At 72.8% G+C, this 56,001-nt stretch carries 51 protein-coding genes (2 of these 51 running past the window's edge); 32 read left to right on the top strand and 19 right to left on the bottom strand.

Annotation, left to right across the window (positions count from 1 at the left end; translation table 11 throughout):
- Positions 1–460: the 3' end of a helix-turn-helix transcriptional regulator gene (locus tag ABT041_RS30730; protein WP_351190588.1), read on the top strand. Its footprint begins 509 nt before the window's first position; 460 of the gene's 969 nt are visible here — the last part of the coding sequence; its start codon lies off the left edge, out of view; the stop codon is at positions 458–460.
- Here ABT041_RS30730 and ctaD read toward each other — a convergent pair.
- Positions 417–2,111, bottom strand: coding sequence for an aa3-type cytochrome oxidase subunit I (ctaD, locus tag ABT041_RS30725; RefSeq protein WP_351190580.1), 1,695 nt, complete (start codon positions 2,109–2,111; stop codon positions 417–419). The genes ABT041_RS30730 and ctaD overlap by 44 nt on opposite strands.
- Positions 2,112–2,419: 308 nt before the next feature.
- Between ctaD and ABT041_RS30720 the strand changes: the two genes are divergently transcribed.
- A complete protein-coding gene (locus ABT041_RS30720) occupies positions 2,420–2,635 on the top strand; it encodes an I78 family peptidase inhibitor (RefSeq protein WP_351190578.1) in 216 nt (71 codons plus the stop codon).
- A gap of 65 nt (positions 2,636–2,700) precedes the next feature.
- Here ABT041_RS30720 and ABT041_RS30715 read toward each other — a convergent pair whose 3' ends face one another.
- The gene (locus ABT041_RS30715; protein WP_502976625.1) at positions 2,701–3,513 is read right to left on the bottom strand and encodes a phosphatase PAP2 family protein; all 813 of its coding nucleotides are present in this window, start codon (positions 3,511–3,513) and stop codon (positions 2,701–2,703) included.
- 471 nt (positions 3,514–3,984) lie between these two features.
- On the opposite strand from ABT041_RS30715, the gene ABT041_RS30710 reads away from it, so the two are divergent.
- A complete protein-coding gene (locus ABT041_RS30710; RefSeq protein ID WP_351190574.1) occupies positions 3,985–5,712 on the top strand; it encodes an MFS transporter in 1,728 nt (575 codons plus the stop codon).
- A 43-nt stretch (positions 5,713–5,755) separates the two neighbouring features.
- Here the strand turns inward: ABT041_RS30710 and ABT041_RS30705 are convergent, their stop codons facing one another.
- On the bottom strand, positions 5,756–6,190 hold the full coding sequence (locus ABT041_RS30705) for a cell division protein SepF (RefSeq protein ID WP_351190572.1): 435 nt from the start codon (positions 6,188–6,190) through the stop codon (positions 5,756–5,758).
- Positions 6,191–6,511: 321 nt separating this feature from the next.
- Here ABT041_RS30705 and ABT041_RS30700 point away from each other — a divergent pair, with 321 nt between their 5' ends.
- Positions 6,512–7,759 carry a DUF5685 family protein gene (locus ABT041_RS30700; RefSeq protein WP_351190570.1) on the top strand — a complete coding sequence of 416 codons (1,248 nt, stop codon included), beginning with the start codon at positions 6,512–6,514 and terminating at the stop codon, positions 7,757–7,759.
- A gap of 37 nt (positions 7,760–7,796) precedes the next feature.
- Here ABT041_RS30700 and ABT041_RS30695 read toward each other — a convergent pair whose 3' ends face one another.
- A complete protein-coding gene (locus tag ABT041_RS30695; protein ID WP_351190568.1) occupies positions 7,797–8,762 on the bottom strand; it encodes an ABC transporter substrate-binding protein in 966 nt (321 codons plus the stop codon).
- Positions 8,759–9,238 carry a GNAT family N-acetyltransferase gene (locus ABT041_RS30690; RefSeq protein ID WP_351190566.1) on the bottom strand — a complete coding sequence of 160 codons (480 nt, stop codon included), beginning with the start codon at positions 9,236–9,238 and terminating at the stop codon, positions 8,759–8,761. Before ABT041_RS30690 ends, ABT041_RS30695 begins: the two co-directional genes overlap by 4 nt.
- A gap of 411 nt (positions 9,239–9,649) precedes the next feature.
- Between ABT041_RS30690 and ABT041_RS30685 the strand changes: the two genes are divergently transcribed.
- The 11 genes from ABT041_RS30685 (at position 9,650) to adhE (ending at position 23,045) form a co-directional block, all read left to right on the top strand.
- Positions 9,650–10,498 carry an amino acid ABC transporter permease gene (locus ABT041_RS30685; RefSeq protein ID WP_351190564.1) on the top strand — a complete coding sequence of 283 codons (849 nt, stop codon included), beginning with the start codon at positions 9,650–9,652 and terminating at the stop codon, positions 10,496–10,498.
- Positions 10,495–12,312 carry an FAD/NAD(P)-binding protein gene (locus tag ABT041_RS30680; protein WP_351190562.1) on the top strand — a complete coding sequence of 606 codons (1,818 nt, stop codon included), beginning with the start codon at positions 10,495–10,497 and terminating at the stop codon, positions 12,310–12,312. Before ABT041_RS30685 ends, ABT041_RS30680 begins: the two co-directional genes overlap by 4 nt.
- Before the next feature lie 44 nt (positions 12,313–12,356).
- Positions 12,357–13,250, top strand: a complete 894-nt coding sequence (locus ABT041_RS30675; RefSeq protein WP_351190560.1) for an amino acid ABC transporter permease — start codon at positions 12,357–12,359, stop codon at positions 13,248–13,250.
- Positions 13,247–14,038: an amino acid ABC transporter ATP-binding protein gene (locus ABT041_RS30670; protein ID WP_351190558.1), complete on the top strand. Its 792-nt coding sequence runs from the start codon at positions 13,247–13,249 to the stop codon at positions 14,036–14,038. Before ABT041_RS30675 ends, ABT041_RS30670 begins: the two co-directional genes overlap by 4 nt.
- A gap of 27 nt (positions 14,039–14,065) precedes the next feature.
- Entirely contained in the window at positions 14,066–15,040 is a 975-nt protein-coding gene (locus ABT041_RS30665) for an ABC transporter substrate-binding protein (RefSeq protein ID WP_351190556.1), read from the top strand.
- A gap of 139 nt (positions 15,041–15,179) precedes the next feature.
- A complete protein-coding gene (locus ABT041_RS30660; RefSeq protein ID WP_351190554.1) occupies positions 15,180–16,181 on the top strand; it encodes an LLM class flavin-dependent oxidoreductase in 1,002 nt (333 codons plus the stop codon).
- Positions 16,178–17,479 (top strand): NtaA/DmoA family FMN-dependent monooxygenase, encoded by a 1,302-nt coding sequence (locus tag ABT041_RS30655; RefSeq protein WP_351190552.1) that lies wholly within the window; start codon positions 16,178–16,180, stop codon positions 17,477–17,479. Before ABT041_RS30660 ends, ABT041_RS30655 begins: the two co-directional genes overlap by 4 nt.
- Positions 17,480–17,484: 5 nt before the next feature.
- Positions 17,485–18,273 (top strand): DUF1684 domain-containing protein, encoded by a 789-nt coding sequence (locus ABT041_RS30650; protein WP_351190550.1) that lies wholly within the window; start codon positions 17,485–17,487, stop codon positions 18,271–18,273.
- A gap of 199 nt (positions 18,274–18,472) precedes the next feature.
- Positions 18,473–19,339 carry a S1 family peptidase gene (locus tag ABT041_RS30645; protein ID WP_351190548.1) on the top strand — a complete coding sequence of 289 codons (867 nt, stop codon included), beginning with the start codon at positions 18,473–18,475 and terminating at the stop codon, positions 19,337–19,339.
- A 64-nt stretch (positions 19,340–19,403) separates the two neighbouring features.
- A complete protein-coding gene (locus ABT041_RS30640) occupies positions 19,404–20,285 on the top strand; it encodes a S1 family peptidase (RefSeq protein WP_351190546.1) in 882 nt (293 codons plus the stop codon).
- Positions 20,286–20,450: 165 nt separating this feature from the next.
- Positions 20,451–23,045 carry a bifunctional acetaldehyde-CoA/alcohol dehydrogenase gene (gene adhE / locus ABT041_RS30635; protein ID WP_351190544.1) on the top strand — a complete coding sequence of 865 codons (2,595 nt, stop codon included), beginning with the start codon at positions 20,451–20,453 and terminating at the stop codon, positions 23,043–23,045.
- Positions 23,046–23,099: 54 nt separating this feature from the next.
- On the opposite strand, the gene ABT041_RS30630 is transcribed toward adhE, so the two are convergent.
- Positions 23,100–24,140 (bottom strand): ABC transporter permease, encoded by a 1,041-nt coding sequence (locus tag ABT041_RS30630; RefSeq protein WP_351190542.1) that lies wholly within the window; start codon positions 24,138–24,140, stop codon positions 23,100–23,102.
- Positions 24,141–24,289: 149 nt separating this feature from the next.
- On the opposite strand from ABT041_RS30630, the gene ABT041_RS30625 reads away from it, so the two are divergent.
- The 3 genes from ABT041_RS30625 (at position 24,290) to ABT041_RS30615 (ending at position 29,754) form a co-directional block, all read left to right on the top strand.
- Positions 24,290–27,745 (top strand): DNA polymerase III subunit alpha, encoded by a 3,456-nt coding sequence (locus ABT041_RS30625; RefSeq protein ID WP_351190540.1) that lies wholly within the window; start codon positions 24,290–24,292, stop codon positions 27,743–27,745.
- Entirely contained in the window at positions 27,742–28,701 is a 960-nt protein-coding gene (locus ABT041_RS30620) for a DNA polymerase Y family protein (RefSeq protein WP_351190538.1), read from the top strand. Before ABT041_RS30625 ends, ABT041_RS30620 begins: the two co-directional genes overlap by 4 nt.
- Positions 28,702–28,884: 183 nt before the next feature.
- Positions 28,885–29,754, top strand: coding sequence for an esterase/lipase family protein (locus ABT041_RS30615; protein WP_351190536.1), 870 nt, complete (start codon positions 28,885–28,887; stop codon positions 29,752–29,754).
- Here ABT041_RS30615 and ABT041_RS30610 read toward each other — a convergent pair.
- Both ABT041_RS30610 and ABT041_RS30605 read right to left on the bottom strand, forming a co-directional pair.
- Positions 29,751–30,731, bottom strand: a complete 981-nt coding sequence (locus ABT041_RS30610) for a lytic polysaccharide monooxygenase auxiliary activity family 9 protein (RefSeq protein WP_351190534.1) — start codon at positions 30,729–30,731, stop codon at positions 29,751–29,753. The genes ABT041_RS30615 and ABT041_RS30610 overlap by 4 nt on opposite strands.
- Positions 30,732–30,855: 124 nt before the next feature.
- On the bottom strand, positions 30,856–31,524 hold the full coding sequence (locus ABT041_RS30605) for a response regulator (protein WP_351190532.1): 669 nt from the start codon (positions 31,522–31,524) through the stop codon (positions 30,856–30,858).
- 135 nt (positions 31,525–31,659) lie between these two features.
- Between ABT041_RS30605 and ABT041_RS30600 the strand changes: the two genes are divergently transcribed.
- From ABT041_RS30600 to ABT041_RS30585, 4 genes are all read left to right on the top strand, one after another.
- The gene (locus tag ABT041_RS30600; RefSeq protein WP_351190530.1) at positions 31,660–32,643 is read left to right on the top strand and encodes a Bug family tripartite tricarboxylate transporter substrate binding protein; all 984 of its coding nucleotides are present in this window, start codon (positions 31,660–31,662) and stop codon (positions 32,641–32,643) included.
- Positions 32,640–33,173 carry a tripartite tricarboxylate transporter TctB family protein gene (locus tag ABT041_RS30595; RefSeq protein ID WP_502976624.1) on the top strand — a complete coding sequence of 178 codons (534 nt, stop codon included), beginning with the start codon at positions 32,640–32,642 and terminating at the stop codon, positions 33,171–33,173. The genes ABT041_RS30600 and ABT041_RS30595 overlap by 4 nt, the downstream gene beginning before the upstream one ends.
- 3 nt (positions 33,174–33,176) lie before the next feature.
- Complete coding sequence (locus ABT041_RS30590) at positions 33,177–34,667, top strand: tripartite tricarboxylate transporter permease (RefSeq protein WP_351190528.1); 1,491 nt, start codon at positions 33,177–33,179, stop codon at positions 34,665–34,667.
- A 127-nt stretch (positions 34,668–34,794) separates the two neighbouring features.
- The gene (locus ABT041_RS30585; RefSeq protein ID WP_351190526.1) at positions 34,795–35,205 is read left to right on the top strand and encodes a DUF6299 family protein; all 411 of its coding nucleotides are present in this window, start codon (positions 34,795–34,797) and stop codon (positions 35,203–35,205) included.
- 109 nt (positions 35,206–35,314) lie between these two features.
- Here the strand turns inward: ABT041_RS30585 and ABT041_RS30580 are convergent, their stop codons facing one another.
- Entirely contained in the window at positions 35,315–35,794 is a 480-nt protein-coding gene (locus ABT041_RS30580) for a ribonuclease FAU-1 family protein (RefSeq protein ID WP_351190524.1), read from the bottom strand.
- Entirely contained in the window at positions 35,775–36,698 is a 924-nt protein-coding gene (locus ABT041_RS30575; protein WP_351190522.1) for a GNAT family N-acetyltransferase, read from the bottom strand. Before ABT041_RS30575 ends, ABT041_RS30580 begins: the two co-directional genes overlap by 20 nt.
- A 74-nt stretch (positions 36,699–36,772) precedes the next feature.
- Between ABT041_RS30575 and ABT041_RS30570 the strand changes: the two genes are divergently transcribed.
- On the top strand, positions 36,773–37,147 hold the full coding sequence (locus tag ABT041_RS30570; RefSeq protein ID WP_351190520.1) for a GntR family transcriptional regulator: 375 nt from the start codon (positions 36,773–36,775) through the stop codon (positions 37,145–37,147).
- A gap of 165 nt (positions 37,148–37,312) precedes the next feature.
- Here ABT041_RS30570 and ABT041_RS30565 read toward each other — a convergent pair whose 3' ends face one another.
- Positions 37,313–38,434 carry a DUF5925 domain-containing protein gene (locus ABT041_RS30565; RefSeq protein ID WP_351190518.1) on the bottom strand — a complete coding sequence of 374 codons (1,122 nt, stop codon included), beginning with the start codon at positions 38,432–38,434 and terminating at the stop codon, positions 37,313–37,315.
- Positions 38,435–38,623: 189 nt separating this feature from the next.
- Here ABT041_RS30565 and ABT041_RS30560 point away from each other — a divergent pair, with 189 nt between their 5' ends.
- Complete coding sequence (locus tag ABT041_RS30560) at positions 38,624–39,430, top strand: SGNH/GDSL hydrolase family protein (RefSeq protein ID WP_351190516.1); 807 nt, start codon at positions 38,624–38,626, stop codon at positions 39,428–39,430.
- On the opposite strand, the gene ABT041_RS30555 is transcribed toward ABT041_RS30560, so the two are convergent.
- Positions 39,414–40,352, bottom strand: a complete 939-nt coding sequence (locus tag ABT041_RS30555; protein ID WP_351190514.1) for a protein kinase domain-containing protein — start codon at positions 40,350–40,352, stop codon at positions 39,414–39,416. The two genes, ABT041_RS30560 and ABT041_RS30555, sit on opposite strands and share 17 nt — an antisense overlap.
- Before the next feature lie 321 nt (positions 40,353–40,673).
- On the opposite strand from ABT041_RS30555, the gene ABT041_RS30550 reads away from it, so the two are divergent.
- Positions 40,674–40,946 carry a hypothetical protein gene (locus ABT041_RS30550; RefSeq protein WP_351190512.1) on the top strand — a complete coding sequence of 91 codons (273 nt, stop codon included), beginning with the start codon at positions 40,674–40,676 and terminating at the stop codon, positions 40,944–40,946.
- A gap of 104 nt (positions 40,947–41,050) precedes the next feature.
- Here ABT041_RS30550 and ABT041_RS30545 read toward each other — a convergent pair whose 3' ends face one another.
- From ABT041_RS30545 to ABT041_RS30535, 3 genes are read right to left on the bottom strand one after another with little or no spacing between them, the layout of a single operon-like run.
- Positions 41,051–42,268, bottom strand: a complete 1,218-nt coding sequence (locus tag ABT041_RS30545; RefSeq protein WP_351190510.1) for a CaiB/BaiF CoA transferase family protein — start codon at positions 42,266–42,268, stop codon at positions 41,051–41,053.
- 49 nt (positions 42,269–42,317) lie between these two features.
- Positions 42,318–43,094 (bottom strand): ABC transporter permease, encoded by a 777-nt coding sequence (locus tag ABT041_RS30540; protein WP_351190508.1) that lies wholly within the window; start codon positions 43,092–43,094, stop codon positions 42,318–42,320.
- Positions 43,091–44,029 carry an ATP-binding cassette domain-containing protein gene (locus ABT041_RS30535; RefSeq protein WP_351190506.1) on the bottom strand — a complete coding sequence of 313 codons (939 nt, stop codon included), beginning with the start codon at positions 44,027–44,029 and terminating at the stop codon, positions 43,091–43,093. Before ABT041_RS30535 ends, ABT041_RS30540 begins: the two co-directional genes overlap by 4 nt.
- A gap of 63 nt (positions 44,030–44,092) precedes the next feature.
- On the opposite strand from ABT041_RS30535, the gene ABT041_RS30530 reads away from it, so the two are divergent.
- The gene (locus ABT041_RS30530) at positions 44,093–44,812 is read left to right on the top strand and encodes a TetR/AcrR family transcriptional regulator (RefSeq protein WP_351190504.1); all 720 of its coding nucleotides are present in this window, start codon (positions 44,093–44,095) and stop codon (positions 44,810–44,812) included.
- Here ABT041_RS30530 and ABT041_RS30525 read toward each other — a convergent pair whose 3' ends face one another.
- The 3 genes from ABT041_RS30525 to hmgA form a co-directional block, all read right to left on the bottom strand.
- Positions 44,813–46,030, bottom strand: a complete 1,218-nt coding sequence (locus ABT041_RS30525) for a type ISP restriction/modification enzyme (protein WP_351190502.1) — start codon at positions 46,028–46,030, stop codon at positions 44,813–44,815.
- A 148-nt stretch (positions 46,031–46,178) separates the two neighbouring features.
- The gene (locus tag ABT041_RS30520; protein WP_351190500.1) at positions 46,179–46,928 is read right to left on the bottom strand and encodes a GntR family transcriptional regulator; all 750 of its coding nucleotides are present in this window, start codon (positions 46,926–46,928) and stop codon (positions 46,179–46,181) included.
- Positions 46,929–46,968: 40 nt separating this feature from the next.
- Positions 46,969–48,291, bottom strand: a complete 1,323-nt coding sequence (gene hmgA, locus ABT041_RS30515) for a homogentisate 1,2-dioxygenase (protein ID WP_351190498.1) — start codon at positions 48,289–48,291, stop codon at positions 46,969–46,971.
- A gap of 100 nt (positions 48,292–48,391) precedes the next feature.
- Here hmgA and ABT041_RS30510 point away from each other — a divergent pair, with 100 nt between their 5' ends.
- The 6 genes from ABT041_RS30510 (at position 48,392) to ABT041_RS30485 (ending at position 54,685) form a co-directional block, all read left to right on the top strand.
- Positions 48,392–48,562, top strand: coding sequence for a hypothetical protein (locus ABT041_RS30510; protein ID WP_351190496.1), 171 nt, complete (start codon positions 48,392–48,394; stop codon positions 48,560–48,562).
- Between the two features lie 19 nt (positions 48,563–48,581).
- Positions 48,582–49,256: a TetR/AcrR family transcriptional regulator gene (locus ABT041_RS30505; protein WP_351190494.1), complete on the top strand. Its 675-nt coding sequence runs from the start codon at positions 48,582–48,584 to the stop codon at positions 49,254–49,256.
- A 75-nt stretch (positions 49,257–49,331) separates the two neighbouring features.
- Positions 49,332–51,530 (top strand): molybdopterin oxidoreductase family protein, encoded by a 2,199-nt coding sequence (locus tag ABT041_RS30500; protein WP_351190492.1) that lies wholly within the window; start codon positions 49,332–49,334, stop codon positions 51,528–51,530.
- A 148-nt stretch (positions 51,531–51,678) separates the two neighbouring features.
- Positions 51,679–53,100 (top strand): CitMHS family transporter, encoded by a 1,422-nt coding sequence (locus tag ABT041_RS30495; RefSeq protein WP_351190490.1) that lies wholly within the window; start codon positions 51,679–51,681, stop codon positions 53,098–53,100.
- 165 nt (positions 53,101–53,265) lie between these two features.
- Positions 53,266–53,946, top strand: coding sequence for a hypothetical protein (locus tag ABT041_RS30490; protein WP_351190488.1), 681 nt, complete (start codon positions 53,266–53,268; stop codon positions 53,944–53,946).
- Positions 53,933–54,685, top strand: coding sequence for a class F sortase (locus ABT041_RS30485; RefSeq protein ID WP_351190486.1), 753 nt, complete (start codon positions 53,933–53,935; stop codon positions 54,683–54,685). The genes ABT041_RS30490 and ABT041_RS30485 overlap by 14 nt, the downstream gene beginning before the upstream one ends.
- A gap of 234 nt (positions 54,686–54,919) precedes the next feature.
- On the opposite strand, the gene ABT041_RS30480 is transcribed toward ABT041_RS30485, so the two are convergent.
- Positions 54,920–56,001, bottom strand: the final stretch of a protein-coding gene (locus ABT041_RS30480) for an ATP-binding protein (protein WP_351190484.1). It continues 2,266 nt past the right edge of the window; 1,082 of the gene's 3,348 nt are visible here — the last part of the coding sequence; the start codon falls outside the window, past its right edge; its stop codon occupies positions 54,920–54,922.

Here is a 56,001-nt window from a genome sequence, read left to right as displayed (position 1 = left end):
GACCGTCGAGCCGCACCGACTGGTCTGTACGGAGCGGCGCTGGTATCTCGTCGCCTGGGACGTGGACCGGGGCGACTGGCGTACGTTCCGGGCGGACCGGATCGAGCCGGCCCCGCCGCACGGTCCCCGTTTCCCGCCCCGCGAGCCGCCCGCCGAGGACCTCGCCGCCTATGTGGCGAAGGGGGTGTCCCGCTCCGCCTACGCGGAGCAGGCGACCGTCCGGCTCTTCGCCCCGCTCGCCGAGGCGGCCGCGGTCGTCGGCCCGCTGGACGGCGTCCTGACGGCGGACGGCGAGGACGCCTGTCTGCTGCGGACGGGGGCGCGGCGCCTGGACGAGATGGTGTTCCACGTGGGGTTCATGGGCTTCGACTTCGAGGTGGTCGAGCCGCCCGGGCTCGTGGAGGAGGTGCGGGCGCTCAGGGACCGCCTGTCCCGAGCCCTGGACCGGTCGGAGGGCTGATCCGCGCCTGCTCGTACCCGGCGAACTCCGGGTGGTGGAGGTCGAAGGCGGGCGACTCGGAGCGGATCTTGGGCACGTACTCGAAGTTGTGCCGGGGCGGCGGGCAGGAGGTCGCCCATTCCAGGGAGCGCCCGAAGCCCCAGGGGTCGTCGACGTCGACCTTCTCCGCGTACCGCCAGGTCCGCCAGACGTTGTAGAGGAACGGCAGGGTGGACGCGCCGAGCAGGAAGGCGCCGATGGAGGAGACGGTGTTGAGGGTGGTGAAGCCGTCGGCCGCCAGGTAGTCGGCGTACCGGCGGGGCATGCCCTCGGCGCCGAGCCAGTGCTGCACCAGGAAGGTGGTGTGGAAGCCGACGAAGAGCGTCCAGAAGTGGATCTTCCCGAGCCGCTCGTCGAGCATCCGGCCGGTGAACTTGGGCCACCAGAAGTAGAAGCCGGCGAAGGTCGCGAAGACGACCGTGCCGAAGACCGTGTAGTGGAAGTGGGCGACGACGAAGTACGAGTCGGTGACGTGGAAGTCCATCGGCGGCGAGGCGAGGATGACGCCGGTGAGCCCGCCGAAGAGGAAGGACACCAGGAAGCCGACGGACCAGAGCATCGGGGTCTCGAAGGAGAGCGAGCCGTACAGCATCGTGCCGGTCCAGTTGAAGAACTTCACCCCGGTGGGCACCGCGATGAGGAACGACAGCATCGAGAAGAACGGCAGCAGCACCGCGCCCGTGGCGAACATGTGGTGGGCCCAGACCACCACCGAGAGCCCGGTGATCGTCATGGTGGCGGCGATCAGCGTCGCGTACCCGAAGATCGGCTTGCGGGAGAAGACCGGGATGATCTCGCTGACGATCCCGAAGAACGGCAGCGCGATGATGTAGACCTCGGGGTGGCCGAAGAACCAGAAGAGGTGCTGCCAGAGCAGCGCCCCGCCGTTCTCGGGCTGGAAGACCACGGAGCCGAGGCGCCGGTCGGCCTCCAGGACGAGCAGTGCCGCCGCGAGGACGGGGAAGGCGGCGAGCACCAGGATCGTGGTGAAGAGGACGTTCCAGGTGAAGATCGGCATCCGGAACATGGTCATGCCGGGCGCCCGCATGCCGACGATGGTGGCGAGGAAGTTCACCGAGGTGAGGATCGTCCCGAAGCCGGAGAGCGCGAGCCCCATGATCCACAGGTCGGCGCCGACGCCCGGTGACCGCTCCAGGCTGTTCAGCGGGGCGTAGGCGGTCCAGCCGAAGGCGGCGGGCCCGGTGGGGGTGAACATGGAGCCGAGGACCATCAGGCCGCCGAAGAGGAACAGCCAGTACGAGAACATGTTGAGCCGCGGGAAGGCGACGTCGGGGGAGCCGATCTGCAGCGGCACCAGCTCGTTCGCGAAGCCGGCGAAGGTGGGCGTCGCGAAGAGCAGCAGCATGATCGTGCCGTGCAGGGTGAAGGCCTGGTTGAAGGTCTGGTTCGAGACGATCTGGAGCCCCGGGCGGGCCAGCTCGGCCCGCATCAGCATCGCCATGATCCCGGCGGCCAGGAAGAAGAAGAACGAGGTGGCCAGATAGAGGTGGCCGATCTTCTTGTGGTCGGTCGTGGTGAGCCAGTCGATCAGGATGCGGCCGTGCCGTTGCCGGCCCGATTCGACGGTCGCGGTCGCTGTCCCGTTGCCCATCCCTGCCTCCGCCTCGCCGTGGACCCGGCTCCGCGTCTCCGGGCGTCCGGCCAGCGTAAGCATTGTGTAAGGGAAGAGTGTGTGCCTCGGGCGCGCGTCGCCGAGGCAATTCGGGACGAGCTTGCGGGGAGAGGGAATTGACGGCGCCTTACCCGCCCTTCCGAGGGCTTCGTGCGAACTGATGGAGGCCGTTCGGAATTACTGGAGAAACGGCCGGAAACGGCCCTCGGGGCGGGCGGCGGGCCGGGCAGACATATGTCGAGAACTTGTGACACAAGCGTGACCGCCAAGGGACTAACGTGAGGTTCATGTCACCCACTTCGCGCACTCCCGAACCGCCCCGCGACGCTCCCGAGTCCTATGTGGGTCTCGACGCCGGAGGCGCCGAGCGGCTCGCCAGGACCCGCGGCTGGCGCGTCGTGCGGTCCCTGCCGCCCGGCTCGATCATCACCATGGAGTACCTCTCCGGGCGCATCAACTTCGAGGTCGAGGACGAGGTCGTCACCCGCTGCTGGGTCGGCTGAGGCGCCGGCGGGACCGCATGCGGAAGGGCCCCGGCCGAGATGGCCGGGGCCCTTCCGTGCGTGTGTCAGCCGCGGGTCGCCGGGGCGCGCCGGCCGGCCACCCCCACGGGTTCCCGTACCGGCTCCCGTACGGGCTCGCGGACCGGTTCCCGGACGGGACGCGGTCCCCCGGAGGCCACGGGCAGCGAGGGCACCAGGCGACGGCGCTCGCGCAGCCGCTCCCGTACCCGGTCGCGCGCGGCGAGGATCCAGGCCTCCGCCACCGCGATGACCGGCTCGCTCCAGGGCAGCGCGAGCAGCACGAGGAGTCCGGCGGCCCAGCCGAGCAGTACGTCGCTCAGCCAGTGCGTGCCCAGGTACACGGTGGTGAGGCCGACGCCGAGCGCGACCACGGCGGAGAGCGCCGACAGATAGCGCCGGGCCCTCGGGGTGGTCGCCAGGTAGGCGAGGATGCCCCAGGTCACGACCGCGTTGGCGGTGTGCCCCGAGGGAAATATGTCGCCGCCCGCGAAGAGCTCGGGCGAGCCGATCTGGGTCGCGTAGTGGGGTCCGAGGCGGCCGAGTCCGAGCTTGACCGCGCCCACCGAGACGTTGAGCAGCAGGAGGGCGGCGCCGAGGCACAGCAGGGGCCGCAGGGTGTGCTGGCGCCAGGAGCGCCAGCCCAGCCAGGCGGCCACCATGACGGCCGTGGGGCCGCGCTGGCCGAGGACGACGTAGTAGTCGAGGAAACCGTGGATCTCGGGCCACTGCTGGTACGGCCGGAAGAGCATGATCTTCCAGTCGAGGGTCACCAGCCATGTCGACAGCAGGACGGCCACGACGATGGCGAGATAGAACGCCGACGTCCCGCCGAAGAGGGCGAGACGCGTGCGGGTCATCCGCGGGACCTCTATCTTCGGCGGTTCCGGCTCCCGGTCCAGCCGGGCAAAGATGTCGGTACGCACCCAATCGACGTTACAGGGAGTGAGAAGCAGACCCGGTCGTTCCGCTCCCTTCGTGATGATCGTGTGATGTGGAGTGGGTCTCATCGGTGGTCTATTCCAGGCGTCCGTCGGGAAATCCGATGACCTTCAGCCCTATTGCCCGGAGGGGCGATTCCGGAAGAGTGTTTGAACGCCGGGGAATTTCCTCAAACAGACGTCCGTGCGGAATTCCATGCGACGCGCGGTCCGCGCCGAGTGGCGTACGCCACACCGCGAGCCTCGCCGGGGTGAGAGCTGCACCACGCGCTCGGGCCTTGAACTCGCGTACGCTGACGGCTCACTCGCCCGTCGATGCCGGGCCGCCCCACGGGCATACGCCCTGGTCAAAGCCCACCGAGCGCGAGAGCTTCACTGGGAGGTACGTACATGCAGCGGACGAACACGGCCCAAGGGCGACCGCGTGCCACCGTCGGCGCCGGCGCCAACCGCTGGGTCGTCCTCGTCGTCCTCTGCGTCAGCCTTCTCCTGGTCGCGCTCGACGCGACCATCCTCCACGTCGCCGTCCCCTCGCTCACCGAGGACCTGCGCCCCAGCTCCACCGCACTGCTCTGGATCGTCGACGCCTACCCGCTGGTCTGCGCGTCGCTGCTGATCCTCTTCGGCACCCTCGGCGACCGGGTCGGCAGACGCAGGATCCTCCTCCTCGGTTACGCGCTCTTCGGCATCGCCTCGGCGGTCGCCGCGCTCGCCACCGAGCCCGCGGTCCTCATCGGGGCCCGCGCGCTCCTCGGTGTCGGCGGCGCCATGATCATGCCCGCCACGCTCTCCATCCTCCGGACGGTCTTCCCCGACCGGCGGGAGCGGGCCACCGCGATCGGCGTCTGGACCGCGACCGCGGCGATCGGCGCCGCGACCGGACCGGTGCTCGGCGGCTTCCTCGTCGAGAACTACTGGTGGGGCTCCGTCTTCCTCATCAACATCCCGCTGATGGCGCTGATCCTGCCCCTCGGCCGGCGCCTCCTCCCCGAGTCCCGGGGCGCCACCGACGGCCCCTGGGACGTGCTCGGCGCGCTCATGGCCGCGGCCGGGGTGCTCGGCTGCGTCCTCGGCGTGAAGCACATCGGGGCCGGAGCCCCGCTGCTCGCCCCGTCGACCGCCGGGCCGCTGCTGCTCGGCGCCGCGCTCCTCGTGCTCTTCGTACGGCGGCAGAAGCGGCGCCCCCACCCGCTGATCGACATACGGCTCTTCTCCCGGGCCGCCTTCACCACCTCGGTCGGCTGCATCGTCATCGGCATGCTGGCCCTGGTCGGCCTGGAGCTCATCGCCGTCCAGTACCTCCAGCTGGTCCTCGGCCTCAGCCCCCTGGAGACCGGGCTCCGGCTCCTGCCGCTGACCTTCGCCGCCATGGCCGCCGGCGCCACCGGCTCGTACACCCTGCGCCGGATCGGGCCGCGCCGGATGGTCGGCTGGGGCTTCCTGCTCACCGCCTCCGCGGTGCTGCTGCTCACGCTCATGGGGCAGCACGACCGGCCGCTGCTGCTCACGGCGGGGTTCGTGCTGCTCGGCTTCGGCCTGCAGACCACGCTCTTCTCGGCGTACGAGTCGATGCTCAGCGAGGCGCCGCAGCGGAGCGCGGGCGGCGCGGCCGCGATCGGGGAGACCTCGTACCAGCTCGGCGCGGGCATGGGCATCGCGCTGCTCGGCAGTGTGATGAACGCGGCGTACGCCCCCGGGCTGGCCTCGGTCCCCGGGGTGCCCGCGGAGGCGAGCCGGGCCGCGGCGAACTCGCTCGGCGAGGCGTACAAGGTCGCCGACCAGCTCGGCGGCACGGCCGATGAGGCCCTGCACCAGGCCGCCCGGAACTCCTTCGTGACCGGTCTGCACGTCACGCTCTTCGTGAGCGCCGCGCTGCTGCTCGTCGGCGCGCTGATGGCCCAGCGGCTGCCCCGGATCATGGAATGTCCGGTGGACCCGGAGGAGGCCTTCGACGCGGCCTCGGCCCCGGACCGGGACGCGGAGCCGGCCGGGGTGGTGGAGCCCGCACGCGCCGGTCTCCCGGAGCCTCCCGTCGCCCCGGAGGGGGCGGGGGCGCCGCGGGTGCCCGCGACGCGGGAAGCGATCGAGCCCGCCGGCTCGGGGCGTCCGGCGCACTGACCCGAACGCGTCGGGAGGCGCACGGCCGGACCGGCGGACTCGCTCAGCTCTGGTTGAAGAAACCGTCCTGCTGACGTCGGCCCGTCTCGCCGCTGACGATCTGGGTGTCGGCGGGGGTCAGCAGGAAGACCCGCGTCGCCACCCGCTCGATCGAGCCGCGCAGACCGAAGGCGAGACCCGCGGCGAAGTCGACGACGCGCTTGGCGTCGTTCGGCTCCATCGCGGTGAGGTTCACGATCACCGGAACCCCGTCGCGGAAGAGCTCGCCGATGCCCCGGGCGTCCCGGAAGCCGTCCGGGGAGACGGTGGCGATCCGGCGGCCCCGCTCCTCGGCGGTGTCCGTGGCCACCCGGACCCGGGGGTCCGTCACCCAGGCGTCGCCGCCCTCGGCACCGTCGGCGTACTCGTCGTCGTAGTAACGCTCGTCGTTGTCCTCGACGAGTCCCAGCCAGGCACTCGCCTTGCGCACCGATCCCATGGACGCCTCCTTTCAGCGCGGTCACTTGTGGTTCCGCAATCCCTATCGTCGTCCATGATGCGGATCGCGCGCCAAGTGGATAGGCGCCGCGCAGGGGATTCGTGACGGTACTGGTGCAGAACGTGAGGGCCGTTTCCTGGCGATTCGTCAGGAAACTTGCGGTATGCGGGGCCTGATGGAGGGCCATGCAGCTGAAAATATGAAAGTCGGGCCACAAGGGTGACGATGGGCGCGTACGGGTGAACGGAGCCGCTCGCTACGATGCCGCGAGGCCGCTCGGCGGACCCTCGCCCGCCACAGCCCACGACTCACGGGGGAGTCTTGTTCGGAATCGTCAGACCCTGCACCCACCGCCTCACCGACGGACTCAAGACCGAGTGGATGGCCCACCTCTGCGGCCTCTGTCTTGCACTCCGCGCCGACCACGGGCAGTTCGCCCGCGTCGTCACCAACTACGACGGGCTCATCGTCTCCGTCCTGACGGAGGCTCAGACCGGCGTGACCGAGGCGAGCCGCCGCACCGCCGGGCCCTGCGCCCTGCGCGCCATGCGGACCGCCCCCGTGGCCCGGGGGGAGGGCGCCAGGCTCGCCGCCGCCGTCTCCCTCGTCCTCGCCTCGGCGAAGGTGCGGGACCACGTCGCCGACCGGGACGGCCTGTTGGCCCGCCGGCCCGTCGCCGTCGCGGCCCGCCGCGTCGCCCGCTCCTGGGACAGGGCCGGTGCCAGGACCGGCCGCGCCCTCGGCTTCGACACCGCCGTCCTCGTCGACGCCGTCGACCGCCAGACCGGCATCGAGGCCCTCGCCGGACCCGGCACCTCCCTCCTCGCGGTCACCGAGCCGACCGAGACGGCGACGGCGGCCGCCTTCGCGCACACCGCCGTCCTCGCCGGCCGCCCCGGCAACGCGGCGCCGCTCGCCGAGGCCGGCCGTCTCTTCGGCCGCCTCGCCCACCTCCTCGACGCCGTCGAGGACCAGGCCGCCGACGCCGAGACCGGAGCGTGGAACCCGCTCACCGCCACCGGCACCTCCCGCGAGGAGGCCCGCCGGCTCGCCGACGACGCCCTCCACGGCATCCGCCTCGCCCTCAAGGACGCCGAGTTCGCCGACGGCAAGCTTGCCCATGTCCTCCTCGCCCATGAGCTCCGCACCTCCGTCGACCGCGCCTTCGGCACGACCAGCTGCTCGCACGGGGCGCCGGGCGCGGGGCAGGGACCGGTGCCGGGCAATCCGTACGCGAACGGGGGCGCCGGTCCGCACAACCCGTACGGGGCCGGCGGGAACCCCTACGGCGGAGGCGCGGGCGGCCCCATGGGCCCCGGCGGCCTGCCCCCGCAGTTCGGCGGCGGTGCGCCCCAGGCCCCCAAGCCGCGCGGCTTCCTCGCCGGCTGCGCCATGTTCACCTGGCTCTTCTGCACCTGCCAGATCTGCTGCGCCAAGAAGTACGAGGGCCCCTGGTCCCGCAAGAAGCGCGAGGGGTGCTGCTACGACTGCGACTGCGGGGACGGCGGCTGCAGCGGCTGCGACTGCGGCGGCTGTGACTGCTGCTGCTGTCCCTGCGACGGCTGCTGACGTTCCGTCGGCCCTCTCCCGCCGGGGCCCCGTACCGCTACTTCTGCGGCGCCGGGATCTCCGGCGGGGAGATCCGCGACGTCTCGATGCCCGAGGCCGTCACGCCCCACTTCTTCAGGATCCGGTCGTAGGTCCCGTCGGCCTTCAGACCGTTCACCGCGGCCTGGAAGGCCGGCGCCAGCGGGGTGCCCTTCTTGAAGGCGAAGCCGACGTCGAGGCGCCGGTACTCGTTGAGGAACTTCACGTTCTTCTGCTGCGTCACCGCGTACCGCACGCCGTTGATCGTGTTCATCACGACATCGCTGCGGCCCTGCTGGAGCGACATCCAGATCGCACCGGGCTCGCTGTAGACGTTCACCTCGTACGCCGGCTTCCCGGCCTGCGCGCACCGGTCCTTGTTCTCCTCCAGGGTCCGTTCGAAGGTGGTGCCCGCGTTCACGGCCACCTTCAGACCGCACAGCTGCGTGAGGTCGGTCACCGCCTTCAGGGTGCTGTCCGAGCGGGCGGCGAAGCCCTGCCCGTCGTTGATGTACGTGACGAAGTCGATGGCCTTGCGCCGCTCCTCGGTCACGCCGAAGTTCCCCGTGCCCACGTCGTACTTGCCGCTGCCGAGCGCCGGCAGGATCGCCTCGAAGCCGACCACCTCGCGCTTCAGCTCCAGACCGAGGGCCCTCGCCACGGCGGCCGAGAAGTCGGCGTCCACCCCGACGACCGTCTTGCCGTCCGGCAGATAGGCGGAGCTGGGCGGAGTCCCCACCGAGGAGGCGAGCGCCAGGCTGCCGCGCTGCCGCACGTCGGCGGGGAGCAGCTTCGCCGCCGCCTCGTTCTTCTTCGCCGCCGCCACCACGTCCTCCGCCGGAAGGGCGCCCCGCGCTCCCGAGGCCCCGGCCGGGGCGGTCGAGGGCTCGCCGCCCGAGCAGGCGGTGAGGCCGAGCGCGGCCGCGGTGATCAGGGCGAAGACGAGGGTGGTGCGCGCGGTGCCGGGACTCGTACGCGTACTCATGGTTTCGGGTTCTCCAGGAATTTCTCGAACGGCAGCGGGCCGATCGACTCGGGATCGGCGGACACGTCGAAGAGCGGGCGGTAGCCGCTGGCCAGGTAGAGGCCCTTGGCCTCGGGCTGGCGCGGCCCCGTCGTGAGGTAGACGCGGGAGTAGCCGCGGGTGGCGGCCTCCCGTTCGAGCACGGTGAGGACGCGGCGGGCGAGGCCGCGCCTGCGGTGCGCCGAGTGCGTCCAGATCCGTTTCAGTTCGGCGGTGTTCTCGTCGTAGCGGCGGTAGGCGCCGCCCGCCACGGGCCGGCCCTGCTCCAGGAGGAGCAGGAAGGCGCCGTGCGGAGGTGCGAACTCCGCCGCCGGGTAGCGGCTCAGATCGTGCGCGGAGCCGTACCGGGTCGTGTACTCGTACGCCAGCTCGTCGAGGAGCGGGCGTGCCAGGGGGTCGGTGGTCGTGGTCCGGTGCACGGACAACGCGAAGGTCATGACGGTCCTTCAGGGCGAAGGAGAGGAGAAGAGGGCAGGGCAGGGCGAGGGGAGGGGAGAGCTCAGGCGCTCAGGAGAGGCCCGGGTGTGAAGGCGCCGCGGAAGACAGCACGCGGGCGGGGAGAAGCGGCGGGTCGGCTCAACAGGAAGAGGACCACACGCGACCGAAGTCGATGTGGGAGCGCGTGACCAGCTGCTGCGGATGCATGGCCCCAGTGGAACAGGCATCCGTTCCCGCGTCAACCACGGTGAGACGTACGGCTCAGAGTGCGGACACCCTTGACAGCGGGGCGTGTTGACCGCATAGCCTCGAAGGGCGGTACGGGCTGAGGGGCCCGGATCCGCGGCTCATCGCGTGTGAAGGCGCACCCCCGTGTCCGGTCCGCCCTCTGGCATCCACGGAGCCTTCGCATGTCCGCGACCCTCGTCAAACCCCCTTCCTCGGCCCCGCCGGCCGAACCGCCCCCGCGCATCGTTCCCACCCGCCGCGCCGGCCAGTGGGTCGCGGCCGGTGCCGTCCTCGTCCTGCTCGCCCTCGCGCTCGTCTCGGTCGTCCGCAACAAGGCCTTCCAGTGGGACGTCGTCGCCGAGTACTTCACCTCCGCGTCCGTCCTGCGCGGTCTCGGCCTCACCCTGTGGCTGACCGCCCTCGTCATGGTCCTCGGCTTCGTCCTCGGCACCCTGCTCGCGGTCCTCAGGCTCTCCGCCAACCCGGTTCTGCGTGCGGCCAGTTGGGGCTACGTCTGGTTCTTCAGGTCCACTCCGATCCTGGTCCAGCTGCTCTTCTGGTTCAACATCGGCGTGCTCTACCCGCAGATCCTCGGCGTCAACACGGTCAACCTGCTCGGCCCCGTCGCCGTCGCCGTCATCGGCCTCACCCTGCACGAGGCCGCCCACGCCGCCGAGGTCGTCCGCGGCGGCATCCTCTCCGTCGACCGGGGCCAGATCGAGGCCGCCGAGTCCCTCGGCCTCGGCCGGTGGCGCCGGCTCAGCCGGATCGTGCTGCCGCAGGCCATGCGCGCGATCGTCCCGCCCGCCGGGAACATGCTGATCGGCACCCTCAAGGGCACCTCGATCGTCTCCGTCATCGCCGTCCAGGACCTGCTCTACTCGACCCAGCTCATCTACCACCGCACGTACGAGGTCGTCCCGCTGCTCCTCGTCGCCACGCTCTGGTACGTCGCCGTCACCTCGGTCCTCGGCATCGGCCAGTACTACGTCGAGCGGCACTTCGCCCGCGGAACGGCCGGTGCGCGATGAGTCCGCGCCCGTCGATCGCCCCGTCGATAGTGATCGTGGGCGCCGGGCCGCGGGGGACCGGCTTCCTCGAACGGCTCGCCGCCAACCTGCCGGAGCTGTACGGCGACGAGCCCCTCGACGTCCACCTCGTCGACCCGCACCCGCCCGGCCCCGGCCGGATCTGGCGCACCGCGCAGTCCCCGCTGCTCTGGATGAACTCCCTGGCCGAGGACGTCACCATGTTCACCGACGAGACCGTCGCCCTCGACGGCCCCGTCCGCCCCGGACCCACCCTCGCCGAATGGGCCGGCATCGAGGGACGCACCTTCGCCACCCGCCCCCAGCAGGGCGCCTATCTGCGCTGGGTGTACGAGCGGGCCCGCGCCGCCCTGCCCGGCACCGTCACCGTCCACGAGCACCGCACCAGCGTCCTGCGGATCAGCGGACCCCGCGACGGACGCCAGCGGGTCTGGCTGGAGGGCAGCGCCGTGCCCCTCCTCGCCGACGTCGTCGTCCTCACCGTCGGCCACCTCGACGCCGAACCCGACCGGGAACAGCGGGAGCTCGCCGACTTCGCCGCCCGCCACCGGCTCGTCCACCTCCCGCCCGACTTCACCGCCGACACCGACCTCGCCGCCCTGCCCGCCGGCGAACCCGTCCTCGTCCGAGGCTTCGGCCTCGCCTTCGTCGACCTGATGGTGCTGCTCACCGAGGGCCGCGGCGGACGGTACGAGGGCGAGGGCGACGAGCTTGTCTACCTGCCCTCCGGCAAGGAGCCGGTGCTGCACGTCGGATCACGCCGGGGCGTCCCGTACCACTCGAAGATCGGCTACGTCCTCGACGGCGAACGGCCCCCGCTGCCCCGCTTCTTCGGCACCGAACAGACCGACGCCCTGCTCGCCCGCCCCGGACCCGTCCACTTCCGGCGCGACGTCTGGCCGCTCATCGACAAGGAACTCGGCTGGGCCCACTACCACCGGCTCTTCTCCACCCACCCCGAGCGCACCGCACTCGCCTGGAGCGACTTCGAGAAGGCCTACGAGGAGGCGCCGCCGCGCTCGGCCGAGCTCGCCGCGCTCGTCGCCGCCGCCGTCCCGGACCCCGCCGACCGGCTCGACCTCGACGCCCTCGACCACCCCCTGGACGGCATCCGCTACGACTCCGCCGAAGCCCTCCAGCAGGGCCTGCGCGACTACATCACCGAGGACCTGACCCGCCGCCACGACCCCGCCCACAGCCCCGACGCCGCCGTCTTCGCCGGACTGCTCTCCGTCTACGGCCAGCTCCTGCGGTTCGGCAACCGCCTGGAATCCGACGGCTGGTGGCACGGCTTCTTCAGCTACCTCGCCTCCGGGCCGCCCGGCCCCCGGCTGCGGCAGCTCCTCGCGCTCTCCCGCGCCGGCGTCGTCCGCTTCCTCGGCCCCCGGATCACCCTGGAGACCGACGAGGAACGCGGCCTCTTCCGGGCCGCCTCCGCCGCCGCGCCGGGGGAGTGGACCGAGGCCCGCGCCCTCGTCGAGGCCCGGATACCCGACCCCACCCTGGAGCTCACCGGCAGCCCGCTGCTGCGCTCCCTGTACGAGGAGGGGACCCGCGCCACCAGCGACGGGCTCCTCGTCGTCGACCCCGCCGACGGCCGGATCCTGGAACACGACGGGCGCCCCCACCCGCGCCGCTTCGCCCTCGGCCCGCACACCACCGGCCGCACCGGCGCCGGCTTCGCCCGGCCCCGTACCGGCGCGCCCGCCTTCGGACAGAACGACGTCACCGCGCGGACCGCCCTGACCTTCCTGCGCGACCGGGAGTGTCGCCTCCCCGCCCCGCTCAGCGCCTGATCCGCGCCGCCGTCCCTCCCGTGCCCCGTTCCCGAGGAACCGCCATGTCTCTCACCAGCGATCCGCCCGCCGCCGAAGCCGTCGTCAAGGGCCCCGGCCCCACCGCGTCCGTGCCCGAGCTCGTCGTCGTACCCGTGCGGCACCCCTGGCGCTGGGTGGCCGTCGCCGTCACCGCCGTACTGCTCGTCCAGTTCGTGCACGGGCTGGTCACGAACCCCGGCTGGGAATGGGACGTCTTCGCCGCCTTCTTCACCACCGAGACGATCCTCCAGGCCGTCTGGGTCACCCTCCAGCTCACCTTCTACGGCACCGCGCTCGGCTTCGCGATCGGCATCGTCCTCGCCTTCATGCGCCTGTCCGCCAGCCCGTTCCTGCGGTCGGTCGCCTTCGGCTACGTCTGGGCCTTCCGCTCCATCCCGCTCATCGTCCAGCTGCTCTTCTGGTTCAACCTGGCCTACCTCTACAAGGAACTGAGCATCGGCATCCCCTTCGGGCCGGGCCTCGTCTCCTTCGACACCATGGGCCTCGTCGGCGAGATGGGCGCCGCCGTCCTCGGCCTCGCCCTGCACCAGGCCGCCTACGCGGCGGAGATCGTCCGGGGCGGTGTGCTCGCCGTGGACGAGGGCCAGCTGGAGGCCGCGGCCTCCCTCGGCATCCCCAGGCTCCGGCAGGTGCGGCGGATCGTGCTGCCGCAGGCCATGCGCTCGATCCTGCCCAACGCCGCCAACGAGATCATCTCGCTCTTCAAGGGCACCTCGATCGTCTCCGTCATGGCGATCGGCGAACTCTTCTACCAGGTCCAGGTCGTCTACGGCCGCAACGGCCGGGTCGTCCCGCTGCTCATGGTCGCCACCGCCTGGTACGTCCTGCTCACCACCGCGCTCTCCGTCGTCCAGCACTACGTCGAACGCCACTACGCGAAGGGGAGCGTCCGATGAGCTCCGTCACCGCCCCTGCAGAGCCCACCACCGCCAAGGTCGAGATCCGCGCCGTCCACAAGCGCTTCGGCGCACTCCACGTGCTGCGCGGCATCGACCTCGACGTCCGGGCCGGCGAGGTCACCGTCGTCCTCGGCCCCTCGGGCTCCGGCAAGTCCACCCTGCTGCGGACCATCAACCACCTGGAGAAGGTCGACAGCGGCACGGTCGGCGTGGACGGCGTCCTCGTCGGCTACCGCCGCTCCGGGAACAAGCTCTACGAGCTGCGCGAGCGCGAGGTCCTCAGGCAGCGCACCCGGATCGGCTTCGTCTTCCAGAACTTCCATCTCTTCCCGCACCTCACCGTCCTCGAGAACATCGTCGAGGCGCCCGTCTCGGCCCTGAAGCGCCCCCGCAAGGACGCCGAGGCCGCGGCCCTGGCCCTGCTCGAACGCGTCGGCCTCGCCGACAAGGCGGCCGCCTACCCCAAGCAGCTCTCGGGCGGACAGCAGCAGCGGTTCGCCATCGCCCGTGCGCTCGCCCTGGAGCCGAGCCTGCTCCTCTTCGACGAGCCGACCTCCGCGCTCGACCCCGAACTCGTCGGCGAGGTCCTCGACGTCATCAAGGACCTGGCCGCTTCCGGCACCACCATGATCGTCGTCACCCACGAGATCGGCTTCGCCCGCGAGGTCGCCGACACCGTGGTCTTCATGGACGAGGGCCGGATCGTCGAGCAGGGCCCGCCGTCCGAGGTGCTCGACAGTCCGCGCCACGAGCGGACCCGTGCCTTTCTCTCCAAGGTCCTCTGATTCCCTTTCACCCGTAGGAGCGTCCTCATGAAGACCCGTCGTACCGTCCTCACCGCCCTCGCCTCGCTCACCGCCCTCGGCGCCCTCACCGCCTGCGGCTCCGGCGACGCCGCGATCGGCGAGATCAAGCCGGAGCGCCAGAAGGACACCGGCATCAACGTGGGCCCGAACCAGAACCGCATCCACACCGCCAAGGTCGACGCCATCGCCGGCAAGCTGCCCGAGGCCGTCCGCAAGAGAGGCACCCTGATCCTCGGCGTCTCCGCCAAGAGCAACCCGCCGCTCGCCTTCCGCGCCACCGACGACAAGACGCTGATCGGCGTCGAGCTCGACATCGCCACCCTCGTCTCCGACACCCTCGGCCTGAAGCCCGAGTTCAACCCGGTCTCCTGGGAGAACCTCTTCGTCGGCCTGGACAGCGGCAAGTACGACGGCGTCTTCTCCAACGTCACCGTCACCGAGGAGCGCAAGGACAAGTACGACTTCGCGACCTACCGCCTCGACGACCTCGCCTTCGAGGCGAAGAAGGGGGCCGGCTGGACGGTGAAGGGGCCCGAGGACGTCTCCGGCAAGCGGATCGCCGTCGGCTCCGGCACCAACCAGGAGAAGATCCTCGTCGACTGGTCGCGGCAGAACGAGAAGGCCGGCCGCGAGGGCGTCGACATCAAGTACTACGACAACACGACCGACTACTACCTCGCCCTCCAGTCCGGCCGGATCGACGGCTACCTCGGGCCCAATCCCACCGTCGCGTACCACGTGGCCTCCGCCGGACAGACCGAGGTCGTCGGCAAGTTCTCCGGAGCGGGCGCCGGACTCCAGGGCAAGATCGCGGCCACCACGAAGAAGGACAGCGGCCTCGTCGCCGCGTACGCCGCCGCGATCGACCACCTCATCGAGAACGGGACCTACGCGCAGGTCCTGAAGCGGTGGGGGCTGAGCACCGAGGCCGTGCCGAAGTCGGAGATCAACCCGGCCGGGCTGCCCCGTACCAAGAACTGACCCCGTTCGTCCTGGGCCCGCTCGTCCTGGGCCCGCTCGTCCTGGGCCCGGGCCCGGGCGGGGGCCCGGTGTTCCGCCGGGGCCGGGGCCTCCCGCCGTTCTCGTCCTCCGGCCCGTACCCAGTAGTAAGAGAGCCCGTATGACCAGTACTGCCCGACTTCACCTTGCCGCCGAGATCGACGCCGGGGTCCGCACCGCCGCTCGTACCGTCGCGCTCGCCCGGGCCGCCGAGGCGGCCGCGCTCGACTTCGTCACCCACGACGACTCCTTCGCCGGGCCCGGCCTCGACGCGCTCGCCGTCCTCGCCCGCGTCGCCCCCGAGACCCGCTCCGTCGGCCTCGTGCCGACCGTGACCACCACCCACACCGAGCCCTTCCACGTCCAGGCCGCCGTCGCCACCCTCGACTGGGTCAGCCGCGGCCGGGCGGGCTGGCGGATCGCCGTCTCCTCGACGGCGGCCGAGGCCCGGCTCCTCGGCCGCCGCCCGGCCCCGTCCACCGCCGAGCTCTGGCAGGAGGCGGGCGAGGTCGCCGAGGTCTCCCGGAAGCTGTGGGACAGCTGGGAGGACGACGCCGAGATACGGGACGTGGCCACCGGACGGTTCATCGACCGCCGCAAGCTGCACCACGTGAACTTCCAGGGGGCCACCTTCTCGGTCAAGGGCCCCTCGATCGTGCCCCGGCCCCCGCAGGGCAACCCGGTGACCGTCGTCGACGCCACCCGCCCGGCCGCCCGGGACACCGCCGCCCACCACGCCGACGTCGCCCTGATCCGGGCCGCCTCGGCCGAGGAGGCCGCCGCCCTCCGCGCCGAGCTGCAGCGGGGGGCCCGCGCCCACGGCCGGGACCCCGGACAGCTGCGCGTCCTTCTGTCTCTGGCGGTCGACTTCGACGCGTACGAGGGCGGGCCCGGGGCCCTCGCCGAGCTGATCGCCGGCTGGCACGGCGGCGGCGCCGTCGACGGCTTCCACCTCGTGCCCGTCGTGCCCGAGCGGGACCTGGCGCGGTTCACCGGGGAGACCGTGGCCCGGCTCAGGGAGCGCGGGCTGTTCCGCGCGGGATACGAGGGTGCCACTCTCCGCGATCATCTCGGGCTCGTCCGGCCCGTCAGTCAGTACGCCACGGCGGGGGTGCCGGCATGAGTCGGGGCAAGAAGCAGATCCATCTCGCCGCGCATTTTCCCGGGGTCAACTCCACCACCGTCTGGGCCGATCCGCGCTCCGGCTCGCAGATCGAATTCTCCTCCTTCGAGCATCTGGCCAGGACCGCCGAGCGGGGGCTCTTCGACTTCTTCTTCCTTGCCGAGGGGCTGCGGCTGCGTGAGCACGCCGGCCGCATCCACGACCTCGACGTCGTCGGGCGGCCCGAGTCGATCACCGTTCTGAACGCGCTCGCCGCCGTCACCGACCGGCTCGGTCTGGCCGCCACCGTGAACGCCACCTTCAACGAGCCGTACGAACTGGCGCGGCGGCTCGCCTCGCTCGACCACCTCAGCGCGGGCCGGGCCGCCTGGAACGTCGTCACCTCCTCCGACGCCTTCACCGGCGAGAACTTCCGGCGCGGCGGCTATCTGGACCGCGCCGACCGGTATACGCGTGCGGCCGAGTTCCTGGGCACAGTGCGGGAGTTGTGGGATTCCTGGAGCCCGGGCGGGGAGCCCGGGACCTTCGCTCACAGCGGGCCTCAGTTCCGGATCGAGGGCTCTTTCCCCGTACCGCGCTCTCCGCAGGGGCAGCCCGTCGTCATCCAGGCCGGGGACTCCGGTGAGGGGCGGGAGTTCGCGGCCTCCGCCGCTGACGTGATCTTCACTCGGCATTCCACTCTGGAGGCCGGCCGGGAGTTCTACGCCGACGTCAAGGGGCGGCTCTCCCGGTACGGGAGGGAGCCCGGCGACCTGAAGATCATGCCGGGGGTGACGTACGTCCTGGGTGACAGCGATGCCGACGCGCAGGAGCGTGCGGTCGAGATCCGGCGGCAGCAGGTGTCCCCGCAGAACGCGATCCTCGCGCTCGAACAGGTCTGGGGCCGCGACCTGTCCGGCTACGACCCCGAGGGACCGTTTCCGGACATCGACCCCGACCCCGAATCGACGCTCGTCCAGGGCCGGGTGCGGGTCGCCGACCCGGTCGGGGTGGCCCGGAAGTGGCGGGCGCTGTCCGGGGCGAAGGGGCTCTCGATCCGTCAGACGGTCATCGAGACCGGCAGCCGGCAGTCCTTCGTGGGCTCCCCGGCGACGGTCGCGGCGGCCCTGGAGGAGTTCGTCGCCACGGACGCCGCCGACGGCTTCATCCTCGTCCCGCACCTCACCCCCGGGGGCCTCGACGACTTCGTCGACCTGGTCGTCCCGCTGCTCCAGGAGCGCGGGGTCTTCCGTACGGAGTACGCGGGCACCACGCTGCGGTCGCACCTCGGGCTTCCCGAGCCCGTATGGAAAGGTTGAACACCATGAGCACGGATCCACAGCAGGACTGGCAGCACTGGCACGAGCAGCGCGAGGCGGCGGTCGCCTCCTCGTACGGCCCGCTCTCCCTGACGGGCACCCACTGGCTCGCGGACTTCCCCGAGGGGCGACTTCCGGCCGTTCCCGGCGAGTGGCGGGAGGACGGTGACGAGGTGGTCCTGACGGCGGGCGCCGAGGACGGGCTCACCGTCGACGGCAAGCCCTTCACGGGCACGGTCCGGCTCACCGCCGACCACGGCCCGATCCACGAGTCCCGCGTCGAGTCGGGCGGCCGGCGGCTCGTGGTGCTGCGGCGCGAAGGGCTCTGGGCCGTACGGGACTTCGACCCCGGCTCGGAGGCGCGCACTGCCTTCCGGGGCATCGAGGCCACGCCGTACGACGAGCGCTGGGTGGTGCCCGGCGTCTTCCGTCCGTACGCGGAGACGCGCAGCGTACGGGTGGAGAACGCCGACGGCCGGGAGCGCGGTCTCGGACTCTCCGGGGAGCTGGTCTTCGAGCTGCACGGCGGCGAGCACGTCCTCCAGGTGGCGGTCGAGGACGACGGGACCCTGTGGGCGGTCTTCGCGGACGCCACCAGTGGCCGGGACAGCTATCGCTTCCGGTTCCTGCGGCCCCCGGCCCCGGCGGCGGACGGCTCGGTGACGGTCGACTTCAACCGTGCGCTGCTGCCGCCGTGCGCCTTCGCGGATCACTTCATCTGCCCGTTCCCGCCGCCCGGGAACACCCTGGACACGGCCGTGCCCGCCGGGGAGCGGCGGCTCACCCCGGCCTGACCAGGGCCTTTCTCCGGGCGTACGGGTCGACGGGCGCTCGCGGCCGCCCCGGCCGGGGGTGCCCGTCCGCAACGCGGTCTTGTGCGTCCGCTCCGGGAGGGCCACTATCACTGGCGGTGCATGTCAGGAACACGTCACCTGATGGCGCCTCACGGGCCCGTCATCCACGGGCCCCTCCGCTTTTCCCAGAAGGAGAACTGTGAGGAGCACAGTGAGGAACACCCGCACCCGTCTGCTCGCCGTCGCCGCCGGTCTCGCCGCCGCGACCGCCCTCGGACTGCCCGGCGCCCAGGCCGCCCCCGTGCCCGGCCCCGCGGGAGCCGCCCAGCTCGCCCGCGCCGACGCCGCCGTCGAGGCCGCCGGGGTCGGCGGCACCGCCTGGTACGTCGACCAGGCGTCGGGCCGGGTCGTCGTCACCGCCGACTCCACCGTCACCGACGCAGGACTCGCCAAGATCCAGAGAGCGGCCGGCGCCGACGCCGGGGCCCTCCGGATCCAGCGCACCCCCGGTGTCCTCAAGCCGCTGCTCGGCGCCGGAGACGCCATCTACGGCGGCGGCTACCGCTGTTCGCTCGGCTTCAACGTCCGCAGCGGCTCCACGTACTACTTCCTGACCGCCGGCCACTGCGGCAACGTCGCCAACACCTGGTACACCAACTCGGCGCAGTCGACCCTCATCGGCGCCACCGTCGGTTCCAGCTTCCCGGGCAACGACTACGCCCTGGTCCGCTACGACAACACCTCGCTCACCCACCCCGGCGGCTTCACCGCGGCCGACGCCTACGTGGGCGAGTCCGTCAAGCGCTCCGGCTCCACCACCGGCACCCGCAGCGGCACCGTCACCGGCCTCAACGCCACCGTCCACTACTCCAGCGGCGGCACCGTGAAGGGCCTCATCCAGACCAACGTCTGCGCCGAGCCCGGCGATTCGGGCGGTGCGATGTACGACGGCACCAAGGCGCTCGGCCTCACCTCCGGCGGCAGCGGCAACTGCTCCACCGGCGGCACCACCTTCTTCCAGCCGGTGCCGGAGGCCCTCGCCAAGTACAACGTCAGCATCTTCTGATCCCGAGCCTCTTCCGATCCCGCACGGACACCCACTGATCCCCCCCCCACAGGAGGAACAAGAAGTGACCACCCCCACGAAGAAGTTCCGGCTGCTCGCCCTCACCGCCGGTCTCGTCGCCGCCGCCGCGACGCTCGGCGTCCCCACCGCCAGCGCCGACTCCGCGCAGACGTTCAGCGCCACCCAGCTCTCCGCCGCGGGCGACGCCGTCCTCGCCGCCGACGTGGCGGGCACCGCCTGGCGCGTCGACGACGCCACCGGGAAGGTCGTCGTCACCGTCGACTCCACCGTCTCCCAGGCCGAGATCGCGAAGATCAAGCGCCAGGCCGGGACGAACGCCGGCGCGCTGCGCATCGAGCGCACCCCCGGCACGTTCAACAAGCTGATCTCCGGCGGAGACGCCATCTACGCGAGCAGCTGGCGCTGCTCGCTCGGCTTCAACGTCAAGGACAGCGCGGGGAACTACTACTTCCTCACCGCCGGGCACTGCACCGACGGCGCGGGCACCTGGTGGTCCAACTCCACGCACAGCACCGTGCTGGGGAGCACCGCCGGGTCGAGCTTCCCGACCAACGACTACGGCATCGTGCGCTACACCAACACCTCGATCACCAAGTCCGGTTCGGTCGGCAGCGTCGACATCACCAGCGCCGCCAACGCCACCGTCGGCATGTCCGTCACCCGCCGCGGCTCCACCACCGGCATCCACAGCGGCACGGTGACCGGCCTGAACGCCACCGTGAACTACGGCGGCGGCGACATCGTCTACGGCATGATCCAGACCAACGTCTGCGCCGAGCCCGGCGACTCCGGCGGCCCGCTCTACTCGGGCAGCCGGGCGATCGGTCTCACCTCGGGCGGCAGCGGCAACTGCTCCTCGGGCGGGACGACCTTCTTCCAGCCCGTGACGGAGGCGCTCAGCGCGTACGGGGTCAACGTCTACTGATCCCGGGTGCGAACCGGTCCCTCCGGCCGTCTCACGGCGGCCGGAGGGACCGCTCTTTCCAGGACCTTCGGCCCTCCCCCCGAGGCCTTTCCCCGGCCCCGCCGCACCCCCGCCGGGTGTCGACTGGGAGAGGAGAGAAAAAGGGACGCGCGAAGGAGGCCCGCGATGGATGCGACGCGGATGGTGGACGGACTCGTCGAGAGGGCCCTCGCGGCGCTCGACCGCTTCGAGGCCCTCGACCAGGAGCAGGTCGACCACATCGTGAAGAAGGCCTCGTTGGCCGCGCTGAGCGCGCACGGCGACCTGGCGAGGCTCGCCGTCGAGGAGACCGGCCGCGGCCTCTTCGAGGACAAGGCCGTGAAGAACCTCTTCGCCTGCGAGCACGTCACCCACTCGATGGACGGTCTGAAGACCGTCGGGGTCGTGCGCCGCGACGAACTGAACGGCATCACCGAGATCGCCGAGCCCGTCGGCGTGATCTGCGCGATGACCCCCGTCACCAACCCCACCTCGACGACCGTCTTCAAGGCGCTGATCGCGCTGAAGACCCGTAACCCCGTCGTCTTCGCCTTCCACCCGTCCGCACAGCGGTGCTCGGCCGAGGCCGCCCGGATCGTCCGCGACGCGGCCGTCGCCGCCGGAGCGCCCGAGGGGTGTGTGCAGTGGATCGAGGAGCCCTCGATGGAGGCCACCGGCCTCCTCATGCACCACGAGGGCGTCTCCACCATCCTCGCCACCGGCGGGAACGCGATGGTCGAGGCCGCCTACTCGTGCGGCAAGCCCGCCCTCGGCGTCGGCGCCGGCAACGTCCCCGCGTACGTCACCAAGGACGCGAAGCTCCCGCGCGCGATCCACGACATCGTGCTCTCCAAGGCCTTCGACCACGGCATGATCTGCGCCTCCGAGCAGGCCGTCATCCTCGACGCCGAGGTGTACGAGGAGGGCATCGCCGAGTTCGAGCGGCTCGGCGCCCATGTCGTCACCGCCGCCGAGAAGACCAAGCTGGAGGAGTACCTCTTCGGCACGACCGCGTACGCCACGAACTGCGGTGGGGCGAAGCTCAACGCGGCCGTCGTCGGGAAGTCCGCGCACTGGATCGCCGAGCAGGCCGGCTTCGAGGTCCCCGAGGACACCTCGGTCCTCCTCGCCGAGTGCGCCGAGGTCGGCGAGGCCGAGCCGCTCACCCGGGAGAAGCTCTCCCCGGTCCTGGCCGCCCTCAGGGCCGGCTCCACCGAGCACGGCCTCGACCTCTCCGCCCGCATGGTCGCCTTCCACGGCCTGGGCCACAGCGCCGCGATCCACACCGAGGACGAGGAGCTCGCCGAGGAGTTCGGCAGGCGGGTCAAGGCGATCCGGGTCATCGTCAACGCGCCCTCCACCTTCGGCGGCATCGGCGACGTCTACAACGCCTTCCTCCCCTCGCTCACCCTCGGCTGCGGCTCGTACGGGCACAACTCCGTCTCGAACAACGTCACCGCGGTCAACCTGCTCAACATCAAGCGGATCGGACGGCGCAACACCAACATGCAGTGGTACAAGGTCCCGCCGAGGATCTACTTCGAGCGGGGCGCCATCCGCTACCTCGGCGAGATGGAGGGCCTGAAGCGGGTCACGATCGTCACCGACCGGACGATGAGCGACCTCGGCTTCGTGCGGAAGGTCACCGACATCCTCGACGGCCGCGAGGAACCCGTCACCGTCCAGGTCATCGACTCCGTCGAGCCCAACCCGGAGCTCGCCACCGTCCGCGCCGGAGCCGCCGCCATGCGGGACTTCCGGCCCGACACCATCGTGGCCCTCGGCGGCGGCTCCCCGATGGACGCGGCGAAGATCATGTGGCTGATGTACGAGCGGCCCGAGGTCGAGTTCGCGGACACCAAGGAGAAGTTCTTCGACATCCGCAAGCGCGCCTACCGCTTCCCGAAGCTCGGCGAGAAGGCCAAGCTGGTCGCGATCCCCACCACCTCGGGCACGGGCAGCGAGGTCACCCCCTTCGCCGTCATCTCCGACCCCGAGGCCGCGCAGAAGTACCCGCTCGCCGACTACGCCCTCACCCCGGACGTCGCCATCGTCGACCCGGTCCTCCCGCTGCACCTGCCGCCGACGGTCACCGCCGACTCCGGCTTCGACGCCCTGACCCACGCCACCGAGGCGTACGTCTCGGCCTACGCCAACGACTTCACCGACGGCCAGTGCCTCCAGGCCATCAGGCTGATCTTCGAGAACCTGGAGACCTGCGTGAAGGAGGGCGCGAAGGCGCCCGAGGCCCGCGAGAGGATGCACAACGCGTCCACCATCGCCGGCATGGCCTTCGCCAACGCCTTCCTCGGCCTGGTCCACGCCATGGCCCACACCCTCGGCAACACCTTCCACGTCGCCCACGGCCGCACCAACGCGCTGCTGCTCCCGCACGTCGTCCGGCACAACGGCACCGTCACCCACAAGGCCGTCCCGTGGCCGAAGGCCGAGGTCTACCGGGCCCCGGAGCGCTATCAGGAGATCGCCAGGACGCTCGGTCTGCCGGCCACGACCCCGCAGGAGGGCGTGGAGTCCTACGCCCGCGCGGTCGAGGAGCTGCGCACCCGCTGCGGCATCCCGGCCTCCTTCCGGGAGGAGGGCGTCGACGAGGAGGCCTTCCTGGCGGCCCTGCCGCAGCAGGCGATGAACGCCTATGCCGACCAGTGCGCGCCGGCCAACCCGCGGATGCCGATGATCGACGAGATGAAGGAGCTGATGACCCGGGCGTACTACGGCGAGTAGCCCGAGGCACGGAGAAGGCCCCCGCCGTCCGGCGGGGGCCTTCTCGTCGCCCTGCTAGGCCCTGACGTCGCCCGGTTCCCCGGCGACCGGCTCCGCCGTCTCCGGCTTCCGCTTCAGCGAGGACATCACCAGGGTGACCGCGGCGCCGACGACCGCCCAGGCCGAGAGGACCAGCATCGAGGCGGTCATGTCGTTGCCCTTGAAGTACGCGATCGAGCGCGCCGCCCAGGTGCCCGCGCCCGGCGGCAGGGCGGGGCCGATCGCCCGCCAGAACGGGGGCAGCATCGGCGCCGGGAAGGCGCCGCCCGCGCTCGGGTTGCCGGCGACGACGATCAGCAGGATCGCGAGGCCGATGCCGACGATCCCGAAGACGGACTGGAGGGCGAGGGTGGCGGCGCCGACGGCGAAGACCACCAGGGCGCCCAGGCCCCACAGGGCGGCGACGCTGCCGGGCAGGGCGCCGAGGATCGGGCCGACGATGATCGCGCCGCCCAGGCCGCCGAGGACCGAGTAGAGCGCGAGCACCCCGAGCCGGATGATCGCCCGGTGCGGGTTGGCCGGGCGCGAACCGGCGCTGATCGCCAGGATCGCGGCGCAGATGTAGCCGCCGACGCACCAGCCGACGACCAGGTAGAAGGCCGAGAGTCCGTCGAAGTCCTCCGGCGAGGCGGGGGCCACGTCGACGGTCCTCACCGTGCGCCCCTGGGTCGCCTCCAGCTTGGTGATCATCGACTGGAGGGTGGAGGCGAGCACGGTGCCGCCGCCGGAGGCGACGAGCAGGGTGTCGGTGCGGCCCCGCGGGTCGACGATCAGGGCCCCGTCGATGTCCCGGTTCAGGATCTGGTCCCGTGCCTCGGCCTCGTCCGCGACCGTGCGCGGGTCGAGGGGATCGCCCGGCAGCTTCTCCAGCCGGTCCGCCAGCACGTTCGCGGCCTGTCCGGGGGCGACCGCGCCGAAGGGGACGTCCGTGGGTTTCGGATCGTGCAGGGCCCCGACGTACGAGGCGATGAACAGGAGCTGGAGGGCGAAGACGCCGATGACGAGCAGGGCGGCTCGGGGGGTGACGGCGCTTTTCAGTTCATCGACGAGACTCATGCCCCCACGCTCCGGGGCGGCGGGTGTTCCCGCAGGTGGGGCAGGTCCGAACGAGTTATCGTACGGATGTTCGAAGATGAGCTACGCTGGGGTCAAGGGGTGGGAACGTACGTACGAATCTATGCGGGAGTGCGGGAGGTGCGCCGGCCATGCCAGGTTTCACGCATCTGCACACCGCCTCGGGCTACTCCCTGCGCTACGGCGCCTCGCACCCCGAGCGCCTCGCCGCCCGCGCCGCCGAGCGCGGCATGGACGCCCTCGCCCTGACCGACCGCGACAGCCTCTCCGGTGCCGTCCGCTTCGCCAAGGCGTGCGAGAAGGAGGGGGTCCGCCCCCTGTTCGGCGTGGACCTCGCGTACGAGGCCGTCGTCCCCGAACCCGCCCCCGCCGACCGCGGCTCCGCCCGTCGGGTCCCCGTCCGGGGCGGGGCCTTCGTCGACGAGTCCGCGCCCCGCGCCCTCTTCCTCGCCCGCTCCCGCACCGGCTGGGCCACCCTCTGCGCGATGATCACCGCCGCCCACGCCGGGGGAGCGGAGCACCCCCTGCTGCCCGGCGCCGCCCTGGCCGGCGACGGCCTGTTCGTGCTGCTCGGGCCCGCCTCCGACGTCGGCCGCGCCCTCGCCGCCGGCCGCCCCGACCGGGCCGCCCGGCTGCTCGCCCCCTGGCGCGAGCGGTACGGCGACGCGCTCCGCCTGGAGGCCGTCCACCACGGGCGCGCCGGCACCGGGCCCGGCTCCCTGCGGCTCGCCGCCCGTACCGTCGGCTTCGCCGCCGAGCAGGGCGTCCGGCCCGTCCTCAGCAACGCCGTCCGGTACGCCGACCCCGGCCAGGGCCCCGTCGCCGACGTCCTCGACTCCGCCCGCCGCCTCGTCCCCGTCGACCCCCGCAAGGAGCTCGACAGCGGGGAGGCCTGGCTCAAGGGCGCCGAAGGACCCGACGGCATGTCGGCCGTCGCCGAGCGGATCGTCGAGGCCGCGGGCTTCCGCCGGGACGCCGCCCAACGGCTCCTCGACCGGACCGCTGAGGTCGCCGCCGGGTGCCTGGTCGACCCCGAGGACGACCTCGGCATCGGCTCCGCGCACTTCCCGGAGGCGTACCTCGTCGGCGCGGAGCACCGCACCGCCCAGCGCGTCCTCGCCTCCCGGGCCGCCGCCGGCATGGTCCTGAAGGGGTACGAGAAGCGGCGCGACTACTGGGACCGGATGCACCGCGAGCTGGACGTCATCGCCCACCACGGCTTCGCCACCTACTTCCTGACGGTCGCCCAGGTCGTCGACGACGTACGGAAGATGGGGATCCGGGTCGCCGCCCGCGGCTCCGGCGCCGGCTCCCTCGTCAACCACCTCCTCGGCATCGCCCACGCCGACCCGGTCGAGCACGGCCTGCTGATGGAACGGTTCCTCTCCAAACGCCGCACCGTCCTGCCCGACATCGACATCGACGTGGAGTCCGCCCGCCGCCTGGAGGTCTACCGGGCGATCATCGACCGCTTCGGCACCGAACGGGTCGCCACCGTCTCCATGCCCGAGACCTACCGGGTCCGCCACGCCGTACGGGACGTGGGCGCCGCCCTCTCCCTGGACCCGGCCGAGACCGACCGGATCGCCAAGGCCTTCCCGCACATCCGCGCCCGGGACGCGCTCGCCGCCCTCGACGAACTGCCCGAACTGCGCGAACTGGCAGGGGAGTCGCGACGGGAAGGGGCGAAGTTCGGCCGGCTCTGGGAGCTGGTCGAGGCGCTCGACGCGCTGCCCCGCGGCATCGCCATGCACCCCTGCGGCGTCCTGCTCTCGGACGCCTCGCTGCTCACCCGTACCCCCGTGGTCCCCACCAGCGGCGAGGGCTTCCCCATGTCCCAGTTCGACAAGGAGGACGTGGAGGACCTCGGGCTGCTCAAGCTCGACGTCCTCGGCGTGCGCATGCAGTCCGCCATGGCCCACGCCGTCGCCGAGGTCGAGCGCGCCACCGGCACCCGGCCCGACATCGACGCGGTCCCGGAGGGCGACCCCGAGACGTACGAGCTGATCCGCTCCACCGAGACCCTCGGCTGCTTCCAGATCGAGTCCCCGGGCCAGCGCGACCTGGTCGGCCGGCTCCAGCCCGCGACCTTCCACGACCTCGTCGTCGACATCTCGCTCTTCCGGCCGGGGCCGGTCGCCGCCGACATGGTCCGCCCCTTCATCGAGGCCCGGCACGGCCGCGCCCCCGTCCGCTACCCGCACCCCGACCTGGAGGAGCCCCTGAAGGAGACGTACGGCGTCGTCGTCTTCCACGAGCAGATCATCGAGATCGTACGGATCATGACCGGTTGCGACCGGGCCGAGGCCGACCAGGTCAGGCGCGGGCTCTCGCACCCCGAGTCGCAGGGCCGGATCGAGGCCTGGTTCGCCCAGCGGGCCTCGGCGCGCGGATACGCCCCCGAGGTCGTCGCCCACACCTGGGAGATCGTCGAGGCCTTCGGCTCCTACGGCTTCTGCAAGGCGCACGCGGTGGCCTTCGCCGTGCCGACCTACCAGTCGGCCTGGCTCAAGGCGCACCACCCGGCCGCCTTCTACGCGGGGCTGCTCACCCACGACCCCGGCATGTACCCCAAGCGGCTGCTGCTCGCGGACGCGCGGCGGCGCGGGGTGCCGGTGCTGCCGCTGGACGTGAACCGCTCGGCGGTCGCCCACCGTATCGAACTGGTGTCCGAGAATCCTTCGGTCTGGGGCCTCCGGCTCGGCCTCGCCGACGTCCACGGCATCAGCGAGACCGAGAGCGCCCGCATCGCGGACGGACAGCCCTACGCCTCCCTGCTCGACTTCTGGGAGCGGGCCCGCCCGCGCACCCCCGTCGCCGAACGGCTCGCCCAGGTCGGCGCCCTCGACGCCTTCGGCGCCAACCGCCGCGACCTGCTGCTCCATCTGACCGAACTCCGCCGCATCCACCGGGGAGCCGCCTCCCACGGCGGCCAGCTCCCGCTCGCCCAGGGCGGGAAGACCGCCCCCGTCGGCCTGCCCGACCTCGACGAGACCGAACGCCTCAGCGCCGAGCTGGGCATCCTCGGCATGGACGCCTCCCGCCACCTCATGAGCGACCACCACGCCTTCCTCCGCGAACTCGGCGTCGTCTCCGCCCAGCGGCTGCGCTCCGCCGCCCACGGGCAGACCGTCCTCGTCGCCGGCGCCAAGGCCGCCACCCAGACCCCGCCCATCCGCTCCGGGAAACGCGTCATCTTCACCACCCTCGACGACGGCACCGGCCTGGTCGACCTCGCCTTCTTCGACGACGCCCACGAGGCCTGCGCCCACACCGTCTTCCACTCCTGGCTGCTGCTCGTCCGGGGCGTGGTGCAGCGGCGCGGCCCGCGCAGCCTCAGCGTCGTCGGCTCCGCCGCCTGGAACCTCGCCGAACTGGCCGAACTGCGGGCCTCCGGAGGCCTGGAGGCGGTGGGGGAGCGGCTGGCCGAGACGGCGCCCGCCGGGCGGAGCGCCGACAGCGGCCGCCGGATCACGATGCCCACCGGCTACGAGATGAACCCCTGGGCCGACCTCCAGCCGGCCGGGGAAGGCGCCGCGACGCCGTCGCGGAAGCTCTGGCACAGCAGCCCGGGGAGCGCGGGATGATCCTCTGCGTACGTTTCCGCCTGGAGCCGACGGACGAGGCGCTCCTGCCCCGACTGGTCGACCTCCTCGGCGAGTTCACCCCCGTCGTCGAGGCCGCCCCGCCCTGCGAGGCGCTCGCCGACGTGCGCGGCGCGCTGCGGTACTTCGGCCAGGGCCCCGCCGAACTCGCCTCGGTCATCCGGGTCCGCGCCCTCGCCCTGTACGGCGTCGACTGCGTCATCGGCGCGGGCCCCAACCCGATGCTGGCCCGGCTCGCGGCCCGCGAGGCCCGGCCCGGCGTCACCCTGGTCGTCGAGGACCCGGCGGCCTTCCTGCGCGACCGGCCGGTCGTCGCCCTCGACGGCGTCGGCCGCGCCACCGCCCGTACCCTCTGCGGCTACGGACTCGACTCCGCGGGCCGCGTCGCCGACGCGCCGCTCGCCGTGCTCCAGCGGCTCGTCGGCGCGAAGGCCGGCCGCGAGCTGTGGGAGAAGGCCCGGGGAATCGACCGCACCCCCGTCGTCCCGAACGCGGCCTCCCGGTCGATCGCCGCCGAGCGCGCCTTCCCGCACGACGAGACCGACCGCACCGAGCAGCGCAGGGCCCTCCTCTCCCTCGCCACGGAACTGGGCGCCCGGCTCCGGACCGAGTCCCAGATCTGCCGGGGACTCGCGGTCACCGTGCGGTACGCCGACCGCAGCACCACGACCCGCAGCCGCACCCTGCCCGAACCGACCGCCCACTCGGCGGCGCTCACCGCCCTCGCCTACACGATCCACGACTCCTTCGGCCTCCAGCGGGCCCGGGTACGGGGCATCGCCCTGCGCGCCGAGGGCCTCGCCCCCGCCGAACACGCCACCCACCAGCTGACCTTCGACCCGACGGACGAGAAGACCCGGCGGATCGAGGCGGTGGCGGACCGGGCCCGGGCGAAGTACGGGCCACGGGCGATCCTCCCGGGCTCACTGGCGGCCTGAGCGTTCCGGGGCCAGGACAGTGCCGCCCCGCACGACGGTGACGACACATCACTTTTTACCGACGCGTAACTTCCCAGCCGAGGCTACCCGTGCGTAGCTTGGCTGGAGAGCATCCCCACTTGTGGTCCGGACCGCAGGGCACAGCACCCCCACCTTCCCCTTGAGCCGCAAGGAGATCGCCCGATGCTGCCCGCGAAGTCCTGGAAGCGCACGGTCAGAGCGCTGTCCGTCCTGCTTCTCACCGCCGCCGCCACCCTCGCTCCCACCGCCGCCGCCCAGGCGGACACCGCCCCCAGCCGTGGCTGGAACGACTTCTCCTGCAAGCCGTCCGCCGCGCACCCGCGGCCCGTCGTCCTCGTCCACGGCACCTTCGGGAACTCCGTCGACAACTGGCTGGCCCTCGCCCCCTACCTGGTCGACCGGGGCTACTGCGTCTTCTCCCTCGACTACGGCCAGCTGCCGGGCGTCCCCTTCTTCAACGGGCTCGGCCCCATCGCCGCCTCCGCCGGACAGCTCGACACCTACGTCGACCGGGTCCTCGCCGCCACCGGCGCCCCCGAGGCCGACCTCGTCGGGCACTCGCAGGGCGGCATGATGCCCCGCTGGTACCTCAAGTTCCTCGGCGGGGCCGAGAAGGTGAACACGCTCGTCGGCATCGCCCCCGACAACCACGGCACCACCCTGCTCGGCCTCACCAAGCTCCTGCCGTACTTCCCCGGCGCCGAGGACCTCATCAGCTCCACGACCCCGGGCCTCGCCGACCAGATCGCCGGCTCGGCCTTCATCACCCAGCTCAACGAGGGCGGCGACACCGTGCCGGGCGTCCGGTACCACGTCATCGCGAGCCAGTACGACGAGGTCGTCACCCCGTACCGCTCCCAGTTCCTGACCGGCCCGAACGTCACCAACGTCCTCATCCAGGACAAGTGCGCGCTCGACCTGTCCGAGCACGTGGCGATCGGCACGGTGGACCGGGTCACCTTCCACGAGGTCGCCAACGCCCTCGACCCGGCCCACGCGACCCCGACCACCTGCCTCTCGGTCGTCGGCTAGCGGGTCCGGCGCCGCCGGGCCGTGCCGAAGAGCACCGCCGCACCGAGCGCGAGCACGGCGGCGCCACCGACCGCGAGATACGGGGTGGTGGCGTCGCCGCCCGTCTCGGCGAGCTCCACACCGGAACCCGAACCGGCGGCGGGGGCGGGCGCGTTGGGAGCCGGCTCGTGAGCGGGGGCGGTGGTCGCCGTCGCCGCGTCACCGCCGCTCGTGTGCCCGCCGTGCCCGCCGTGCTCGACGGAGGACTCGCCCTCGCCGGCCTCGATCTGCTCGTCGGTGGGTGCGGAGGCCGTGGGCGCGGAGGACGCGGGCGCGGGGGCGGCGGTCGCCGGGGCCGTACCGCCGCCGTCCTGCCCGAACACCACGTCCGAGCAGGTGTAGAAGGCCTCGGGGGAGTCGGAGCGCTGCCAGATCGAGTAGATGAGATGGCGGCCGGACTTCTTCGGCACGGTCCCCCGGAACACGTAGTCCCCGTTCTGCATCCCCGGGTCGGTCACCGTCACGAACGGCTGCTCCTCCAGGTCCGACCACTTCAGCGGCTTCGACGGGTCGTACCCGTCCTTCGTCACGTACAGCGCGAACGAGCCCTTGTGCGGGGCGGTCCCCTTGTAGCGGAACGTGTGCGATCCGGAGGTCATGGCGCTCGCCGGCCAGTCGGCCCGCGCCAGGTCGAGGCCCCGGTACTTGTCGTTGCCCGCGCTGCACAGCTTGCCGTCCGGGATCAACTGCCGGTGCTGCCCCGCGGCGTCGGCGATGTTCACCGCGTTCCAGTCGTAGAACGCCTGCGCCCCGCTCGCCGCCACGGCCGCCTTGCACGCCGCCGACTTCGGCGCCTCGGGCCCCTCCGCGTAACAGGCCGCGACCCGGCTCACCGGATCGGTCATCGACCCGTGCGCGAACGCCCCGGGCGCGACGGCGAGCCCGGACAGGACCAGAGCGGCGGTGGCGGCGGCTGTCGTCGTACGGCGAGAGGTCATGGGGGGACAACTCCTTCACGAGGGTGTGAGTGGGGGGTTGCCGAGCAAACTAGCCCCGGAAGAAGCACGGAAGACGGGCCTTAGGGCCGCGTTAAGGCGGGCGTAAGAGCCCTCTCAGGAACTGCTAGCCCAGCCGTCGGTAGCGGCGTTCCGGGCGGCCCGTGCCGCCGTAGCGGAGGGTGACCTCCGCGCGGCCCGTCTCCGCGAAGTACTCCAGGTAGCGGCGGGCGCTCACGCGGGACAGGGAGCCCGCTTCGGCGCACTCCGTGGCCGAGAGGCCCTCCGGGTGGGCGCGGAGGACCGAGTCGACCAGGTCGGCCGTGTGCGCGGCGAGGCCCTTCGGGAGCTCGCGGGAGCCGCGGGGGCGCGTGCCGAAGATCTGGTCGACGTCCTCCTGGCGGGCCTCGTCGAGCTCGTCGAGGCGGCTGCGCAGGGAGGCGACGTGGCGCAGCTGCTCGTGCAGGGCGGCCTGGGTGAACGGCTTGATCAGATAGTGCAGGGCGCCCGCACGGAGGGCCGAGCGGATCGTGCCCACGTCACGGGCGGCCGTGATGAAGAGCGCGTCCATGCCCAGACCCGCCGCGCGCAGCTCCCGCAGCACCCGGACCCCGTCCATGTCGGGCAGGAAGACGTCGAGCAGGACCAGGTCGGGGCGGAGCCGCTCGGCCGCGCGGAGCGCCTCGGCGCCGCTGTGCGCGACCCCGGCCACGGTGAAGCCCGCCACCGCCGACACGTAGCGGCAGTGCAGCTTGGCGACCATGAAGTCGTCGTCCACGACCAGCACCTTCGTCACGCCGACCCACGCTAGGTCCCGACCACAACGACCACAACGTCCGTTGATTGCGGAAGAGAGACAGCTTCTTAACGCGAGGGCAACATGTGGGCCACCTCACACCCCCATTTCCCTCCTACCTGAGAGGCGGCACACGTGCGGTTGCGCACCCCCTTCGCCCTCCTCGGGGCTGCTCTCCTGGTGCTCGTCGGCCCGCCGCTGCTCAGCCCGGGCACCGGCTCCGACACGGGCACCGCGATACCCGGCCTGCGCTTCATGGTCCCCAACACCCCCGGCGGCGGATACGACATCACCGCCCGCACCGCAGCGAAGAACGTCGAGGAAGCCGGCCTCACCGGCGACGTCGAGGTCTTCAACCTGCCCGGCGCGGGCGGCACCGTCGGCCTCACCCGGCTCGTCGGCGAACGCGGCAACGGCCGCCTCGCCATGTCCATGGGCCTCGGCGTCGTCGGCGCCGTCCACACCAACAAGACGCCCAGGACCCTCGCCGACACCACTCCGATCGCCCGGCTCACCGAGGAGCAGGACATCGTCGTGGTCGGCAAGGACTCCCCGTACAAGACGATCCAGGACCTCCTCACGGCCTGGAAGAAGGACCCCGGCAAGCTGCCCGTCGGCGGCGGCTCCTCGCCCGGCGGGCCCGACCACCTCGCCCCGATGCTGATGGCCCAGGCCGCCGGGATCGCGCCGAAGGACGTCAACTACGTGCCCTTCGACGGCGGCGGCGAGCTCCTCGCCTCCATCCTCGGCAACAAGGTCGGCTTCGGCGTCTCCGGCGTCGGCGAGTACCTCGACCAGATCAAGGCGGGGGAGCTGCGCCTCCTCGCCGTCACCGGCCCCCGGCGCGTGCCGGGCCTCGACGCCCCCACGCTCCGCGAGGCCGGCCTCGACACCGAGTTCACCAACTGGCGCGGCATCGTCGCCCCGCCCGGCCTCTCCGACGCCGAACGCGACAAGCTCGTCGCCCTCGTGACCGGGCTGCACGGCTCCCCGCAGTGGCGCGAGTCGCTGAAGACCCACGGCTGGAACGACGCCTTCCTGCCCGGCGCGGAGTTCGGCACCTTCCTCACCGAGCAGGACCGCCGGGTCGGCTCCGTCCTCAAGGAGCTGGGGCTGTGACCACCACCGAGAAGACGTCCGTGACGACCCCGGCGAAGAGGACCCTGCCGCGCGGGCGCTCCGAACTCGGCGTCGGCGCCCTCCTGTTCCTCCTCGGGATCCTCGTCCTCACCGACGCCCTCACCCTCGACGCCGACGTCGCGGGACGCGGCCCCGTCGGACCCGCCACCGTCCCCCTCGTCGTCGGCTGCGGCCTCCTCGCCGTCGCCGTCCTCCTCACCGTCGACGTGCTCCGCGGCGGCCGGGGCGAGGCCGAGGGCGGCGAGGACATCGACCTGACCGAACCCGCCGACTGGCGCACCGTCCTGCTCCTCACCGGCGTCTTCCTCGGCTTCGCCGTCCTCATCGGCCCCCTCGGCTTCCCCATCGCCGGCGCCCTCCTCTTCTGGGGCGCGGCCTACGCCCTCGGCAGCCGCCACCTCCACCGCGACCCGCTGATCGCCGCCGTCCTCTCGCTCCTCACCTACGCCGTCTTCGACCAGCTGCTCGGCGTCCCGCTGCCCGGCGGCCCGCTGATGGGAGTGATCTGACCCATGGATTCCCTGAACTCCCTCATCGACGGCTTCGGGACCGCCCTCACCCCGATGAACCTGCTGTGGGCCGCCATCGGCGTGCTCCTCGGCACCGCCATCGGCGTCCTGCCCGGCATCGGCCCCGCCATGGCCGTCGCCCTGCTCCTGCCGGTGACGTACGGGCTCGAACCGACCGGCGCGTTCATCATGTTCGCCGGCATCTACTACGGCGCCATGTTCGGCGGCTCCACCACCTCGATCCTGCTCAACACCCCCGGTGAGAGCGCGGCCGTCGTCGCCGCCATCGAGGGCAACCCGATGGCCAAGTCCGGGCGCGGCGCCCAGGCCCTCGCGGCCGCCGCCGTCGGTCACTTCGCCGGCGGCATGATCGGCACGATCCTGCTCGTCGTCCTCGCCCCGACCGTCGCCGCGCTCGCCGTCGACATCGGCGCCCCCGACTACCTCGCCCTCATGGTCCTCGCCTTCATCGCGGTGACCTCGATCCTCGGCTCCTCCCGCATCCGCGGCCTCGCCTCGCTGCTCATCGGCCTCACGATCGGTCTGGTCGGCCTCGACCAGATGACCGGCCAGCAGCGCCTGACCTTCGGTTCGCTCCAGCTCGCCGACGGCATCGACGTCGTCATCGTCGCGGTCGGTCTCTTCGCGATCGGCGAGGCCCTCTGGGTCGCCGCGCACCTGCGCCGCACCTCGGGGGAGGCCATCCCGGTCGGCCGTCCCTGGCTCGGCAAGGACGACGTACGCCGCACCTGGAAGTCCTGGCTGCGCGGCCCGCTCATCGGCTTCCCGTTCGGCGCGATCCCGGCCGGCGGCGCGGAGATCCCGACCTTCCTCTCGTACGTCACGGAGAAGCGCCTCTCGAAGCACAAGGACCAGTTCGGCAAGGGCGCCATCGAAGGCGTCGCAGGTCCCGAGTCCGCCGCCTCGGCCTCCGCCGCCGGCACGCTCGTCTCCATGCTGACCCTCGGGCTGCCCACGACGGCCGTCGCCGCCGTGATGCTGGCCGCGTTCCAGCAGTACGGCATCCAGCCCGGGCCGCTGCTCTTCGAGCGGGAACCCGAGCTGGTGTGGGGCCTGATCGCCTCGCTGTTCGTCGGCATGGTGCTGCTGCTCGCGCTCAACCTGCCGCTCGCGCCCGTCTGGGCCAAGCTGCTGCGCATCCCGCGCCCCTACCTGTACGCCGGCATCCTCTTCTTCGCCGCCGTCGGCGCGTACGCGGTGGGCGGCGAGGCCTTCGACCTGATCGTGCTGCTCGTCATCGGTCTGATCGGCCTCGGGATGCGGCGCTACGGCCTTCCGGTGCTGCCGGCGGTCATCGGCGTCATCCTCGGCCCGGCCGCCGAACAGCAGCTGCGCCGCGCCCTCCAGATCAGTGACGGCGCCCTGACGGGCCTGGTGAACACCCCGTTCTCGGTCACCGTCTACACGGTCGTGCTGGTGCTGCTCGCCTGGCCGCTGGTGAGGAGGGCGAGCGCCGGGCGCACCGCGCACTGACCGTACGACCGTATGCGTACCGGCGTTCCAACTCGCCCCCGATGGGGTGAGTTTCGGACGGTCGGCGGCCGGATCCGGTATCCCTGGCGGGCAGCCTCTTCCCCCCACACCCGAAGGGACCCCACCCATGCGCGTCCGCCTCGTCCTCGCCGCCGCGGCCCTGCTCACCGCCGCCGTCGCCCCTCTCGCCCACGCGGGAGGGGCCGACGGCCTGACCGTCGACACGTACGGGACCCTCGCGGCCGACGCGACGGTCACCGTCTCCGGTACGTACCGCTGCCTCGACGACAGCGAGGGGCCGGTCTTCGTCAGCTCCACCCTCAAGCAGGGCAGCCGCTCCACCGGCATCGGCGGCACCCGTGCCGTCTGCGACGGGCACCTGCACAGCTGGGCCAACAGCGCCGTCGTGAAGGACCCCGCCTACCGGCCCGGCGCCGCCCGGGTCGAGGCCACCCTGCTGCAGCTCAGGGCCGGCGAGTCGGGCCTGCCGCTCCCAGGCTTCCTCGCCCGGGAGCAGGCGGACGTCGAACTGCGCTAGCGGGGAGGGTCGAGCGGGCGGTCGTCGGACCGCGTGGGGCAGGCGGGTCGAGCGGCTCGTCTCCGTCCCCGCCAGGTCCGCACGTCGAGCGGGCGGTCGTCGTTCCGCGTCAGCCCAGCAGCTCGATCAGGCCCTCACGGCCGAGCACCTCCAGTTCGTCCAGGGCCACCACGGCACGGGCCGCCGCCTCCGGGTCGGAGGCGGCGAGACCGCTCGCCGCGAACTCGTCCTCGTCGAGCCGCAGCACCTCGCTGCCGTCAGCCGACACCCACAGGTCCAGGTCCAGGTCCTCGACCACCACCCCGGAACCGTCGATCACGGCCGGCCGGGTGATGTCGCAGTACCACCCCTTCAGGGCGCCGTCGGCCGACCACACCTCCTTGACCGTGAACCAGCGGTCGCGCCAGTAGTGCTCCACGAACACATCACCCGGCTCGAACCGCACGAAGCCGAAGTCCCGCACCCCCTCGGCCGCCCACGGGGCGCGCACCGAGAGCCGGGCGCCCTCCTCCCTGAGCACCTCGGCGGGGTAGCGGATCTTCGTCCGGCCCGCCTTCGTCAGGGTGATCTCAACCGATCGTCCGGACATACCGCACCTCCGTCGCGCCGATCTCGTAACCGAACCACTCGTTGATCGCCAGCATCGGCCCGTTACCGGCGTCGTTCCCCGTGAACGCCTCCACGCAGCCCGCGGCCCTGGCCCGGTGCAGGGAGGCGTTCTTGGCGAGCTTCGCGAGCCCACGCCCGCGGAACGCCGGCGCGGTGCCGGTCATCCCCGAGGCGTACCGGCCCAGACCGTCGGTCTGCGCCGCGCTGAACGCCGCCGGCACCCCGTCCACCAGCGCGACCGTCGTCAGAGCCCGGTCGAGCAGGGGATGCTCCCAGGTGGTCTCCCGCCAGTGCGCGTAGTCCGCCAGCTCCACGCCCACGTCGCCCGGCTCGTCCGCCGTCGTCACCGCGTCCAGCTCGAACAGCGGCCGCGGGTCGGCGGCGAAGTCCTCGGCCGTGCGCAGCTCGACACCGGCCGGCGGGTCCTGCAGCGGCGGCAGTTCGGCCGTCGTCAGGTCGAGCCGGAGGAAGTGCGCGGACCGGCTGGACGTGTAGCCGCGCCGCCCGGCCCAGGCGTGGTTCGCGGGCTCGTCCAGGACCCAGCTGTACACCGTCCGCGCGCCCCGCTCCGCGAGGTACTCCTCGGCGGCGCGCAGCAGCAGCGTCCCCGCGCCGAGCCCCAGCCGCGCGGGGTCCACGTACACGTTGGCGTAGCCGATGCCGGGCCTCGGCGCGTCGTGCGCGATGCCCACCTGGGCGGTCCCGACGATCCCGCCGTCCTCGGTCACGGCGACCAGCGGGCGGTAGTGGCTGTCGGGGTGGGCGTGCGCCCAGTCGAAGGCGAGCTGCTCGGCGGTCGCGAGCATGAAGGGCAGCGCTGCCCGGCGGACCCGGGCGAAACCCTCGGCGTCCGGGGCCCGTACATCACGGACGATCACAGTCATGGGGTGGCACGCTACGGGCGCTTGACGCACGGCCGCCTCCCATTTTCCGGTGGGGTGGGGGCAGAATCGGCGGGGTGACACTCACCATCGCTGTGGACCACGGATCCACCACCGCTCCCTACGAACAACTGCGAGCCCAGATCTCGGAGCGGGCCCGGTCGGGCAGACTGCCGGTCGGATACAAGCTGCCGACGGTACGGGGGCTCGCGGAGCAGCTGGGCCTCGCCGCGAACACGGTCGCCAAGGCGTACAAGGCCCTGGAGGCGGACGGAGTCATCGAGACGCGCGGCCGGCACGGCACGTTCGTCGCCGCCGCGGGTGACGCGGCGACCCGCCGGGCCGCCACCGCCGCCGCCCAGTTCGCGGAGGAGGCCCGCCGCCTGGGCCTCAGCCGCGAGGCCGCGGAAGCCGCGCTGAGCGAGGCCCTGCGGGCGGCGTACGACGACTGACGGGTTCAGCGAGGCCTTTGCGGGCGGCGTACGCCGACTGACGGGTTCAGCGAGGCCCTTGCGGGCGGCGTACGCCGACTGACGGGTTCAGCGAGGCCCTTGCGGGCGGCGTACGCCGACCGACGGTTCAGTGAGGCCCTACCGGCGGCGGACGACGACCGACGGTCACAGGTAGAGACCCGCCCCCGCCGTACGGGGCTCCGGAAGGTCCGCCGAGGGCGTGCCGCGGCGGAGCGCGAACAGCTCCGCCAGCGTCGCGCCCTCGCGGGGCACGCCCTCCTCGTGGCCGAGCCACTCCACCGACTCGGCCCGGCTCAGCGGTCCGACCTCGATGCGGGACAGGCAGCGGCCGGGCCGGACCACCGCCGGGTGCAGCCGCTCCAGGTCCTCGTTGGTGGTGACGCCGACCAGGACGTTGCGCCCCTGGCCGAGGAGCCCGTCCGTCAGGTTGAGCAGCCGTGACAGGGCCTGCCCCGCGGTGTGCTTCGCCCCGCCCCTGATCAGCTCGTCGCAGTCCTCCAGGAGCAGCAGCCGCCAGCGCTCCGACGTGCCGTCGTCCTCGCCGATGGCGATGTCCATCAGATAGCCGATGTCGTTGAAGAGCCGCTCGGGATCGAGCACGCAGTCCACCTGGCACCAGTCCTGCCAGGACCGGGCCAGGGTCCGCAGCGCCGAGGTCTTGCCGGTGCCCGGCGGGCCGTGGAGCAGCAGGAGCCGGCCGGTGATGTCCTCCGGGGTCACCTTCATCAGCCGGTCCATCGACTCGGCCACGGACGCCGAGTAGTTGGGCCGGACCTCCCCCCAGGTCCCGGCGCTGATCCGGCGGGTCATCCGGCGCGGTCCGCGCTGCGGAGCCACGTACCAGAAGCCCATCGTCACGTCGTCGGGCTCCGGCTCCGGTTCGTCCTTCGCGCCCTTCGTGGCCTCGGCGAGGATCCGCTGGGCGAGCTCCGGGTCGGTCGCGGTCACGGTCACGTGCGCGCGCCGGTTCCAGCGGGAGGAGAGGATCGTCCAGCCCTCGCCCTCGGCGAGCACGGAGCTGCGGTCGTCCTCCTTCGCCGCCCGCAGCACCCTGGCGCCGTCCGGCAGCAGCGTCGCGTCGGTCTTCGCCGGGTCCACGGTGGTGCTGTGCGCGTGCGGCTGCTCGCCGGTCGCGAACCGGTCGAGGAACAGCGCGTCCAGGACGTCCCCGGGGGAGTCGCTGTCGTCGAGGTTGACGATGACGGGCAGTGAGGCGGCGGGCGTCGGCGGGTGGGGAGTGGACGGTGCGGCGGGGGTGTCGGACATGACGCTCATGATCGGGCAAGCGTCGGGGGCGCGCACCGGGTTTTGCGGGCGCCCCGAATGGCCGGATATCGATGCTCCCTGACGGAGGATCAGCCGCGACCCACTCCCACTTTTGACATGAACACTTCCGGCCGGACCGATCCGATGCTACTACCTGGTAACGCAGAGATCCTGCTACAGGGAGGTTCCATGAGACTGTCCCGATTTGCCGCCCTTTCGTCCTCGCTCCTCCTCGGTGCCGTCCTCGCCCTCACCGGGGCGGGCGCCGCCCAGGCCGCCGAGACCGCCGCACTCGACTACGTGGCCCTGGGGGACTCGTACTCCTCCGGTGTCGGCGCCGGGAGTTACGACAGCGCCAGCGGCGACTGCAAGCGCTCCACGAAGGCGTACCCGGTCCTCTGGAAGAACGCGAACGCCCCCTCCTCGTTCGCCTTCACCGCCTGCTCGGGCGCCCGAACGGGTGATGTGACCGCGAATCAGCTCGGACCCCTCTCGGCCGCCACCGACCTGGTCTCCATCACGATCGGGGGAAATGACGCCGGTTTCGCCGACGTCATGACGACCTGTGTGCTCCAGTCCGAGTCCACCTGCATCAACCGAGTGAATCAGGCCAAGGCCTACGTGGACTCCACGCTCCCCGGCAAGCTCGACTCCGTCTACAACGCCATCAGCAGCAAGGCGCCCGCCGCCCACGTCGTCGTCCTCGGCTACCCGCGCTTCTACCAGCTCGGCGGCAGCTGCATCGCCGGCCTGAGCGAGACCGAGCGCAGCGCCATCAACAACGCCGCCGACTACCTCAACGCGGCCACCGCCAAGCGCGCGGCCGACCACGGCTTCACCTTCGCCAGCGTCGTCCCCGCCTTCACCGGACACGAGATCTGCTCCGGCTCCGCCTGGCTGCACAGCGTCAACTGGCTCAACATCGGCGAGTCGTACCACCCGACCGCCGCCGGACAGTCCGGCGGCTACCTGCCCTCGTTCAACGGGGTGCTGTAGCCGGCCCGCCGGGCTCCGCCGGAGCGGTGCTCGTGGCACCGCCCGGCTCCGGCCCGGTCCCCGGCCCGTCGTCCCGTACCGCCTGATACGTCAACGCACCCGCGATCAGCAGCGCCCCGACCAGCCCGGCCACCAGGACGGGCCACCGGCGGGGCGCTGTCCGCGCCGGGCGTGCCGGCCGGGAAGGCGCGGGCGACGTCCCGGCGGTGCCGTCGTCGCCCCCGCCGGTACGGGGCGGGGCCGAGGCGTCCACCGTCTCCCCGGTCCTCGGCGCACCGCCCTCCGCCACCCGGCGCAGCTCCCGCTCCACCTGATCGGCCGTCACGGCCAGTTCGTCGCCCGTCAGTTCGTCGAGCACGGCGCCCAGCGGCCCCGACCGGTCGTCCGCCGCGGCCTCCAGAAGCGCCCCGACGGAGCGCAGCTCCGCCTCCGGGCCGGCGTCTTCGTCCGGCGCGCCGCCGAAGCCGGTGACCACGACCCGCCCGTCGTTCGAGAGCAGCACCTGTCCCGGCGTCACGCCCCGGTGCGGCACGCCCGCCTCCCGCGCCGCCCGCAGGCCGGCGAGGACCTCGGCGCCGACGCGCGCGGCCTCCCGCGCGGGCAGCGGCCCGTCCGCGTCCAGGGTCTCGGCGAGGGTGAGGCCGCGGACCAGCTCCGTCACCACCCACGGCCGGCCGTCCTCGGTGACCACACCGAGGACCCGTACGACGGAGGGGTGGGAGATCCGGGCGGCGGCCCGCGCCTCCCGCTCGCGCCGCGCGTGGAACAGGGGCACCTCGTCCGCCGGCAGCCCGGCCGGGGCGCGGAGCTCCTTGAGGGCCACCTCGCGCCGGTCCGTCTCGTCCAGGGCACGCCAGACGGTGCCCGTAGCCCCCTCGGCGAGGACGTCGAGAAGCCGGTAACGACCCGCGATCACCGTCATGGATCCACGGTAGCCGAGGGGCGTCCGCACGGCCCCCGTCCGGCGCGGGTCCCTCGCCGGACGGTCCGGACGATCTTGGTGGTGGAGATCACACCCGTCCGGGTGTCCGTGGATGACGGTCCGGGGTGCAGGATGGTTCGTGATGGTTCGGCAGGTGTTCGAGTGCTGTCCAACTCGCCCTGGAATCAGATGGATTCGGACAGTGACCGTCAACCCCCGTACGAGTGCGGTGAATCCCGCCGCCGGGATACACGGGTGTCACGATGGGGCGATAGGGTTAACCTGCCCGGGCCGGGTGCCCTTGTACGGGTGGGGAGTGACATGGAACAGATAGCAATGCGCAGCAGGCCGCGAGTGCCTGCCATCACCTGCGGGAGCAGCGCGACCAGTTCGCGACTCGACCGCCATCTCGCGGTGCTCGGCGGCCCCGCCGTGCCCCAGCGCGACGTGGCCGAGGCGACGCTGCTCATGCGGGAACTGACGACGCGTACGCACGAGGCGCCGGTGCACGGTCACCGCAGCCGCAGCGCGCGGGTCTCGCTCTTCGCCCCGCTCCGCCGCCTGCGCCGCTCGCTCTTCGGCACGCGCCGCTAGCCCGAACCTCCCGGCCGCCCGTACGGCCCCGACCACGACCCCGCCGGACGTGTCCCCGCCCGTCCGGCCTCCGTCGTGCCCGGAGCGGCCCGCACCGCTCCCCGTCAGGCGATCACCCCCGCGCTCCGCAGCTCCTTCAGCTCCGCCTCCGGCACCCCGAGCTCGGTGAGCACCTCGTCCGTGTCCTGGCCGAGCGCAGGGATCCGGTCCATCCGTGGCTCCGGCGCGTCCGGGAACACGATCGGCGGCAGCAGCGCACGCAGCGGCCCCACCGGCGACTCCACCTCCCGCCACCGGTCACGGGCCGTCAGCTGAGGATGGTCCGCCAGCTGCGCCACCGAGTTGAGCCGGGCGCAGGCGATGCCCGCCGCGTCCAGCCGGGCCAGCGCCTCGTCCGCCGTCAGCGGGGCGAGCGCCGCCGCGACCACCGCGTCCGTCGCCCCGCGCCCCGCGACCCGCGCCGTGTTCGTCGCGAACTCCGGGGCCTCGGCGAGTTCGGGCCGGCCGAGGACCTGTCCGGCGAGCCGCCGCCACTCCCGGTCGTTCTGCACGGAGAGCAGCACCAGGCCGCCGTCCGCCGTCGGATAGGCGTCGTACGGCGCGATCACCGCGTGCGCGAGCCCCGTGCGCGCCGGGGGAGTGCCCCCGTGCATCCCGTGGTGCAGCGGATGCCCCATCCACTCGGCCAGCGAGTCGAGCAGCGAGACCTCCACCGGACCGCCCCGGCCGGTCGTGCCGCGCCGGACGAGGGCCGCGAGGACGCCGGAGAACGCGTACATCCCGGCCGCGATGTCGGCGGCCGGGATCCCCGACTTGACGGGCTGCTCGGGCGTGCCGGTCACCGACACGAGCCCCGCCTCGCACTGGACGAGCATGTCGTACGCCCGCTTGTGCGCGTACGGTCCCTCCGCCCCGTACCCCGAGACGTCCACCGCGATCAGCCACGGGTGCGCGGCGCACAGGGTGGCGGCGTCGAGTCCGAGGCGGGCCGCCGCGCCCTGCGCCAGGTTCTGTACGAAGACGTCGGCGCCGGCCACCATCTTCCGGACGAGCGCCAGGCCCCGGGGGTCCTTGAGGTCGACCGCCACCGACTCCTTGCCGCGGTTGCACCACACGAAGTGCGAGGCGAGGCCCCCGGCGGCGGTGTCGTAACCGCGGGCGAAGTCCCCGCCGTCGGGGCGCTCGATCTTGACGACGCGGGCGCCGAGGTCGGCGAGCTGGCGGGTGGCGAAGGGCGCGGCGACGGCCTGCTCGACGGCGACGACGGTGACCCCGGCGAGGGGGAGCGGCTGAGTGCCGTGCGGCAGTGGCTGGGTGCTCATGACCGTTCTGCCTACCGTGCCCGGCCGGTCCTTGTCATCAGGGGCTGCGTCACCCCCGGGCGTACCTGCGCACCGCCGCCGGAGCGAAGACGGCGAGCAGGCCGAGCGACCAGAGCAGCGCGCCCGCGACCGGGTGGGCCACCGGCCAGGCCGCGTCCGCCGGGGCGGGCGCGTTGCCGAAGAGCTCGCGGACCGCCGTGGTGACGGCCGAGAGGGGATTCCACTCGGCGACCGTGCGCAGCCAGTCGGGCATGCCGTCCGTGGGGATGTACGCGTTGGAGAGCAGCGGCAGCATGAAGGTGGCGCTGCCGAGCTGCCCGGCCGCCTCCTCGCTCTTCGAGGCCAGGCCGAGGAGGATGCCGATCCAGGTCGTCGCGAAGCGGAAGAGGAGCAGCAGGCCGAAGGCGCCCAGCGCCTCGGGGAGCGTGCCCTCGGTCCGCCAGCCCATGGCGACGCCGACCAGGATCAGCGGGACCGTGCCGACGGCGCTCGCGAGGAGGTCGGCGAGTGCCTGCCCGAGGGGGACGGCGGCCCGGCTCACCGGCATGGTCCGGAAGCGGTCCATGACACCCCGGTGCGCGTCCTGCGCGGCCTGGAACATGCCCGTCATCAGGCCGCCCGCCGCCGTCGCCACGAGCATGCCGGGCACCAGGAAGGCCCGGTATTCCGGGCCGGGCGCGGCGAGCGCGCTGCCGAAGACGTAGCCGAAGAAGAGCAGGAAGACGATCGGCATCGTCTGCGTCATGACGGTGATCGAGGGGGCGTGCCGGATCCGCCGGAGGTGGCGGCCGAGGACGGCGGTCCCGTCGTGCACGAGGGCGCTCACGCGACGAGCTCCTTCCGGTGGGTGAGGCGCAGGAACACCTCGTCGAGGGTGGGCGGACGCAGGGAGGCGTCGACGAGGTGGACCCCGGCCGCGTCGATCTCCCGGACGATCCGGGGGAGGGTGAGGGTGGTGTCCGTGGTCACCGCGCCGACCGTGCGCCGCTCGGCGTCCAGGACGGGGGCCGCACCGGTCAGCTGGTCGAGGACGGCCGCGGCCGCTTCGAGGGCGGACGGGTCGGCGACGACGACCTCGGCGTAGCTGCCGACGAGGGCCTTCAGTTCGGCCGGGGTGCCGCGCTGGGCGGCCCGCCCCTCGTCGATCAGGACGATGTCGTCGGCGAGCTGGTCGGCCTCCTCCAGGTACTGGGTGGTCAGCAGTACGGTCGTGCCCTCGGCGGCCAACTCCCGTACGGCGTCCCAGATCCCGTTGCGGCTGTGGGGGTCGAGTCCGGTGGTCGGCTCGTCGAGGAAGAGCACGCGCGGCGGTACGAGGAGGCTCGCGGCCAGGTCGAGGCGGCGGCGCATGCCGCCGGAGTAGGTGCGGGCGGGCCGTCCGGCGGCGGCGGTCAGGCCGAAGCGGTCGAGGAGTTCGTCGGCGCGGGAGCACGGGGCGCGCAGGAGCCGGGCGAAGAGCCGCAGGTTCTCGGCGCCGGAGAGGTCGCCGTCGACGGAGGCGTACTGCCCGGTGACCGCGATCCGCTTCCGCACCCCCGCCGGGTCGCGCACCACGTCGTGTCCCGCGACCGTCGCGCTGCCCGCGTCGGGGGCGACCAGGGTGGTGAGGACGCGGACGGCGGTGGTCTTGCCGGCGCCGTTGGGGCCGAGCACACCGCAGACCGTGCCCTCGGGGACGGCGAGGTCGAGGCCGCGCAGGGCGTGGACGTCGCCGTAACGCTTCCGCAGGCCTTCACTAAGTACAGCGTACGTAGTCGTCATGGCGCGACCCTACCCCACTACGTACGGCGTACGTAACTACGATGGTGAGCGAGGTGATGATCCATGGCGGGCCGAGCGGCCGAACCGGAAGTGATCTGGGCGCGCCCTGAGCGCACGGGCCGCGGCCCCAAACCGGCCTACAGCCGCCGGGACATCGTGGCCGCGGCCGTCCGCATCGCCGACGCCGACGGCATCGACGCGGTCTCCATGCGCCGCGTCGCCGCCGAACTCGGCTGCGGCACCATGTCGCTCTACAACTACGTCCCCCGCAAGGAGGACCTGTACGAGCTGATGGTCGACGCGGTCAGCGGCGAGTACGAGCTCCCCGAGGAGCCGAGCGGCGACTGGCGCGCCGACATGACCGCGATCGCCCACCAGACCCGCGCGATCATGTACCGCCACCCCTGGCTGGCCCGGGTGATGACCACCGCCTACGGCTTCAGCCCCAACGCCCTGCGGTTCCTGGAGTGGTGCCTCGGCTGCCTCGCCCCGCTCGACCAGCCCGCCGGCCTCAAGATGCAGCTGATCGCCATGGTCAACGGCACGGTCATGGCCACCGTCGCCAACGAGCAGGCCATCGCCGAACGCGCCCGCGGACTGCCCTGGTCCGAGGCCGAGGAGCAGGCCGTGCGCGGTGCCTACCTCATGGGGCAGGTCGCGACCGGCGCGTACCCGCACCTTGCCGCGCTGCTCGCCGAGGCGCCCGCAGCGCCCGTCGACGCGGACGAGATCTTCGCGATGACCATCGCCCGCCTCCTGGAGTCCTTCGCCCCGGGCGCGTGATCACAGCAGCATGAACTGGCCCTCCGGACCCTCCTCCTGATGGTCCAGGACGGAGGCGGGACGGCGGGACCAGGGCGGCACGGGGAGGATTCCGGCCGCTGCGAGGGCCGCCCTGCCGAGGCCTCCGGCTCCGTCTCCGAGCGCCGCCCGCTCCGGCTCCCGCGCCCCGAGCAGCGCGAGCACCGTGATCAGTTCGAGCAGCTCCGAGGTCCACTCCTGCGGCCAGGCGGCCGGTCCGATCGCCTCCAGGGAGCCGGGCTCCGCAGGGGCCGTCCGGTGCGCGAACCACTGCTCCAGGACCCGCACCCCGCCGACCCGGTACTCCCAGGCCTCCGCCGGTACGGGGGAGATCAGGCCCCCGCCGACGTCGAGGACCTCGGCCTCGGAGTCGTACGTCATCGTGGTCGGCCGCGCGGGGACCGCCGCGCGTACGTAGGGCCGGCGCCCGCCCGGAAGCCGGGGCCTCGTCCCGCTCAGGGCGCCGCGCAGCTGCACGTCGGCGAGCTCCCGGCCGAGCGCCACGCCCGCCGCCCACACCTCCGGGTCCGCGGGGAGCGGGACACGGCAGCCGGCGGGGGAGGGGAGCGCCGAGGCCGTGGTCCACGCCAGCCAGTCGTGGGCGTCGACCTCGCCCCCGTACCGCTTCCCGAGGAAGCCCAGGAGGCCGGGCGCGAGATTCGGCTCCCGGCCGTCGGGGCGCCGGAACAGCGGCCGGATGCGGCCCGGCCGGCCCGCCGGGGAGCGGCCCTCCGGCAGCGCCGCCGTCACCAGGAGCGCGGGACCGGCGGCCCCCGGCACGTACCCCTGCTCGACGGCGAAGAGCTGCGGCTCCCCGGCGACCCGCCACAGCTCCGGCCGTGCGGTGTCGATCAGCCGGTGGTCCGGCAGCAGCCACTGCTCGTCGAACGGACCGTGCGCCACCCGCACCGGCTCCGGGCACGGCCCCGACTCGCGGGCGAACCGCGCGGTGCCGGTCCGCTGACCGGGCAGCGCGCCGACCGCGCTCGCCTGGCTCCGCGCCCGGCTCGGCCGGAACAGCGCCTCCCGCTCGGCGCCCTCGGCGGCCACGAGCCGCTCCCAGCGGGACCGCAGGGTGCGCGCGTCGGGGGCGACGATCCAGGACCGCCCGAACCTCAGCGGGGCCACGGACCACGGCATCAGCTCGTCGAGGAGGGGCACGTCGTCGACAGCTCCGGGGGATTCCGTCACGCCCCGCATGCTAGACGAGCGCCGTCCGTACGGTGCCGGCGTCGGGCGCCCCGGGGCGGACCCGTCAGCGGCGCCCACGGCGGCGGCCCGCGGTCCGGCCCCTCGGTGTCGCCGCCGTCCCCGCCCGGATCCGGCAGGCACCAGCGCCCCGCGGGCGTCAGTGCGCCTCCACCGTCACCGTGAAGGAGAAGCGGTCGCCGCGGTAGCGGATGCGGGCCACGTCGACGACCCGGCCGTCCTCGTCGTAGGTCACGCCCGTGTAGTGGAGGATCGGGGAGAGCAGCGGGACCTGCAGCAGCCCCGCCGTCTCCGGGTCCGCGAGCCGGGCCTCGACCGTGTCCGTGATGCGGCTGATCCGCACCCCGACCACGTCCCGCAGCACCTTCGTCATCGGCCAGCGCTCCAGATCGGCCGGGTCGATCGCGGCGGCGAGCTCGGGCCGCACCGCGTTCTCCGCCCAGTTCGTCGGCTCGCCGCTCTCCCCGTCGCTGCGCAGCCGCCGGTACGCCACGACCTCCGGCACGTCCGGGAAGTACTCCGCGAGCTCCCCGGGCACCGGCTCCGTGCCGTGCCCGAGGACCGTCGTCCGCTCGCCCGACTGCTGGGCCACGATCGCGTCGATCGAGCCGAGCAGCCGGCGCGGGGTGGACCGCCGCGCGCCCGGCTCGATGAAGGTCCCGCGCCGCCGGTGCCGGCTGATCAGGCCCTCCTCCTCCAGTTCCTTGAGGGCCTGGCGCATGGTCAGCACGCTCACGCCGTAGTGGGCGGCGAGCTGCTCCTCGGTGGGCAGCCGCAGCGAGGCGTCGGGCGTGCGGCCCAGTATCGAGGCGCGCAGCGACTGCGAGACCTGATACCAGAGCGGCAGCTTGCGGTTCAGGACCAGCGAGTCGGGAGCGAAGGCGGTCACGGGTTCTCCGTACGAAGGCTACGGGCGTACGGCCGAGACATTACGGCCGGAAGTGGCGCTCAAGACCCTGCCATACGTCGTCGTATGCCTTCTGCAGGTGGTCGGCGGTCGCGGCCTGCGGGGTCGCGGTCACCGGCCAGCGGGTCTCGAACATGAAGGCCAGACCGTCGTCGATCTTCTGCGGCTTCAGCTCGGCGGCGCTCGCCTTGTCGAAGGTCTCCCGGTCGGGACCGTGCGCGGACATCATGTTGTGCAGCGAGCCGCCGCCCGGGACGAAGCCCCCCTTTCCGGCGGTCTTGGCGTCGTAGGCGCCCTCGATGAGGCCCATGTACTCGCTCATCACGTTCCGGTGGAAGTACGGCGGGCGGAAGGTGTCCTCGCCGACCAGCCAGCGCGGGGCGAAGACGACGAAGTCGACGCCCGCGAGGCCCGGGGTGTCGGAGGGCGAGGTGAGGACCGTGAAGATCGACGGGTCCGGGTGGTCGTACGAGATGGTGCCGATGACATTGAACCGGCGCAGGTCGTAGACGTACGGGGTGTGGTTGCCGTGCCAGGCGACGACGTCGAGCGGCGAGTGGCCGTACGTCGCCGACCAGAGGTTGCCGCAGTACTTGTTGACGACCTCGACCGGGCCCTCGACGTCCTCGTAGGCGGCGACGGGGGCGCGGAAGTCACGGGCGTTGGCGAGACCGTTGGCGCCGATCGGGCCGAGGTCGGGGAGCTGGAACGGAGCGCCGTAGTTCTCGCAGACGTAACCCCGGGCCGTCTCGTCCAGGAGCTCGACGCGGAAGCGGACGCCGCGCGGGATCAGCGCCACCTCCCCCGGGTGGGCGGCGAGCAGGCCCAGCTCGGTGCGCAGCAGGAGGCCGCCGCGCTCGGGGACGATCAGCAGCTCGCCGTCGGCGTCGCCGAAGACCCGCTCCATGGAGGCGTTGGCGTGGTAGAGGTGCACGGCCATGCCGGTGCGCTGCGTCGCGTCGCCGTTGCCGCCGAGGGTCCAGAGGCCGGCGAGCCAGTCGGTGCCGGGCGCCGGCTCGGGCAGCGGGTTCCAGCGCAGCCGGTTGGGGTCGGGCACGGTCTCGGTGAAGGGGGCGCCGGCGAGCGCGCCGTTGTCGATCCGGGTGAACGGCGGGTGCGCGGCCGAGGGGCGGATGCGGTAGAGCCAGGAGCGGCGGTTGTGGGACCGCGGCTCGGTGAAGGCGCTGCCGCTGAGCTGCTCGGCGTAGAGGCCGAGGGGGGCGCGCTGCGGCGAGTTACGGCCGTCCGGCAGTGCGCCGGGGACCGCCTCCGAGCTGTGCTCGTTGCCGAAACCGGTGCTGTAGGTGAGCGCCTCGGCCGTCTTCCTGGCCTGCTCCGTGGTCATCGACCGCTCCTGTCCTGAGCCCACAAGGGAATCCTATGGATGACCGTAGGATTCCGCGCGCCCTACGTCAACGGGGCATCTGCCCCCGGCCGGCCGTTCGGTGCGTGCACGAGGGGTCCAAAAAGGCTCCGGCCCCGCCCGCCTCCTCGTCGACGGCCGGGAGACCGCCCGCCTGTACGGCCCCCGGGACTACGTGCTGCCCGGCGCCCACAGCCCGACCGTCCGGCTCCACGCGGACGGGGGCGCCGGCGCCGGACTGCTGATCGCCTGAACCGGACCGGAGCGGCATCATGGACCCCGTGCCCCAGACCCCTGCCCGAACCCAGCCGGCCCTCCGCCGCGCCCCCGTGCAGCAGCGGAGCGCCGAGCGGCTGGCCCGGATCCTCGACGCCTGTGCCGTACTCCTCGACGAGACCGGGTACGAGCAGTTGAGCACCCGGGCCGTCGCCGACCGTGCCGGCGTCCCCATCGGTTCCGTGTACCGCTTCTTCGGCAACAAGCGGGCCATGGTCGCCGCCCTCGCCCACCGGAACCTCGACCGGTACGCCGAGCGGGTCTCGGAGCGGCTCGCCGGGGCGCCGATCCTCGACGCGCACGGTGCGATCGACGGCGTCCTCGACGAGTTCATCGAGATGAAGCGGACCGTCCCGGGCTTCGCGCTCGTCGACTTCGGCGTGCCCGCCGCCGCACCCGGAGAAGCCGCGGAGGGCGGCCCGGCCGACGGCTCGTCCGACGCCGTCATGGACGACCCCAACCGGCTCGTCGCCGAACGGATCTGCGCGCTCCTCGCCAGCCACCTGGGCCGCGCCGCCGACGAGGACCTGCACCGGAAGGTGCTCGTCGGCGTCGAGACCGCCGACGCCCTCGTACGGCTCGCCTTCCGCGCGGACCCCGCCGGAGACCCGGCGCTCGTCGCCGAGACGCGGTGCCTGCTCCACGCCTACCTGGCGCCCTCGCTCGCGTGATCTTCCGCAGGCCCCTCCCGCACGTGCCTACTGGTCGGTAGGCTCGGCGTCACCCGACGCACCCAGGGAGACGCCATGCCCACCGCCCTGCGCATCTGCCCCCTCTGCGAAGCGACCTGCGGACTCACCCTGACGCTCGACGGAAGCCGCGTCACCGGGGCGCGCGGCGACCGCGACGACGTCTTCAGCAAGGGGTTCATCTGCCCCAAAGGAGCCTCGTTCCCGGAGATAGACGCCGACCCCGACCGGCTCCGCACCCCGCTGGTCCGCAAGGACGGCAGACTCCAGGAGGCCACCTGGGCAGAGGCGTTCGACACGATCGCCGCCCGGATCCGGCCCCTCATCGAGGAGTACGGGCCGGACTCGGTGGGCATCGTCCTGGGCAACCCCAACGCGCACACCATCGCCGGCGCCCTCTACCCGCCCCTGCTGATCGGCGCGTTGGGCACCAGGAACCTCTTCACCGCCTCGACGCTCGACCAGATGCCCAAGCACGTCTCCAGCGGACTGCTCTTCGGGGACCCCTTCGCCGTCCCCGTGCCGGACCTGGACCGCACCGACCACCTGCTGATCCTCGGAGCCAACCCCCTGGACTCCAACGGCAGCCTGTGCACCGCCCCCGACTTCCCCGGCAGGCTCAAGGCACTGCGCCGGCGCGGCGGCACCCTCACCGTCGTCGACCCCCGGCGCACCCGCACCGCCCGCCTCGCCGACCGGCACGTCGCGATCCGCCCCGGCGCCGACGCACTGCTCCTCGCCGCCCTCGTCCACACCCTCTACGAGGAGGAGCTCACCGACCTCGGCCCGCTCGCCGCCCACGTGGAGGGTGTCGAGGAGGTGCGGGAAGCGGTGCGGGAGTTCAGCCCCGAGGCGGTCGCCGCCGCCTGCGACGTGGACGCGGACACCATCCGCGCCCTCGCCCGGGAGCTCGCCGCCGCCCCCACCGCCGCCGTCTACGGGCGGATGGGCAGCTCCACCGTGGCGTACGGCAGCCTCGCCAACTGGCTCGTCGACGTGCTCAACGTCCTCACCGGCAACCTCGACCGGGCCGGCGGGGCGCTCTTCCCACTCTCCGCCACCGCGCCCGTCCCGCGCCCCGCCGGGCCGGGCAGGGGCTTCGCCCTCGGCCGCCGGCACAGCAGGGTCTCGCACCACCCCGAAGTCAAGGGCGAGTTGCCGCTCGTCGCCCTCGCCGAGGAGATCGAGACGCCGGGGGAGGGGCGCATCCGCGCGGTGATCACCGTCGCCGCGAACCCCGTCCTCTCCGCGCCCGACGGGGACCGCCTCGGCGCGGCCCTCGGCTCGCTCGACCTGATGGTCGCCGTCGACCCGTACCTCAACGAGACCACCCGCCACGCCGACGTCCTGCTGCCCCCGCCGCCGCCCTCCCGGAGCGCCCACTTCGACTTCGCCTTCAATTCCTTCGCCGTCCGCGACCAGGCCCGCTACACCCCGGCGGCCGTCCCCCTCGAAGCGGACCGCATGGACGAGTGCGAGATCCATGCCCGGCTGATCCTCGCCGTGACGGGGATGCACGGCGCCCCGCCGTCCGCCGTCGACGACCTCGCCATCGACACCACGCTCGCCAAGGCCGTGACGCAGGAGCACTCGCCGGCGTACGGCGCGGACCCCAAGGAGTTCGCCGCCCGGCTCACCGGGGCCACCGGAGCCGAGCGGCGACTCGACCTGATGCTGCGGCTCGGCCCGTACGGCCTCACCCTCGACGAGCTGAAGGCGCAGCCGCACGGAATCGACCTCGGGCCGCTGAAGCCGCGCCTGCCGGGGCTCCTCAAGACCCGCAGCGGACGGATCGAACTGTTCCCGGAGCCGCTCGCCGACGACCTGCCCCGGCTGCGCGCCGCCCTCGACGCCGTACCGGAGCCGGGGACCCTCCAGCTCGTGGGGCGCAGGCACCTGCGCTCGAACAACAGCTGGCTGCACAACACGCCCGCCCTGGGCGGGGGTTCGAACCGCTGCACCCTCCAGGTGCACCCGGAGGACGCGGAGCGGCTCCGGCTGGCCGACGGGGGGCTCGCCCGGGTCAAGGGGGAGGGCGGCGAGCTGGAGGTGCCGGTGGAGGTCACCGACGGCGTACGGCCGGGGGTCGTGAGCCTTCCGCACGGCTGGGGTCACGACCGGCCGGGCACCCGGCTCGCCGTCGCGTCCGCGCGCCCCGGCGTCAACGTCAACCAGCTGCTCGACGGGTCCCGGATCGACCCGCTCTCCGGCACCGCCGTCCTGAACGGCTTCCCGGTGGAGGTCTTGCCCCTGTAGCCCGGCCCCACCCGTCGCCATGGCCGTGACCTGGGGTTTTGCTCGTATTGCTCACGCGTCAACATCTTGTTAACGGCAGAAGAGGGCACCTACCGTCATCCGCACCGCCGCTCGGCGGCAGTTCAAGGGTGAACGTGAGGTGTCCTCCATGCTGACCGTCCTCGGCTTCGCCATGATCGCGACCTTCCTGGTCCTGATCATGCTGAAGAAGATGTCGCCGATCGCGGCGCTCGTACTGATTCCCGCGCTGTTCTGCGTCGCGGTCGGGCAGGGGGCCCAGCTCGGCGACTACGTGATCGAAGGCGTCGGCAAGCTGGCGCCGACCGCCGCGATGCTGATGTTCGCGATCGTCTACTTCGGCGTCATGATCGACGTCGGCCTCTTCGATCCGATCGTCCGGGGCATCCTGCGCTTCTGCAAGGCCGACCCCGTGCGGGTCGTGGTGGGTACGGCGGTGCTCGCCGCGATCGTCTCCCTGGACGGCGACGGTTCCACCACGTTCATGATCACCGTCTCGGCGATGTATCCGCTCTACAAGCGGCTCAAGATGAGCCTGGTGGTCATGACGGGTGTCGCCGCCACGGCCAACGGCGTCATGAACACGCTGCCGTGGGGCGGCCCCACCGCCCGCGCGGCGACCGCGCTCAAGCTGGACGCCGGCGACATCTTCGTGCCGATGATCCCCGCGCTCGGTGTGGGCCTGCTCTTCGTCTTCGCCCTGGCGTACGTGCTCGGCCGCCGGGAGCGCAAGCGCATCGGCTACCTGACCCTCGACGAGGTCCTGACCCCGGAGACCGACGCGGTGCTGGTCACGGCGGGCGGCGGCACGGGCGGGACCGGCAAGGGCAAGGGCGCGGTCGGAACCGGGAACGCGTCGGGCGCCGCGGGCGGTACGGGTACGGGTACGGGTGCGGAGATCGGTGACGGGTTCCAGGGCCTCGACCCGAACCGTACGACGCTGCGGCCCAAGCTGTACTGGTTCAACGCCGGCCTCACGGCCGCGCTGCTCACCGCGATGATCCTCGAACTGCTGCCGATCCCGGTGCTGTTCCTCCTCGGCGCCGCCCTCGCGCTCACCGTCAACTACCCGAAGATGGCCGAGCAGAAGGAGCGCATCGCCGCCCACGCGGACAACGTCCTCAACGTCACCGGCATGGTCTTCGCCGCGGCCGTCTTCACCGGCGTCCTCACCGGCACCGGCATGGTCAAGCACATGGCCGACTGGCTCGTCGGCGCCATCCCCGCGGGCATGGGTCCGCACATGGCGCTGGTCACCGGCGTCCTGAGCATCCCGCTCACCTACTTCATGTCGAACGACGGCTTCTACTTCGGCGTGCTGCCGGTCCTCGCGGAGGCGGGTGCGGCGCACGGCGTGTCGCCCCTGGAGATCGCCCGGGCCTCGCTGGTCGGCCAGGCGCTGCACATGTCGAGCCCGCTGGTGCCCGCGGTGTACGTGCTCGTCGGCATGGCGAAGGTGGAGTTCGGCGACCACACCAGGTTCACGGTGAAGTGGGCCGCGCTGACCTCGCTGGTCGTGCTCGCGGCCGGGATCCTCTTCGGGATCATCTGACCCGGACGGCTCCGTCCCTGGTCACGCGCGGTGCCGGGGAGTGAGCCGGACGGGTGGAAGTCGGAGGGTGGCGCGACGGGTCGCCACCCTCCGTGTCCATGTTGTGACAGATAGTCGGATTATCGCAGTAGCGCCCGATGTGCTCACGACTGGAGGACCTCCACGATGACGACACCCCCCACCCGTACCCTTCTTCGCGCCGTGCTCGCCACCATGGCGCTCAGCGCCGTCACCCTCGGGGGAGCCCAGACGGCCCTCGCCGCCCCGGGGGACGACGGCGACGTCAAGGTGCACCAGTCGACCACGGCCGACACCAGCCCGGTGAACGAGCCCCGCGTCGACTGCCCGTTCCGCCTCGCCGCCCTCAACTTCGACGGACTCCCGAGCATCGACTACGCGATCTATCCGCAGCCCGGCCCGCCCGGAAACAACCAGGGCAACCCGCTCAGGTCCGGGACGGTCGTCCTCAACACCAACGGTGACGGAGCAGCCGGACCGATCTCCCTGCCGATCGGCATGTACAAGGTCGAGTGGACGTGGGAAGGCAAGCTCGGCGCACCCAAGTCGAAGGTCTTCAACGTCATCAGCGCCTGCCGGGACAACGGCAACGGCGGCCCGGGCAACGGAGGCAACGGCAACGGCGGCAACGGGAACGGCGGCAACGGCGGCCACGGCCACGGCAGGCCGCACGGCCCGGTCGGCGCGGGCGGCGGCGGCAGCGCACAGCTCGCCGCCGAGGACTCCTCCGCCTTCGGCGTCGGGGCGGCCGTCGCCGCCGGCCTCGCCGGCACGGCCGGACTGGTCCTGATCCGCCGCTCGCGCCGCCGCGACAATGGCGCCGCGTAGGTCCCGCTTCACGCGCAGGCAGCGGCGTCTGCTCCGGCTCACCAGGACGGTGGTCGTGACCACCGTCCTGGTGACCGGGGGCGTCTGGTGGGCCGGTGACGAGGAACCGGCCGACCCGCCGCTCGCCGCAGGCCCGGCCACCCCCGGTCCGGCCACGCACGGCCGGACCGGGGCGGCGGCCGGAGCACCGGCCGCCCTGGACCACAAGGCGAAGACCAGGGCGCTGCCCAAGGCCACGCCCAAGCCGCGGCCCGCGCCCCCGCCCGCGCCGCTGGCCCGCTCGCGCCCCGTCACCGTCGCCGTCCCGGCCATCACCATCGAGGCCCCCGTCATCGACCTCGCCCTCGACGCCACCGGGCGGCTCGGCACACCGCCCGTCGACGACCCCCGGGTCGTCGGCTGGTACGCCAAGGGGCCCACGCCCGGCGAGCGCGGGACCGCCGTCGTCGTCGGCCACCGCGACACCCGCACCGGGCCCGCCGTCTTCCTCAACCTCAACTCGCTCAGCGCCGGCAACACCGTCCGGGTCGCCCGCGCCGACGGCAAGGTCGCCGTCTTCACGGTCGACCGGGTCCGGACGTACGCCAAGAGCGACTTCCCCGACAAGGAGGTGTACGGAGACAGCACGCGGCCCGAACTCCGTCTGCTCACCTGCGGGGGAACCTTCGACCGCGGCAAGGGCTACGAGGCGAACATCGTCGTCTTCGCCCATCTCACCGAGATCGCCCAGAAGATCTGACCACCGCCACCGACCCACGCCCCGCCGACGGAATCCAGCCGCCCGCCGGCTGGGGCGTGCACGGGATCCGGACCGTTCCGGATCCTCCGTCCTTCCCCGTGCGCTGGATCCGGACCGTTCCGGATCCTCCGTCCTTCCCCGTGAGCCGGATCAGCCCGTCCTGGGGGCGCCGTCCCGTTCCCGCCCACGGGATCAGGCCGTCCCCGGCGCACCGCCCGTGCCCCCGCGCCGGATTCAGACCATCCCCGGCGCGCCGTCCGTCCACCCCGCCCCACGGGCCCACGCCACCCGCCGCGCCCCCGCCGGATACGGCAGGGTCTGCGCCAGGGCGGTCGCCCGGGCGAAGCCCGCCGCCGACTCCCGCTCCCGGCCGAGCGCCGCGAGCGCGGCGGCGTGCGCCGTACGGGCCTCCGTCTCCGCGAGCCGCTCCCCGGCCCGTTCCGCCCGCTCCGCCTCGCCCGCCGCGGTCTCCGCGGCCTCCGCGGCCCGGCCGCAGGCCAGGAGCGCCCACGCCGCCAGATGCGCGGCGCCCGTCTCCCGGCAGTCCGCGAGCAGCCGCAGCGCCTCCTCGGGTCTGCCCTCCCGCACGGCGAGTTCGGCGCGCGCGGACCGCACCTCGTACCCGGCCTGGTGGTCCCCCTGGGCCCGGGCCGTCCGCTCGGCCGGATCGAGGAGTTCACCACCGCCCGGCTCGGCCGCCCGCATACGGACCCGGGCGAGCGCCACCAGGGCGTACGGGGCGCACCACCCGGCGTGCGAACCGGTGTCCCGCACCGCCGTCTCGGCCAGCTCGCGCGCCTCCTCCACCTCCTCCACCAGAAGGTGGAGCTCCGCGAGGTTCGCCCGCTCGAAGACCGTCGCCGTCGGATCGCCCGCGCGCTCCGCCAACCGGAGCGCCCGGCGGCCCGTTTCGATCGCCTCCCGCAGCCGCCCCGCCCGCCGGGCGGTCTCGCGCAGCACCGAGAGCACCGAGGCGAGCAGCTGCGGATCGCCGTACGCCTCCGCGTGCGGCAGCGCCCGGTCCGCGACCGGCCCCGCCTGCCCGAAGCGCCCCGCGAGACCCAGCGAGGTCGCCTGCGCGGCGAGTGCCCTGGCGAGCAGCCCGCGCCGCTCCGGTCCGGTCACCGCCTGCGCCGCGTCCTCCGCGGCCCGCGCGGCGACCACCCCCTCGTCGTACCGGCCCGCGACGAAGCACAGCACCGCGCGGGACAGATGGTGGGCGCTCGCCACCGCCGCCGGGGTGTCGGGACCGGGCGGGCAGGAGTCGAGCAGCCGGAAGCCCTCCTCCGTGCCGCGCGTCTTCGGCATGAGCTCCG

This window comes from Streptomyces sp. NPDC002825 (assembly GCF_040295385.1).
GTDB lineage: Bacteria > Actinomycetota > Actinomycetes > Streptomycetales > Streptomycetaceae > Streptomyces.
Note: the sequence above shows the minus strand (reverse complement) of the source record. Positions and strands in the feature narration are given on the sequence as shown.

What these genes read in the sequence shown, in the direction of transcription:
- ABT041_RS30505 (WP_351190494.1), top strand. Translation starts at nt 48,582, where the DNA reads ATGGACCCCGTGCCCCAGACCCCTGCCCGAACCCAGCCGGCCCTCCGC.
- ABT041_RS30590 (WP_351190528.1), top strand. Translation starts at nt 33,177, where the DNA reads ATGGATTCCCTGAACTCCCTCATCGACGGCTTCGGGACCGCCCTCACC.
- ABT041_RS30500 (WP_351190492.1), top strand. Translation starts at nt 49,332, where the DNA reads ATGCCCACCGCCCTGCGCATCTGCCCCCTCTGCGAAGCGACCTGCGGA.
- ABT041_RS30530 (WP_351190504.1), top strand. Translation starts at nt 44,093, where the DNA reads ATGGCGGGCCGAGCGGCCGAACCGGAAGTGATCTGGGCGCGCCCTGAG.
- adhE (WP_351190544.1), top strand. Translation starts at nt 20,451, where the DNA reads ATGGATGCGACGCGGATGGTGGACGGACTCGTCGAGAGGGCCCTCGCG.
- ABT041_RS30695 (WP_351190568.1), bottom strand. Translation starts at nt 8,762, where the DNA reads ATGAGTACGCGTACGAGTCCCGGCACCGCGCGCACCACCCTCGTCTTC.
- hmgA (WP_351190498.1), bottom strand. Translation starts at nt 48,291, where the DNA reads ATGACCACGGAGCAGGCCAGGAAGACGGCCGAGGCGCTCACCTACAGC.
- ABT041_RS30615 (WP_351190536.1), top strand. Translation starts at nt 28,885, where the DNA reads ATGCTGCCCGCGAAGTCCTGGAAGCGCACGGTCAGAGCGCTGTCCGTC.
- ABT041_RS30525 (WP_351190502.1), bottom strand. Translation starts at nt 46,030, where the DNA reads ATGCGGGGCGTGACGGAATCCCCCGGAGCTGTCGACGACGTGCCCCTC.
- ABT041_RS30585 (WP_351190526.1), top strand. Translation starts at nt 34,795, where the DNA reads ATGCGCGTCCGCCTCGTCCTCGCCGCCGCGGCCCTGCTCACCGCCGCC.
- ABT041_RS30710 (WP_351190574.1), top strand. Translation starts at nt 3,985, where the DNA reads ATGCAGCGGACGAACACGGCCCAAGGGCGACCGCGTGCCACCGTCGGC.
- ABT041_RS30670 (WP_351190558.1), top strand. Translation starts at nt 13,247, where the DNA reads ATGAGCTCCGTCACCGCCCCTGCAGAGCCCACCACCGCCAAGGTCGAG.
- ABT041_RS30685 (WP_351190564.1), top strand. Translation starts at nt 9,650, where the DNA reads ATGTCCGCGACCCTCGTCAAACCCCCTTCCTCGGCCCCGCCGGCCGAA.
- ABT041_RS30565 (WP_351190518.1), bottom strand. Translation starts at nt 38,434, where the DNA reads ATGTCCGACACCCCCGCCGCACCGTCCACTCCCCACCCGCCGACGCCC.
- ABT041_RS30555 (WP_351190514.1), bottom strand. Translation starts at nt 40,352, where the DNA reads ATGACGGTGATCGCGGGTCGTTACCGGCTTCTCGACGTCCTCGCCGAG.
- ABT041_RS30715 (WP_502976625.1), bottom strand. Translation starts at nt 3,513, where the DNA reads ATGACCCGCACGCGTCTCGCCCTCTTCGGCGGGACGTCGGCGTTCTAT.
- ABT041_RS30625 (WP_351190540.1), top strand. Translation starts at nt 24,290, where the DNA reads ATGCCAGGTTTCACGCATCTGCACACCGCCTCGGGCTACTCCCTGCGC.
- ABT041_RS30575 (WP_351190522.1), bottom strand. Translation starts at nt 36,698, where the DNA reads ATGACTGTGATCGTCCGTGATGTACGGGCCCCGGACGCCGAGGGTTTC.
- ctaD (WP_351190580.1), bottom strand. Translation starts at nt 2,111, where the DNA reads ATGGGCAACGGGACAGCGACCGCGACCGTCGAATCGGGCCGGCAACGG.
- ABT041_RS30720 (WP_351190578.1), top strand. Translation starts at nt 2,420, where the DNA reads ATGTCACCCACTTCGCGCACTCCCGAACCGCCCCGCGACGCTCCCGAG.
- ABT041_RS30660 (WP_351190554.1), top strand. Translation starts at nt 15,180, where the DNA reads ATGACCAGTACTGCCCGACTTCACCTTGCCGCCGAGATCGACGCCGGG.
- ABT041_RS30485 (WP_351190486.1), top strand. Translation starts at nt 53,933, where the DNA reads ATGGCGCCGCGTAGGTCCCGCTTCACGCGCAGGCAGCGGCGTCTGCTC.
- ABT041_RS30560 (WP_351190516.1), top strand. Translation starts at nt 38,624, where the DNA reads ATGAGACTGTCCCGATTTGCCGCCCTTTCGTCCTCGCTCCTCCTCGGT.
- ABT041_RS30690 (WP_351190566.1), bottom strand. Translation starts at nt 9,238, where the DNA reads ATGACCTTCGCGTTGTCCGTGCACCGGACCACGACCACCGACCCCCTG.
- ABT041_RS30630 (WP_351190542.1), bottom strand. Translation starts at nt 24,140, where the DNA reads ATGAGTCTCGTCGATGAACTGAAAAGCGCCGTCACCCCCCGAGCCGCC.
- ABT041_RS30610 (WP_351190534.1), bottom strand. Translation starts at nt 30,731, where the DNA reads ATGACCTCTCGCCGTACGACGACAGCCGCCGCCACCGCCGCTCTGGTC.
- ABT041_RS30580 (WP_351190524.1), bottom strand. Translation starts at nt 35,794, where the DNA reads ATGTCCGGACGATCGGTTGAGATCACCCTGACGAAGGCGGGCCGGACG.
- ABT041_RS30550 (WP_351190512.1), top strand. Translation starts at nt 40,674, where the DNA reads ATGGAACAGATAGCAATGCGCAGCAGGCCGCGAGTGCCTGCCATCACC.
- ABT041_RS30680 (WP_351190562.1), top strand. Translation starts at nt 10,495, where the DNA reads ATGAGTCCGCGCCCGTCGATCGCCCCGTCGATAGTGATCGTGGGCGCC.
- ABT041_RS30655 (WP_351190552.1), top strand. Translation starts at nt 16,178, where the DNA reads ATGAGTCGGGGCAAGAAGCAGATCCATCTCGCCGCGCATTTTCCCGGG.
- ABT041_RS30705 (WP_351190572.1), bottom strand. Translation starts at nt 6,190, where the DNA reads ATGGGATCGGTGCGCAAGGCGAGTGCCTGGCTGGGACTCGTCGAGGAC.
- ABT041_RS30665 (WP_351190556.1), top strand. Translation starts at nt 14,066, where the DNA reads ATGAAGACCCGTCGTACCGTCCTCACCGCCCTCGCCTCGCTCACCGCC.
- ABT041_RS30675 (WP_351190560.1), top strand. Translation starts at nt 12,357, where the DNA reads ATGTCTCTCACCAGCGATCCGCCCGCCGCCGAAGCCGTCGTCAAGGGC.
- ABT041_RS30650 (WP_351190550.1), top strand. Translation starts at nt 17,485, where the DNA reads ATGAGCACGGATCCACAGCAGGACTGGCAGCACTGGCACGAGCAGCGC.
- ABT041_RS30490 (WP_351190488.1), top strand. Translation starts at nt 53,266, where the DNA reads ATGACGACACCCCCCACCCGTACCCTTCTTCGCGCCGTGCTCGCCACC.
- ABT041_RS30620 (WP_351190538.1), top strand. Translation starts at nt 27,742, where the DNA reads ATGATCCTCTGCGTACGTTTCCGCCTGGAGCCGACGGACGAGGCGCTC.
- ABT041_RS30535 (WP_351190506.1), bottom strand. Translation starts at nt 44,029, where the DNA reads ATGACGACTACGTACGCTGTACTTAGTGAAGGCCTGCGGAAGCGTTAC.
- ABT041_RS30545 (WP_351190510.1), bottom strand. Translation starts at nt 42,268, where the DNA reads ATGAGCACCCAGCCACTGCCGCACGGCACTCAGCCGCTCCCCCTCGCC.
- ABT041_RS30495 (WP_351190490.1), top strand. Translation starts at nt 51,679, where the DNA reads ATGCTGACCGTCCTCGGCTTCGCCATGATCGCGACCTTCCTGGTCCTG.